The organism is Thalassospira sp., assembly GCF_002709775.1.
GTDB lineage: Bacteria > Pseudomonadota > Alphaproteobacteria > Rhodospirillales > Thalassospiraceae > Thalassospira.
Genome location: NZ_PAQR01000034.1, coordinates 1 through 56,832, shown reverse-complemented (window position 1 = coordinate 56,832; position 56,832 = coordinate 1). Strand labels below are relative to the sequence as shown.

General features: G+C 56.0%; 57 protein-coding genes (1 of these 57 only partly in view). 19 read left to right on the top strand and 38 right to left on the bottom strand.

The window, feature by feature from the left end; genetic code table 11:
* Nucleotides 1–251 carry the 3' portion of an autotransporter outer membrane beta-barrel domain-containing protein gene (locus CMO10_RS12790; protein WP_297022755.1) on the top strand. It extends 1,135 nt beyond the left edge of the window, so only the last 251 of its 1,386 coding nucleotides appear in the window; its start codon lies off the left edge, out of view; its stop codon occupies nt 249–251.
* A 104-nt stretch (nt 252–355) separates the two neighbouring features.
* On the opposite strand, the gene CMO10_RS12785 is transcribed toward CMO10_RS12790, so the two are convergent.
* Nucleotides 356–811 (bottom strand): nuclear transport factor 2 family protein, encoded by a 456-nt coding sequence (locus tag CMO10_RS12785; RefSeq protein WP_297022752.1) that lies wholly within the window; start codon nt 809–811, stop codon nt 356–358.
* Nucleotides 808–1,671 (bottom strand): SDR family oxidoreductase, encoded by an 864-nt coding sequence (locus tag CMO10_RS12780; protein WP_297022749.1) that lies wholly within the window; start codon nt 1,669–1,671, stop codon nt 808–810. Before CMO10_RS12780 ends, CMO10_RS12785 begins: the two co-directional genes overlap by 4 nt.
* A gap of 101 nt (nt 1,672–1,772) precedes the next feature.
* On the opposite strand from CMO10_RS12780, the gene CMO10_RS12775 reads away from it, so the two are divergent.
* Nucleotides 1,773–2,693 carry a LysR family transcriptional regulator gene (locus CMO10_RS12775; protein ID WP_297022746.1) on the top strand — a complete coding sequence of 307 codons (921 nt, stop codon included), beginning with the start codon at nt 1,773–1,775 and terminating at the stop codon, nt 2,691–2,693.
* 11 nt (nt 2,694–2,704) lie between these two features.
* Here CMO10_RS12775 and CMO10_RS12770 read toward each other — a convergent pair whose 3' ends face one another.
* The 4 genes from CMO10_RS12770 to CMO10_RS12755 form a co-directional block, all read right to left on the bottom strand.
* Nucleotides 2,705–3,676 carry a DUF1835 domain-containing protein gene (locus CMO10_RS12770; RefSeq protein ID WP_297022743.1) on the bottom strand — a complete coding sequence of 324 codons (972 nt, stop codon included), beginning with the start codon at nt 3,674–3,676 and terminating at the stop codon, nt 2,705–2,707.
* The gene (locus CMO10_RS12765; RefSeq protein ID WP_297022741.1) at nt 3,673–4,002 is read right to left on the bottom strand and encodes a hypothetical protein; all 330 of its coding nucleotides are present in this window, start codon (nt 4,000–4,002) and stop codon (nt 3,673–3,675) included. Before CMO10_RS12765 ends, CMO10_RS12770 begins: the two co-directional genes overlap by 4 nt.
* Before the next feature lie 117 nt (nt 4,003–4,119).
* The gene (gene ppx, locus CMO10_RS12760) at nt 4,120–5,601 is read right to left on the bottom strand and encodes an exopolyphosphatase (protein ID WP_297022738.1); all 1,482 of its coding nucleotides are present in this window, start codon (nt 5,599–5,601) and stop codon (nt 4,120–4,122) included.
* 26 nt (nt 5,602–5,627) lie between these two features.
* Nucleotides 5,628–7,775 (bottom strand): RNA degradosome polyphosphate kinase, encoded by a 2,148-nt coding sequence (locus CMO10_RS12755; protein ID WP_297022734.1) that lies wholly within the window; start codon nt 7,773–7,775, stop codon nt 5,628–5,630.
* A gap of 211 nt (nt 7,776–7,986) precedes the next feature.
* On the opposite strand from CMO10_RS12755, the gene CMO10_RS12750 reads away from it, so the two are divergent.
* From CMO10_RS12750 to CMO10_RS12735, 4 genes are all read left to right on the top strand, one after another.
* Nucleotides 7,987–8,535 (top strand): SixA phosphatase family protein, encoded by a 549-nt coding sequence (locus CMO10_RS12750; protein WP_297022731.1) that lies wholly within the window; start codon nt 7,987–7,989, stop codon nt 8,533–8,535.
* 242 nt (nt 8,536–8,777) lie between these two features.
* Nucleotides 8,778–10,565: an aspartate--tRNA ligase gene (gene aspS / locus CMO10_RS12745; RefSeq protein ID WP_044828496.1), complete on the top strand. Its 1,788-nt coding sequence runs from the start codon at nt 8,778–8,780 to the stop codon at nt 10,563–10,565.
* A gap of 164 nt (nt 10,566–10,729) precedes the next feature.
* Nucleotides 10,730–11,668, top strand: a complete 939-nt coding sequence (locus CMO10_RS12740; protein WP_297022726.1) for an SPOR domain-containing protein — start codon at nt 10,730–10,732, stop codon at nt 11,666–11,668.
* Nucleotides 11,669–11,691: 23 nt separating this feature from the next.
* On the top strand, nt 11,692–12,522 hold the full coding sequence (locus CMO10_RS12735) for an EipB family protein (RefSeq protein ID WP_297022723.1): 831 nt from the start codon (nt 11,692–11,694) through the stop codon (nt 12,520–12,522).
* 81 nt (nt 12,523–12,603) lie between these two features.
* Here the strand turns inward: CMO10_RS12735 and CMO10_RS12730 are convergent, their stop codons facing one another.
* Nucleotides 12,604–12,921, bottom strand: coding sequence for an ArsR/SmtB family transcription factor (locus CMO10_RS12730; RefSeq protein WP_044828499.1), 318 nt, complete (start codon nt 12,919–12,921; stop codon nt 12,604–12,606).
* A gap of 692 nt (nt 12,922–13,613) precedes the next feature.
* On the opposite strand from CMO10_RS12730, the gene CMO10_RS12725 reads away from it, so the two are divergent.
* From CMO10_RS12725 to dxs, 5 genes are all read left to right on the top strand, one after another.
* Nucleotides 13,614–14,546, top strand: coding sequence for a histone deacetylase family protein (locus CMO10_RS12725; protein WP_297022719.1), 933 nt, complete (start codon nt 13,614–13,616; stop codon nt 14,544–14,546).
* A gap of 127 nt (nt 14,547–14,673) precedes the next feature.
* Complete coding sequence (locus CMO10_RS12720; RefSeq protein WP_008891279.1) at nt 14,674–14,937, top strand: exodeoxyribonuclease VII small subunit; 264 nt, start codon at nt 14,674–14,676, stop codon at nt 14,935–14,937.
* A 31-nt stretch (nt 14,938–14,968) separates the two neighbouring features.
* Entirely contained in the window at nt 14,969–15,862 is an 894-nt protein-coding gene (locus tag CMO10_RS12715) for a polyprenyl synthetase family protein (RefSeq protein WP_297022716.1), read from the top strand.
* Nucleotides 15,863–15,886: 24 nt separating this feature from the next.
* Complete coding sequence (locus CMO10_RS12710; protein WP_297022713.1) at nt 15,887–16,855, top strand: alpha/beta hydrolase family protein; 969 nt, start codon at nt 15,887–15,889, stop codon at nt 16,853–16,855.
* Between the two features lie 101 nt (nt 16,856–16,956).
* The gene (dxs, locus tag CMO10_RS12705) at nt 16,957–18,876 is read left to right on the top strand and encodes a 1-deoxy-D-xylulose-5-phosphate synthase (protein WP_297022708.1); all 1,920 of its coding nucleotides are present in this window, start codon (nt 16,957–16,959) and stop codon (nt 18,874–18,876) included.
* A 61-nt stretch (nt 18,877–18,937) separates the two neighbouring features.
* Here the strand turns inward: dxs and CMO10_RS12700 are convergent, their stop codons facing one another.
* The 8 genes from CMO10_RS12700 to dctP all read right to left on the bottom strand — a co-directional run bounded on the left by CMO10_RS12700 (nt 18,938) and on the right by dctP (nt 27,701).
* Nucleotides 18,938–19,633, bottom strand: coding sequence for a type 2 periplasmic-binding domain-containing protein (locus tag CMO10_RS12700; RefSeq protein ID WP_297022705.1), 696 nt, complete (start codon nt 19,631–19,633; stop codon nt 18,938–18,940).
* 246 nt (nt 19,634–19,879) lie between these two features.
* Entirely contained in the window at nt 19,880–20,668 is a 789-nt protein-coding gene (locus tag CMO10_RS12695) for an SDR family oxidoreductase (protein ID WP_297022702.1), read from the bottom strand.
* Nucleotides 20,669–20,768: 100 nt separating this feature from the next.
* Nucleotides 20,769–21,476, bottom strand: coding sequence for a YkgJ family cysteine cluster protein (locus tag CMO10_RS12690; RefSeq protein WP_297022700.1), 708 nt, complete (start codon nt 21,474–21,476; stop codon nt 20,769–20,771).
* 236 nt (nt 21,477–21,712) lie between these two features.
* Nucleotides 21,713–23,239, bottom strand: a complete 1,527-nt coding sequence (locus CMO10_RS12685; protein ID WP_297022698.1) for a malonate--CoA ligase — start codon at nt 23,237–23,239, stop codon at nt 21,713–21,715.
* Nucleotides 23,240–23,251: 12 nt separating this feature from the next.
* Nucleotides 23,252–24,568, bottom strand: a complete 1,317-nt coding sequence (locus CMO10_RS12680; RefSeq protein ID WP_297022697.1) for a malonyl-CoA decarboxylase — start codon at nt 24,566–24,568, stop codon at nt 23,252–23,254.
* Nucleotides 24,568–25,884 (bottom strand): TRAP transporter large permease, encoded by a 1,317-nt coding sequence (locus CMO10_RS12675; protein WP_297022695.1) that lies wholly within the window; start codon nt 25,882–25,884, stop codon nt 24,568–24,570. The genes CMO10_RS12680 and CMO10_RS12675 overlap by 1 nt, the downstream gene beginning before the upstream one ends.
* 12 nt (nt 25,885–25,896) lie before the next feature.
* On the bottom strand, nt 25,897–26,586 hold the full coding sequence (locus tag CMO10_RS12670; protein WP_297022694.1) for a TRAP transporter small permease: 690 nt from the start codon (nt 26,584–26,586) through the stop codon (nt 25,897–25,899).
* A gap of 107 nt (nt 26,587–26,693) precedes the next feature.
* Nucleotides 26,694–27,701, bottom strand: coding sequence for a TRAP transporter substrate-binding protein DctP (gene dctP, locus CMO10_RS12665; RefSeq protein ID WP_297022692.1), 1,008 nt, complete (start codon nt 27,699–27,701; stop codon nt 26,694–26,696).
* Between the two features lie 316 nt (nt 27,702–28,017).
* Between dctP and CMO10_RS12660 the strand changes: the two genes are divergently transcribed.
* On the top strand, nt 28,018–28,695 hold the full coding sequence (locus CMO10_RS12660) for a GntR family transcriptional regulator (protein WP_297022690.1): 678 nt from the start codon (nt 28,018–28,020) through the stop codon (nt 28,693–28,695).
* Nucleotides 28,696–28,757: 62 nt separating this feature from the next.
* On the top strand, nt 28,758–29,498 hold the full coding sequence (locus tag CMO10_RS12655) for a TlyA family RNA methyltransferase (RefSeq protein ID WP_297022688.1): 741 nt from the start codon (nt 28,758–28,760) through the stop codon (nt 29,496–29,498).
* Nucleotides 29,499–29,532: 34 nt separating this feature from the next.
* On the opposite strand, the gene CMO10_RS12650 is transcribed toward CMO10_RS12655, so the two are convergent.
* The 8 genes from CMO10_RS12650 to fabI form a co-directional block, all read right to left on the bottom strand.
* Entirely contained in the window at nt 29,533–29,961 is a 429-nt protein-coding gene (locus CMO10_RS12650) for a GlcG/HbpS family heme-binding protein (protein WP_044828513.1), read from the bottom strand.
* Nucleotides 29,962–30,079: 118 nt separating this feature from the next.
* The gene (locus tag CMO10_RS12645; protein ID WP_297022685.1) at nt 30,080–30,556 is read right to left on the bottom strand and encodes a DUF2269 family protein; all 477 of its coding nucleotides are present in this window, start codon (nt 30,554–30,556) and stop codon (nt 30,080–30,082) included.
* A gap of 60 nt (nt 30,557–30,616) precedes the next feature.
* A complete protein-coding gene (locus CMO10_RS12640) occupies nt 30,617–31,222 on the bottom strand; it encodes a TetR/AcrR family transcriptional regulator (protein ID WP_297022682.1) in 606 nt (201 codons plus the stop codon).
* Nucleotides 31,223–31,383: 161 nt separating this feature from the next.
* Entirely contained in the window at nt 31,384–31,998 is a 615-nt protein-coding gene (locus tag CMO10_RS12635) for a dioxygenase family protein (RefSeq protein ID WP_297022680.1), read from the bottom strand.
* Between the two features lie 182 nt (nt 31,999–32,180).
* Complete coding sequence (locus tag CMO10_RS12630) at nt 32,181–33,413, bottom strand: hypothetical protein (RefSeq protein WP_297022677.1); 1,233 nt, start codon at nt 33,411–33,413, stop codon at nt 32,181–32,183.
* A gap of 24 nt (nt 33,414–33,437) precedes the next feature.
* On the bottom strand, nt 33,438–33,824 hold the full coding sequence (locus tag CMO10_RS12625; protein WP_297022674.1) for an HNH endonuclease family protein: 387 nt from the start codon (nt 33,822–33,824) through the stop codon (nt 33,438–33,440).
* Between the two features lie 21 nt (nt 33,825–33,845).
* Nucleotides 33,846–34,949 carry a chorismate synthase gene (aroC, locus tag CMO10_RS12620; protein ID WP_297022671.1) on the bottom strand — a complete coding sequence of 368 codons (1,104 nt, stop codon included), beginning with the start codon at nt 34,947–34,949 and terminating at the stop codon, nt 33,846–33,848.
* A 106-nt stretch (nt 34,950–35,055) separates the two neighbouring features.
* Entirely contained in the window at nt 35,056–35,886 is an 831-nt protein-coding gene (fabI, locus tag CMO10_RS12615) for an enoyl-ACP reductase FabI (RefSeq protein ID WP_044828517.1), read from the bottom strand.
* Between the two features lie 202 nt (nt 35,887–36,088).
* On the opposite strand from fabI, the gene CMO10_RS12610 reads away from it, so the two are divergent.
* Nucleotides 36,089–37,447 carry a YihY family inner membrane protein gene (locus CMO10_RS12610; protein WP_297022668.1) on the top strand — a complete coding sequence of 453 codons (1,359 nt, stop codon included), beginning with the start codon at nt 36,089–36,091 and terminating at the stop codon, nt 37,445–37,447.
* 74 nt (nt 37,448–37,521) lie between these two features.
* Here CMO10_RS12610 and CMO10_RS12605 read toward each other — a convergent pair whose 3' ends face one another.
* The 7 genes from CMO10_RS12605 to CMO10_RS12575 form a co-directional block, all read right to left on the bottom strand.
* The gene (locus CMO10_RS12605; RefSeq protein ID WP_297022665.1) at nt 37,522–38,190 is read right to left on the bottom strand and encodes a tetratricopeptide repeat protein; all 669 of its coding nucleotides are present in this window, start codon (nt 38,188–38,190) and stop codon (nt 37,522–37,524) included.
* Nucleotides 38,187–38,978 (bottom strand): SDR family NAD(P)-dependent oxidoreductase, encoded by a 792-nt coding sequence (locus tag CMO10_RS12600; protein WP_297022662.1) that lies wholly within the window; start codon nt 38,976–38,978, stop codon nt 38,187–38,189. The genes CMO10_RS12605 and CMO10_RS12600 overlap by 4 nt, the downstream gene beginning before the upstream one ends.
* Nucleotides 38,968–41,013: an AMP-binding protein gene (locus CMO10_RS12595; RefSeq protein WP_297022660.1), complete on the bottom strand. Its 2,046-nt coding sequence runs from the start codon at nt 41,011–41,013 to the stop codon at nt 38,968–38,970. Before CMO10_RS12595 ends, CMO10_RS12600 begins: the two co-directional genes overlap by 11 nt.
* A gap of 2 nt (nt 41,014–41,015) precedes the next feature.
* Entirely contained in the window at nt 41,016–41,714 is a 699-nt protein-coding gene (locus tag CMO10_RS12590; RefSeq protein WP_297022658.1) for a thermostable hemolysin, read from the bottom strand.
* 103 nt (nt 41,715–41,817) lie between these two features.
* A complete protein-coding gene (locus tag CMO10_RS12585) occupies nt 41,818–43,158 on the bottom strand; it encodes a mechanosensitive ion channel family protein (RefSeq protein ID WP_297022655.1) in 1,341 nt (446 codons plus the stop codon).
* 159 nt (nt 43,159–43,317) lie between these two features.
* Complete coding sequence (locus tag CMO10_RS12580; protein ID WP_297022652.1) at nt 43,318–44,250, bottom strand: J domain-containing protein; 933 nt, start codon at nt 44,248–44,250, stop codon at nt 43,318–43,320.
* 234 nt (nt 44,251–44,484) lie between these two features.
* The gene (locus CMO10_RS12575) at nt 44,485–44,961 is read right to left on the bottom strand and encodes an RT0821/Lpp0805 family surface protein (RefSeq protein WP_044828961.1); all 477 of its coding nucleotides are present in this window, start codon (nt 44,959–44,961) and stop codon (nt 44,485–44,487) included.
* 146 nt (nt 44,962–45,107) lie between these two features.
* On the opposite strand from CMO10_RS12575, the gene pdxH reads away from it, so the two are divergent.
* Nucleotides 45,108–45,728 carry a pyridoxamine 5'-phosphate oxidase gene (pdxH, locus tag CMO10_RS12570; protein WP_297022647.1) on the top strand — a complete coding sequence of 207 codons (621 nt, stop codon included), beginning with the start codon at nt 45,108–45,110 and terminating at the stop codon, nt 45,726–45,728.
* Between the two features lie 80 nt (nt 45,729–45,808).
* Here pdxH and CMO10_RS12565 read toward each other — a convergent pair whose 3' ends face one another.
* On the bottom strand, nt 45,809–46,117 hold the full coding sequence (locus CMO10_RS12565; RefSeq protein WP_044828521.1) for an ArsR/SmtB family transcription factor: 309 nt from the start codon (nt 46,115–46,117) through the stop codon (nt 45,809–45,811).
* A 589-nt stretch (nt 46,118–46,706) separates the two neighbouring features.
* Between CMO10_RS12565 and CMO10_RS12560 the strand changes: the two genes are divergently transcribed.
* Nucleotides 46,707–47,564 carry a universal stress protein gene (locus CMO10_RS12560; RefSeq protein ID WP_297022644.1) on the top strand — a complete coding sequence of 286 codons (858 nt, stop codon included), beginning with the start codon at nt 46,707–46,709 and terminating at the stop codon, nt 47,562–47,564.
* Between the two features lie 208 nt (nt 47,565–47,772).
* Nucleotides 47,773–47,958: a hypothetical protein gene (locus tag CMO10_RS12555; RefSeq protein ID WP_044828523.1), complete on the top strand. Its 186-nt coding sequence runs from the start codon at nt 47,773–47,775 to the stop codon at nt 47,956–47,958.
* A 45-nt stretch (nt 47,959–48,003) separates the two neighbouring features.
* Here the strand turns inward: CMO10_RS12555 and CMO10_RS12550 are convergent, their stop codons facing one another.
* Nucleotides 48,004–48,687 carry an SOS response-associated peptidase gene (locus CMO10_RS12550; RefSeq protein ID WP_297022640.1) on the bottom strand — a complete coding sequence of 228 codons (684 nt, stop codon included), beginning with the start codon at nt 48,685–48,687 and terminating at the stop codon, nt 48,004–48,006.
* Nucleotides 48,688–48,891: 204 nt separating this feature from the next.
* On the opposite strand from CMO10_RS12550, the gene CMO10_RS12545 reads away from it, so the two are divergent.
* Nucleotides 48,892–49,635, top strand: coding sequence for an SDR family NAD(P)-dependent oxidoreductase (locus tag CMO10_RS12545; RefSeq protein WP_044828525.1), 744 nt, complete (start codon nt 48,892–48,894; stop codon nt 49,633–49,635).
* 39 nt (nt 49,636–49,674) lie between these two features.
* Here the strand turns inward: CMO10_RS12545 and CMO10_RS12540 are convergent, their stop codons facing one another.
* From CMO10_RS12540 to CMO10_RS12515, 6 genes are all read right to left on the bottom strand, one after another.
* A complete protein-coding gene (locus tag CMO10_RS12540; protein ID WP_297022633.1) occupies nt 49,675–50,187 on the bottom strand; it encodes a GNAT family N-acetyltransferase in 513 nt (170 codons plus the stop codon).
* Nucleotides 50,188–50,521: 334 nt separating this feature from the next.
* Nucleotides 50,522–51,061: a hypothetical protein gene (locus CMO10_RS12535; protein ID WP_044828527.1), complete on the bottom strand. Its 540-nt coding sequence runs from the start codon at nt 51,059–51,061 to the stop codon at nt 50,522–50,524.
* 233 nt (nt 51,062–51,294) lie between these two features.
* The gene (gene hemA, locus CMO10_RS12530) at nt 51,295–52,512 is read right to left on the bottom strand and encodes a 5-aminolevulinate synthase (RefSeq protein WP_044828962.1); all 1,218 of its coding nucleotides are present in this window, start codon (nt 52,510–52,512) and stop codon (nt 51,295–51,297) included.
* 577 nt (nt 52,513–53,089) lie between these two features.
* Nucleotides 53,090–53,932, bottom strand: coding sequence for a universal stress protein (locus CMO10_RS12525; protein WP_052657571.1), 843 nt, complete (start codon nt 53,930–53,932; stop codon nt 53,090–53,092).
* A gap of 157 nt (nt 53,933–54,089) precedes the next feature.
* Entirely contained in the window at nt 54,090–54,722 is a 633-nt protein-coding gene (locus CMO10_RS12520) for a hypothetical protein (protein WP_297022623.1), read from the bottom strand.
* A gap of 244 nt (nt 54,723–54,966) precedes the next feature.
* The gene (locus CMO10_RS12515) at nt 54,967–55,656 is read right to left on the bottom strand and encodes an orotate phosphoribosyltransferase (RefSeq protein WP_044828964.1); all 690 of its coding nucleotides are present in this window, start codon (nt 55,654–55,656) and stop codon (nt 54,967–54,969) included.
* A gap of 188 nt (nt 55,657–55,844) precedes the next feature.
* On the opposite strand from CMO10_RS12515, the gene CMO10_RS12510 reads away from it, so the two are divergent.
* Nucleotides 55,845–56,567, top strand: coding sequence for a YoaK family protein (locus CMO10_RS12510; protein ID WP_297022621.1), 723 nt, complete (start codon nt 55,845–55,847; stop codon nt 56,565–56,567).
* Nucleotides 56,568–56,832 lie beyond the last annotated feature (265 nt).

Here is a 56,832-nt window from a genome sequence, read left to right as displayed (position 1 = left end):
ATTACACCGAATACACCATTGCCGGTACCATCAGTTATGGCTTTGAGCTGCGTGATCTTGACGGGCAGCCGATGGGAATTGTATCGCCGTTCCTTGGCAGTGACGTTGATGAATATGGCAACCAATCGATGACGGGTGGCTTTGGCTTTAGCGCCGGGGCGATGCAAAGCAGGTTGTCACTGGCGCATAACATCACCGATGCGGGTAATGCCGAAAGCTGTGCCGAGGTCAGCATGACACTTCGTTTCTGACGCGCGGAGCCGAACCCGGACCTGTTGCATGCGTTGGAAACGATAACAGCCGCCCGGGAAACGGGCGGCTGTTTTTCGTTGGGGTCTCGGGACGCGGGGAGAACTCAGAACATCGTGTTGTCGTGGGGCATTTCGGCCGGGACGGGCTGGGCGACGTCCCAATGTTCGACGACCTTGCCATTGTCATCAAAGCGGAAGATATCCATCACAGCACGCTCGCCCTGTGCCGAGGTGGATCGGACGTGAAGTACGACCAGATCGTCTTCGGCGACGGTGCGGATGATTTCAGCATGGATGGACGGATCAGCCGCCAGCCAGCCGGAAATGGCCGTCCGGAAACCTTCGATGCCGTCCGGGGCGACCGGGTTATGCTGAATATATTCATCGCCGATGAATTGCGTGATCGCGCCGTCGACGTCCTTGTCGTTAAAGACCATTTCATAGAAGGCGACGGCGTTGGCGGTGTTGCGGTCTTCGATCTCGCCGGCGTGAAGCGATGGCATGAAGGCGAAGAAAGCGACCGGCAGGGCAGCCAGAAGATGGCGTTTTGATCCGATCATTTCAGCGCCTTTGCAACGAAGTCTTCGACAGATTGCGGCTTGCGGCCAACCAGAGTTTCGAAATCGCTGCTGACGGTTTCGTAGTCGCCTTTCTTTGCGCCGACATAAAGCCCTGCAAGGGCCTCAATAAGGTGGCCGGGCAGGCCCAGGCTGCTCAGGATGCCGGTATGGACTTCGGCGGGCAGGTCAACGAATTTGACCGGTTTGCCGGTGGCATTGGCAATGTAACCTGCGATCTCGTCATGGGTGACACCCTTGGTGCCGGTCAGGTCATAGGTTTTGTTGATATGATCTGCCGGGTTGGCAAGGACGGTCGCGGCGGCCTCTGCCAGATCATTGCGCGGGATATAGGTGATTTTGGCATCCCCGGCCGGGGCGCCGAAATCACCGGTTTCAAGCGCATGCGGAACACCGGCAAGCAGCAAGTCAGCATAGAAGCTGTTGCGCAGCAGGGTGTAGGCAAGGCCGCTTTCGCGGATGTAATTTTCGGTATCGAGGTGAATGGCCGAATAGGTGAAGTCGGCGTCGGCCTTGGGATCGATGATGCTGGTATAGACGATGTGTTTGACGCCTGCGGCCTTGGCGGCATCGACGGCTGTGCGGTGCTGCGCGATGCGCTTGGCGTTGTCATCCTCGGCCGAGATGATCAGCGCGGTATCAATACCCTTGAACGCATTGGTCATCAGGGCAAGGTCATTGAAATCGCCCAGACGGACATCAATGCCCTTGGCGGCAAGATCGGCGGCCTTTTCAGGGCTTCGGACACTTACGGCGATATCATTTGCCGGGATGCGATCCAGCAGGTGTTTGACAACAAGGCTTCCGAGTTGGCCGGTGGCGCCAGTGATCAATACGGTCATGTCAGTTTCTCCGATAAGGGTTCAGGCACTGCCTGTTCATGGGAGGAATCTGGGCCGAGTAATGCATATGATCAATTCGATGAGTATGATAATACATATGCATGAATATCGATGATTTGGATCTTGATTATCGCCTGCTTCGGCTGTTTCTGACGATCTATGACGAGGGATCGGTGACGGCAGCTGCACACCGCCTTGACATCGGGCAACCCACGGTCAGCCACGGGCTGGATCGGTTGCGCCAGATTATTGGCGATCCGCTATTCGTGCGATCAGGCCGATCCATTGCACCAACGGCCCATGCCGATGAAATCGCGCCGCAGGTCCGCATGCTTTTGCAAGGGATGCGAAGCCTGACCCGTGTGGTTGCGTTTGATCCGGATAATGCCGATCACTCTGCACATTTTGTGATTGGGGCCAATGACTATGAGGTGGCGGTGGTCCTGCCTGGGCTGATGAAGCGGCTGCAGAATTGTGCGGCCGACGTGCGGCTCAAGGTTCTGTCGGTGCCGGGTGTGGACAGGACTGTCAGATGGCTGCGCGATGGTACGATTGATCACGCGATCAGTATCGATCACGCAGGCAAGCATGGTGATATTGCCCGCCAAGGCCTGTTTGGTGAACGGATGCGGTGCTTTTATGACCCGGCATTTCATGATCATCCGCCCGATACGCTTGACCGCTATTGTGCAGCCAGCCACGCACGCGTGATGATCGGGGCCAATGACAGCTCGCAAATTGACGACATCCTGCGCGGGCTTGGCCGATCAAGACGTACAGCGCTTCAGGTGCCGACCTTTGCAAGCGTTGCCAACCTGATCCGCGGCACGGACATCATCGCCACCCTGCCATCACGCCTGTCAGGCTCGATGATGCAGGGCTTTGGCGAGTTTGATCTGCCATTGGACTTTCCGGAATACGGCTTTGCCCAATACTGGCACGTCCGCAACGCCGCCAACGCCGCGCACAAGTGGCTGCGCGGCGAGATTTTCCGGGTGTCGCGCGGGTTGGGCGAGGTGTAGGGGCTCGACTTTTAATCCATATGTGACGGACTGATCCGAACACCGCCGACCCAACGGGTGCCGGTGAAGGTGTCGAGGAAATTGCGGGTGCCGGTCAGGGTTTCCTGGCCGGTGTCGGTGAGGGTTGTGGTGCGTGTCGACCAGTTGGTGTCGGGTTCTGGTGGGGACAGGGTGAAGAGCGGGTCCTTGCAATTCATCATCCATTGGACTTCGGACCAGAACATCAGATCCCCGAGATAGGGGAGCGGGTCGTAGCTGCGCATCAAATGGCCGAAGACTTTGCCAAGTGGCATTGGGCCCAAATCACTGATGATTTGCAGGGTCAGGCTTTGGGTCAGGCCAAGGCCGGTTTTGGCATCGGGCAGTTCGGCGAGGTGGCGTTTGAGGGCCGCTGGCATATGGGGCAGGGGCGCGTTTTCTGTTTCCGCAAGTGCCTTGAGGTCGGTGGGATCGTCTTGGCGAAGTGCCTTCCAGACCTTTGCCCCGAATGTCAGCATGTCGCTATTGAGCGGTGTGCGGTGGTTTTCCCAGCACCAGATCAGCCCATTGGGTGAGAGTTGGCCGAGGCCGATGAAGCGGTCGATGGGTTCAAACTCTGGTGACTGGTTGACCGATATAATGTCAATCTCGGTTTCGGGCTGGATGGTGGCGATGGCGTCCATCAGGAAGGCCAGAATAAGCTGATCGTAGCTGTCATGTTCAAACCACAGCACGACATGGTCATAACTGCCAAGGCGATCCAGGGCATCATATTCGCCGCGCAATCGCGCGAGCGCGTCTTGGTCGGGAAGGTCAAAAGAGCCCGAGATGAAGGCGGCGCGGGTTTCAATGAAGGCATCGCGTGGCCGGTCGGGCACCGGTCCCTGACAGAACGGATCGGAGAATTCAAGGAACTCGCCGATGAAACCGGCTGTCTTTAGCGTTTCACGAATATCGGATCCGCAGCGCAGATGCAGGGTGGTTTTGGTGTCGAGCGGTTTCATTGTACGCCTTTGACGGCCTTGAGTGCGGTTAGCAGTGAAAGCATGTTATCGGGCACATCGCTTGAGGTGATTTTTGCGTCAGTTGTATCATCGCCGGCATTGGCAAATAGCGGCGCGATTTCGCCCAGTCTGCTTCCCCGAAGCGCGATCAGAAGATCAATCAATGATTTCTCTTCATCGCTTGCGGCGGCGCGCAGTTTGTCGATGCCGTCATCGTCGTCGGGCAGAACAGTGATTTCCTGACAAAGTGTCTGAAAAGACATGTTTGCCAGTGTCGCGACGATGTCGTGCGGATGGTGATCGGATGGTTGCTTGGTATCGGTCACGACACGGCACTCCTGATCAGGAAAGGGGCCGTAATCGTGACGGTTTTGGTGTGTCGCGTCAATGAAATGCGCGCTTGGAGTGTGGGGTGCCGGTGGCATTAAGCCCCTTCGCGTGGCTTATTCGGCCAATCGGACGACACTTTCGCGGTTCATCAGTTTGGCCAGTTTCGAAAGACGCTGTTCAACGACTTCGCCGTAAAGGGCTGCGGCCTGCTTTTCGAATTGCAAGATCAGTTTGCCTTCTTCGAGCAGCAGTTGTGTTCGCGGCAGGATGCCCTCAACCCCGCCAGACAGGGTGTGCCCCAAGCGAATGACGTGGCCAAACAGGCGGCCTGTGAGGCGGTCATCGTCGCTCAGGATACGGTCGCTTGCCTCGTCGCCCTTGAAATTGCCGGTATAGCGCGAACCAATGGTGTAGGCGAGGAACACCCGGTCATGGTGATTAAGGTCGATATAGGGGTGGCGCAAAATGCGGTGGTAGCTTTGGATCGCACGGTAATCGGGATGCTCGTTCCAGCCGATATCGCCAATGATGCAGGCGGCCAAACGCAGGCGTTCGATATTGACCGGCAGTTCGGAGAAGATCGGCGCACACCATTGGGCGACTTCTTCGCCGTGCTGATGGAAACGTTCGCCGTCCTCGGCAAAGCTGAAGCAGGCTTCAAGCACCGGATCGCGTTGGCGCAGATCTTCGGGCAGAACTTCATACATCCAGCCTTCACGCAGGCCATGGCCGGAAAAGACGACCTCGCTTGGCTTCATGCGGGTCATCAGCATGTTCATGACAAGCGATGCATGCGGCAGGCTGTCGATGCGGCGTTTTGAACCCCCGCCGATCTTTTCAAGCGACACGCGGCTTTGCTGCGAGATGATATGGGTGAGTTCGGCCATTTCCGACTGGGGCATGGCAAGGTTATGCACCACCGAAATCGGATAGTTTTCCTGGGCGATAAACAGCTTGGCGATGGAGCGCCAGGAGCCGCCAACCGCATAAAGCTGCTGTCCTTTGCCCTCCGACAGCCAGTCAACGGTATCAAGGTGTTGATTGATCTCGGCCGTCAGGCGGGCCCGATCAGACCCAAATACCGTATGCAGGCGCATTGCCCCCAAAGGCAGGCTGACGCGTTTTTTGATCTCGCCCTTATCAAGCAGGACCAGTTCAAGCGATCCGCCACCGATATCGCCCATGATGCCCGATGCCATCGGATCGCCCGATATGATGCCAAGGGCGGACAGGCGGGCTTCTTCAAGGCCATCAATGACCTTGACCGTAAGCCCGGTTTCCGATGCCACACGATCACAGAATTCCTTGCCGTCGGTGGCAGCCCGCACAGCGGCAGTTGCCAGTACATCGACATGGGTGACCTTCATCGCACGCAGAAGGGTGGAGAAGCGGTGCATGGCGACAACGGCAAGCTCGACCCCCTCGGGGTTGAGCCGGCCGGTATTGTCGGGATCGCGGCCAAGGCCGCACATGACCTTTTCATTGAAGATCGGCATGGGTGCGCGGGTCATGCCATCAAAAATGACAAGCCGCACAGAGTTGGAGCCAACATCTATGATCGCGATGCGGTTGGAAGCCCGTTGGTCAGTCAGCATAGGGTGTTGGCACCTGTTGGTCGTCTTTAGTCATCAAGCTCTAGCACGGGAACATTCGGGTCGGCTTGATCCAGCGCACTTCCGCGACCGGAAAGTGACGGATTGGTCATGAAATATTTGTGCGACGAGAATGCGTTTTCATCTGCCTCGCAGCGTTCATAGGAACCGTCTGCCTGCAGATGCCATGCCTGTGCGGTATCCTTGAGGTTGGCAATCATGATCTGTTCAACAATCTGTTGCTGACAGGTCGGATTTTCAACCGGGACCAGCGTTTCAACGCGGCGGTTAAGGTTACGCGGCATCCAGTCGGCCGAGGAAATAAACGCCTTGGCCTTGCGCGACGGAAGCTTTGCACCGTTGGCAAAGACCACGATGCGCGAATGTTCAAGGAAGCGGCCGACAATCGATTTGACGCGGATATTTTCCGAAAGCCCCGGCACACCCGGACGCAGACAGCAAATGCCACGTACCACCAGTTCGACATGAACACCGGCCTGGCTTGCACGATAAAGCGCATCAATCACCACCGGGTCGACCAGACTGTTCATCTTGGCCCAGATACCGCACGGCTTGCCAGCCTTGCAGTTCTCGATTTCCTGATCGATGTGGGTCAAAAGCGTCGGGCGCAGGGTATGCGGCGCAATCGCGATTTTTTCCAAAGAACGCGGCGTGGCATAACCCGTCATGAAGTTAAAGATATTGGCTGCATCACGGCCCAATGCCGGATCGCAGGAGAAGAACGAGATGTCGGTATAGAACTTCGCCGTGATCGGGTGATAGTTGCCCGTCCCGAAGTGGGTATAGGTCCGAAGGCCGTGGGTTTCACGGCGGACCACCAGCGAGATCTTGGCATGCGTTTTCCAATCGAGGAAGCCATAGACCACCTGACACCCGGCACGTTCAAGATCGGCCGCCCAACGCAGGTTGGCTTCTTCGTCAAAGCGCGCCTTGAGCTCGACCATGGCGGTGACGGATTTTCCGGCCTCGGCAGCGGCAATCAGCGCCTTGACGATCGGGCTGTTTTCCGATGTGCGATAGAGCGTCTGTTTGATGGTGACGACATCGGGGTCACGTGCGGCCTGCAAAAGGAACTGGACCACCACATCGAAATCTTCGAACGGGTGATGGACGACCAGATCCTTTTTGCTGATCGCAGCAAAGCAATCGCCGCCAAAGTCGCGTACCCGTTCCGGATAGCGCGCCGCATAGGGCGAAAACAGCAGGTCATGATGCAGATCAGAGTCGATCAGCTGTTTGACATCGACAACGCCCAAAAGGCCATCGACCTTGACGACTTCTTCGAGTGCGACATCAAGTTCATCAATGACGAAATCAAGCATGTCTTCGGGCATCGCCGCATTGACCTTGAGGCGGATGATGCTGCCACGGCGACGACGTTTCAGGGCGGTTTTGAAGACGCGCACCAAGTCTTCGGCTTCTTCTTCGATTTCCACATCCGAGTCACGAATGACGCGGAAGAAACCGTGTTCGATCATGTCAAAGCCCGGGAACAGCTTGCCAAGATAAAGCAAGATCGCCTGTTCGACCGGAAGATAGCGCTCAGTTCGGCCCGGCAGGCGCAGGAAACGGCCGATCTTCTGCGGCACCGGGATCAGCCCGCGCATATTGTGCCCGTCAGCCGGATCAAACAGCTGCATCACGATGGCAAAGCCAAGGTTCGGAATGAACGGGAAGGGGTGCGACGGATCAATGGCAAGCGGGGTCAGCGTCGGGAAGATTTCGCGCATGAAATAGCCATCAAGCCATTTGCGGTCCGTCTGGGTCAGGTCGGTCTTATCAATGACCGAGATGCCCTGTTTTTCCATCTCGCTGCTGAGCTGACGCCAGACGCGTTGCTGATCCTGCATCAACTGGTTGGCATCGAAGGTAATGGCGCGCAGCTGTTCGGACGGGCTCATGCCATCCTGACTGACCTTGGTCATGCCGGCACGGACCTGACCAACGAGGCCGGCGACACGCACCATGTAAAATTCATCAAGGTTGCTGGCTGAAATCGACAGGAAACGCAGTCTTTCAAGCAGCGGGTGGCCCTTGTTCTGGGCTTCCTCAAGAACGCGATTGTTGAATGCCAGCCACGATAATTCGCGGTTAATAAAGCGGCTTTCCGAATCAATGGTGATCGCGCTTGACTGAACTGCAGCGGCGTGTGTCACGCTATGCCTCCTGCGGATTGAGGGACCGTCTTTGAATTTATGCGACAGTGCCCGGTTGCAAATGGAGTATAGGATAACTGCTTGGGTGGGTGCAATTTTCTTAAATTTATATGTCAGTTTTTCTGATGGCATCCAAGCCCGCGATATGGCATGCAGGAACACCGTTTGATCATCATTTGCGCCTACTAGGTCACCCTAGAGAAACGAAGACATGAAAACGCTGTTGTTGCTTCGGCATGCCAAATCAAGCTGGGCGGACCCGGGTCGCGCCGACCATGACCGGGAACTGAACCGTCGTGGTGAAAAGGCAGCCCCGTTTATGGGGCGCTATTTGCGTCAGCATGAACTCGTGCCTGATCTGATCTGGTGTTCGACGGCGGCACGCGCGGTGCAGACCCTTGGCCTTCTGGGGCGCGATTTCGCAACCGATGCGGATGTGATCTACAACGAAGATCTTTATATGGCGAGCGAGCGGGTGCTTCTTGAAAACCTGCATCACACCCATGAAGACGCCAAGCATGTGATGTTTGTCGGCCATAATCCCGGGATCGAGGTATTTGCCCAGTCGCTTTTTGGTGCAGGCAACGAAGACGCGCGGGAAAACATGGCGCGGAAATATCCGACCTGTGGTCTGGCGCATTATGAATTCGATGTCGATCACTGGGGCGAAATCGCACCGGGGGCCGGTCGGCTGATCGACTTTATCAAGGTCAAGGATCTTCAGGCGGTCAAGATCAGTGCAGAGCCAATCACCCAATGAATTGCTGATCTGCGTTGACTGATCTGCATTACTGGCACTTGACGAAGGCAGCATGTCCGCGTTTTATACCGCTGAAATTTTGAGATGCCGTGCCAATCGGGCAGGGAAACATCACACATAAGCGCTGTGGATCGTACCGTGGCGCACGTGTTGTGGTGCGTTTTTTGTTTGACAGCGCGGGTCTGGCATGCACCTTTGCGGCCAAATTTGCGGCCCGAAATATAAAGCAACCTGGAATGACAATGCATCCTTTTCGCTCACACAATTGTAATGCGCTGCGCGCGACTGACGCCGACGCGGAAGTTCGCCTGTCTGGCTGGATTCACCGTAAACGTGACCACGGCAACCTTCTGTTCGTTGACCTGCGCGACCATTACGGCATCACCCAGGTCGTGATCGACATTTCGAGCCCGCTGTTCGAAACGCTTGATAAAGCGCGCGCCGAAAGCGTGATCACGGTCGATGGCAAGGTTGTCAAACGTACGGCTGAGACCATCAACCCGAATCTTCCGACCGGTGAAATCGAAGTTTATGCTTCGAACATCGAAGTTCAGTCTTCGGCCGAAGTTCTGCCGATGCCGGTATTTGGCGATGTCGAATACGGCGAGGAAGTTCGCCTGCGTCACCGTTATCTCGACCTGCGTCGTGAAAGCGTGCATTCGAACATCGTTCTGCGTTCCAAGGTCATCTCGGCCATGCGTCAGAAAATGACGGCACAGGGCTTCCTTGAAATCCAGACGCCGATCCTGACCGCAAGCTCGCCGGAAGGTGCACGTGACTTCCTGGTGCCGTCGCGTATGCATCCGGGCAAGTTCTATGCCCTGCCGCAGGCACCGCAGCAGTTCAAACAGCTGCTGATGGTTTCGGGCTTTGACAAATACTTCCAGATCGCACCGTGCTTCCGCGATGAAGATGCCCGTGCCGACCGTTCGCCGGGTGAGTTCTATCAGCTCGACTTCGAGATGGCCTTTGCCACCCAGGAAGACGTGTTTGCCGCGATCGAGCCGGTTCTGCATGACATCTTTGTCGAGTTCGGCGGTGGTCGTGATGTGACCCCGTATCCGTTCCCGCGCATTCCGTTCGATGAGTCGATGGCGAAATACGGATCAGACAAACCGGACCTGCGTAACCCGCTGATCATTTCCGACGTCACCGAGCCGTTCCGTGGGTCGAGCTTTGGCATCTTTGCATCGAACATCGAAAAAGGTTCGGTCGTTCGTGCGATCCCGGCAACCGGTGCCGCATCGCGCCCGCGCAGCTTCTTTGACAAGCTGAACAACTGGGCACGCGATGAAGGTGCAGCTGGCCTTGGTTACATCGTTTACGGCGAAGACGGCGAGGCAAAAGGCCCGATTGCCAAGAACCTTGATGCCGATCGCATCGCACAGATCAAGGAAATCACCGGCGTTGCCAATGGCGATGCGGTCTTCTTTGCCTGTGACAAGGAACTGGCAGCAGCCAAGTTCGCCGGTAAAGTCCGTGACAAGGTTTGTGACGAACTGGAACTGCGCGAAGAAGGCATGTTCAAGTTCTGCTGGATCGTTGATTTCCCGATGTATGAGGAAGATGACGACGGCAAGATCGAATTCAGCCACAACCCGTTCTCGATGCCGCAGGGCGGTCTTGAGGCGCTGGAAAGCATGAACCCGCTTGATATCAAGGCGTGGCAGTATGACATCGTTTGTAACGGTATCGAGCTGTCGTCGGGTGCCATTCGTAACCATCGCCCGGACATCATGTATCGCGCGTTCGAAATTGCCGGCTATGGCAAGGACGTTGTCGAAGAACAGTTTGGCGGCATGCTTAACGCATTCAAATACGGCGCCCCGCCGCACGGTGGTTCGGCCCCGGGTGTTGACCGTATCGTCATGCTGCTGGCAGACGAGCCGAACATTCGTGAAGTCATTGCCTTCCCGCTGAACCAGCAGGCACAGGATCTGATGATGAATGCCCCGGCAGAAGTCGAAGACAAGCAGCTGAAAGAACTTCATCTGCGTGTGCAGCTGCCTCCGAAGGCGAAAAAAGACTGATGTGTTTTGGGTGAACCCAAATCATAGAATGATCAAACGGCCCGGAAATTTCCGGGCCGTTTTGTTTTTGACGCCATTTGATTGCTGATCGTTACCTGATATTAACGGGCTTTGGGCCACTGTAGCCGGGGAAAAGAACATTTGATCCTTCGGGGGATGGCCTGTTGAGAAAGATACTTGTGGTGGCAGCGCCTTTGGCGCTTAGCGCGTGCGGTGGTCCGATTGAGCTGACCGTGGCCAAGCTGGCCGGTGATTTGATCAGCTATGTGTCGACGGGCAAAAGCACGACCGACCATGCCGTATCGTTTGTTGCTGAACAGGATTGCGCATTGCATCGCCCGTTGTTCGAGCAAGACATCTGCAAGGACGAAGAGACTGTCCTGGCCGAAGAGGCCGCAGCCCTTGCCGTGATGGGCGAGCCTGAAATCAAAGAAGAAATCCGCGCAGCCCGCCCGGAAATCTATGCGGTGAATGCCCCGGCAGAAGATTGGTCAGAACCCAGCACAAGTGCCATGCGCTCCAACGCGATTGTTACGACCAACCTGCCGCCGCTGACCCCGAAAAAGAATATTGCTGATGCTGAGCCGGTTGAGGTGGCATCTGCCCGTGATCAGATCGAAGTGGAAGATCTGCCGGTCGCAACGGGTGATCTGGGGCCGATTGATCCGCAGGTCGAAGCCGATGCCGCCGTTGCAGGTTATGTCAGTGACGAGCCGTTGGCCGAGGTCGAAGCACCAAAGGAAACCATGACCGCCGCATTGGTCGACCCGACCACCATGGAAGACGGGGTTGATGCGATTGCGGCGCCTGTTGACGCCGCCCTTGATGGCGAAGCGCTTGCCGGTGATGATCTCGCCGCGCCGCTGCCGGGTGATTATGTGGTATTGGCAAGCTTTGCTGATGAAGCCCGTGCGCAAAAGGCACTTGGCATCTATGCGGAATACCAGCCGCGCCTTTTGAATGCTGAAGTTAAGGGGAAACCTTATCTTCGGGTTGCGGTCGGGCCGCTTTCGGCAGAGCATGCACATGATTTGCGCCTTCTTGCTGCCAAAAAGGGGATTGAAAATCCCTGGATTGTCGGAGTTACCGCCACCGGAGAGTGATGTTGTCTGGATTATTTTCAGAGATGAAGCAACGTCAGCGTTCCTTTAAAGGAGCGCTGATCTTTTGTTTGGGCCTTGGTGGCTGTGCCGCGCAGGCGGGGAATGTGAGTGGCATTGAAGATGCCATCGTGCCGCATGTCGCGGAGTATCATTTCAAGATGACCCATGCGGAGCAGGGCAGCTCGATCGTGGATGCATCCGGTGTGCTTGGCTATCGTTTTGAAAAGATGTGCGATGGCTGGGTCACGGAAATGCAGCAGATCATGATCTTGCAAGGCAGCGAAGGTACGGCGATCAATTCGGCCTATTCCATGACCCAGTGGGAAGACTTCGCCGGCACGGAATACCGTTTCCGCATGCGCGATTATCTTGATGGCACCAAGGTCGATGAAGTGGTTGGCAAGGCGATCCGCGATGACGGCATGGTCAAGGTGACCTATGAAATTCCGGTCGAGGTCGAAGAAGAACTTCCGGCCGATGCCCTGTTCCCGACCCAGCATTCATTGATGCTGCTGAAACGTGCGCAGGATGGTGAGCGGTTCGCCAATGATCTGGTGTTTGATGGCAGCGGCGATGCCCCGACCAACCGCGTCGCAGTTGTGATATCGGGCCGCAAGGATGCCGATAATGACGCCGAAGACCCCGATGATATTGCAAGCGGCGTATTTCATCGCATGAACCTTGCGTTCTATCCGCTAGGCGCTGCTGAAAACGGACCGTCTACCGAGATGGCGGTGGATTTTGCCGAGAACGGCATCGCGCACGGCATGCGCTTTGATTACGGCGAGTTCGAAGTGTTGGGAACACTTGATAAGGTCAGTCGCCTGCCGCTGCCGGAATGCGGACCGCAGTAAAAGCAAGCCATCGCAGATTTCAGACATAAAAAAGCCTGCCTAAAAAAGGCAGGCTTTTTTAGTGGGGATTGCCCGGATGTTTTACGCAGCAACGGACTTGCGCGAGGCATTGCAATAAAGTCCGTAGAGGGTCTCGATCACGCGCAGAGCATCATCACCATTCAGCGAATAGTAGATGGTCTGTGCTTCGCGGCGAGTCTGTACGAGCTTGTCGCGACGCAGGCGTGCAAGATGCTGCGAGAGGGCGGACTGGCTTAGCCCGACAATACGTTCGAGTTCGCCAACCGACTTTTCGCCTTCATTAAGTTGGCAAAGGATAAGCAGTCTGCTCTGATTGCTCATGGCCTTTAACAGGGTGCTCGCCTGTTCGGCCTTTTCTTCTAGGTTGTTAAGTTCCATTTGGCTTCCTTATAAGCCTGACCGCAAGCGGCCATTGTCCCAACGAAAATTCGACAATGCGCCAGTCGGAGCCATCAGGTGGCGTGTATCCAGCTGACGTGAAGTCACATCGGTATCGCTACCGAAAGGATTGTGACCTCTGCCACCAACAAACCACAAGGATTAGTCGGTAAACTTATTCTCAAGTATATTACAAATCTGTCAAGAGAGTGTTTACTCGTATGTCCCTGCTGTTGGTGCGGTTTTTACCGGAAAACCGGCTTGTCGAACGCTCTTCCATGCATCAGATTTTTCTCTGACGATCTCGATTATGAACCCTTCGGGGCGATATCGCACAACACATTTGCGTCATATGATCTGCCCGTAAGGATCGGCTCCTGTTCAAATGAGGGTCCGGTTGCTCGTCCGGACTCGCATTTGATGTGAGTATATACAAACCCGAGAAAACGGCAAAACTGTGAAAGTAATGGTAGTAAATTGCGGTACGCGGGATGATGCTTTTGTCGAAGGCCAAAGAGCTTGCGCAAATGCGCTTTGATATGCTGATTTAGAACAAAGAAAAGCACATCGATTTGCGCTAGAACGATCCAAGAAGGACATAAAAAAAGGGACGCGGTTAACGCGATCCCGGGTTCCGGACTTAGGCCCGGGGCTGACCCGTGTTTGACCTTTCAGGAAGGCGATCCAGAAAAATGGCGACTTTGTTCGTGTCCCACCACGATTGCATTGATCATGATACCGGCCCCGGACATCCGGAATGTGCCGACCGACTGCGCGTTGTTCAGCGTGTGTTCGAGGCCGAGGAATTCATGTTCCTGCACCGCGAAGAAGCGCCGCTGGCCGATCTTGATCTGATCAAGGCCGTTCATGACCCGGCTTATGTCGACAAGGTGATGGCAACCGTCCCGGCTGAAGGCATCGTGTCGCTTGATGGCGATACTTATGTTTCGCCCGGATCGGGCAAGGCGGCCCTGCGTGCTGCCGGTGGGGCATGTATCGCGGTTGATGCCGTGATGGAAGGGCATGAAAAGAACGCCTTTGTTGCCACCAGACCGCCGGGCCATCACGCGGAATATGACCGTGCGATGGGCTTTTGCCTGTTTAACAATGCGGCGATCGCGGCCCACCATGCGCGCAAGAAATTTGGCATCAAACGCGTGGCGGTGATGGATTTCGATGTCCATCACGGTAATGGCACGCAGGACCTGTTTTATAACGATGCGGACCTGTTTTATTGCTCCACGCATCAATGGCCGCTTTATCCCGGCACCGGGGCAGAGACCGAGCGCGGCTGTGCGAACAATATCCTCAATGTCGGCCTTCCGGCCGGATCGGGCACGGTCGAGCTTCAGGAAGCCTTCAATTCAACCGTGCTGCCCGGTATTGCTGCGTTCAAGCCGGAACTTCTGATCATTTCGGCGGGCTTTGATGCCCACAAGAATGATCCGTTGGCCGGGTTGTGCTTTGAGACGAATGACTTTGTCTGGATGACCAAGCAGTTGATGAACCTTGCCGAGGAACAATGCGGCGGGCGTGTCGTGTCGCTGCTTGAAGGGGGCTATGATCTGCCGTCGCTTGCCAGCAGTGCCGTGCAGCATGTCCGGACATTGATGGGCGCGCATTAAGCGCCGCACAGCGGGTGCGACCTGTGCCTGTCAAAAGCGTTTCAGTCAGACGAAATTGCGTTCTGTCCGGTTGCCCTGATCGAGACTTGCGCGTAAACTCCGCGCCGATCAAAGAAATGGAGCATACATGTCCGAGGCTACTGCATCTCCCGCACTTCCTGAAGATATCGCGAAACTGAGTTTCGAAGAGGCGCTTGGGCAGCTTGAGACCCTTGTGCGTCAGCTTGAACAGGGGCAGGTCGGCCTTGATGATGCCATTGCGTCCTATGAACGCGGTGCGGCACTTAAGCGCCATTGCGCGGACAAGCTGCGCGCTGCCGAAGAGCGCATTGAAAAAATCACCCTGAATGCGGATGGCCGCCCGTCGGCAACCCCGACTGAAATTGAATAGGGCGATTGCCCCCTAACTTTCGGAGACCGTCGTGAGTTACGACTTGCTTGCCGGACTGAGTGCGGCGTCTGCTGATCTGGGCGAGACGCTTGACGGGATTCTGCCCCGTGCCAATGGCCAGATTGAACAGCGCCTGTATCAGGCGATGCGTTATTCCACGCTGGGTGACGGCAAACGTTTGCGCCCGTTTCTGGTGCTGAGCTCGGCCGGTTTGTTCAAGGTTTCACGTCGCTCGGCACTGCGCGTTGCGGCAGCAGTCGAGATGGTGCACAGCTATTCGCTGATCCATGATGACCTGCCGGCGATGGATGATGATGATCTGCGTCGCGGCAAGCCCAGCTGTCACAAGCAGTTTGACGAGGCGACCGCGATCCTGGCCGGTGATGCGCTTCTGACTCAGGCGTTTGAAGTGCTGGCTGATGAGGATACCCATCCCGATCCGCGCGTTTGCACCGATCTTGTCCGTGCGCTTGCCCGTGCGGCAGGCCCGTATGGCATGGTCGGGGGCCAGATGATTGATCTGGCCGGTGAAGGGCAGAGTTTTGATCAGGCACAGGTCACGCATCTTCATTTGCTTAAAACCGGGCGGATGTTTGCCTTCGCCTGCGAAGCCGGTGCGATCCTTGGCAAGGCCCCCAAAAGCATTCGTCTGGCCCTGCGGTCCTATGCCCATGACATGGGGCTGGCCTTCCAGATCAAGGATGACATCCTTGATGTCGAAGCAAGCAGCGAAGAGCTCGGAAAGACGGCTGGCAAGGATGCCGATCAGGAAAAATCGACCTTCGTGAAGCTGCTGGGCCTTGAGCAGGCCCGCGAACAGGCCCGCATGCTGTGCGATCAGGCCATCAACCATTTGAACTGCTTTGACGGCGAGGCAGAGCCGCTTCGTGCTGTGGCGCGTTTTGTCGTTGAACGCGGTCGTTAATCGGCTGCGTTTTACGAGTTCTGCATGAGTGATCATCCCCCATATACAGCCGGTTTTCGCGATCGGCTGTTTGACAAGGATCCGTTTCCGCTTGCGATCTGGTATCCGGCTACAGACCCGGAAAGCTCGGTGCGGCATATGGGCGTGGCATCCAGTGCGGCGCGCGGGGCGGATTTTGCGGATGATGGTCCGTTTCCGCTGGTGCTGTTTTCACATGGCTCGGAAGGGCATCGGTTCAATCAGTTCTGGTTGGCGGAATATCTGGCGCGCCGGGGCTATATCGTCGCGGCCCCGCAGCATCATGGCGACAATTACCTTGATGCGTCAGAGGCCCGGCAATTGGCGATTATCGAGCGCCGCCCGCAGGAAATGCGTCTGGCCCTTGATCTGCTGTTGGCGCATGACGAGATCGGACCACAGATTGACCCCGATAAAATCTATGCCTTGGGTCATTCGGCCGGTGGGGCGACCGTCCTGAAACTGGCCGGATGGGATTTTGATGCCCTGGCCTGGCAGAATTACTGCGAAATCAATGCCGAGAGTGATCGTGTGATTTGCCAGCACGCACCAAGCGACGATCACATTGATCGCCTGCATAATGTCTATGGTGGGCCGGTTGTGTCTGAGCGCGATGACCGTATTGCTGCCATCATCGCGATTACGCCAGCCTTCGGGGTTGCCGCAACCGACGAAGGGCTTGGCGATATTGATGTCCCGATGCTGTTTGTCGAGGCCGATACTGATGAAATCCTGCATGACCATGTTAACGCTGCACACTTTCGCAATCTTTTGCGCGGGCGGGCGAAGTTCGTGAAGGTCAAGGGGGCGGGGCACTATTCCTTCTTGCCGAAATGCACCCCATATATTGCCGAGAACTTCGGCTATTTGTGCCGGGATTTCGGTCAGGATCGCGACACCATTCACCGCACGGTGGAGCAAGTGATCCACAGGTTCCTTGAGCGTGTAAAATCAGGTGAAATTCAGGGTCGCTAATTCGGTCGAACCCCGCTATTTTACGCAGCTTGCAACATGGCGCCATAACAGTCACCCTGTTGTAACCAACGCCATATAAAAAATTGAAAATCGAGATCGGAATGAGCACGACCTCCAAGACCCCGCTGCTGGATACCATCAACACCCCTGACGAGCTGCGCAAATTGCAGCCTGCCCAGATGAAGCAGGTGGCAGACGAATTGCGCGCCGAGGTGATTGATGCCGTATCGGTCACCGGCGGCCATCTTGGCGCCGGGCTTGGTGTGGTCGAACTGACCGTTGCGATCCATTACCTGTTTGATACGCCCCATGATCGCGTGATCTGGGATGTCGGTCATCAGTGCTATCCGCATAAAATCCTGACCGGGCGTCGTGATCGTATCCGCACGATCCGTCAGGGCGGCGGATTATCCGGTTTCACCAAGAGGTCCGAGTCTGAATATGATCCGTTCGGGGCCGGGCATAGCTCCACCTCGATCTCGGCCGGGCTTGGGATGGCGGTTGCCAACCAGCTGTCGGACGACAAACGCAAGAACGTGATTGCGGTCATTGGTGACGGATCGATGAGTGCGGGCATGGCCTATGAGGCGATGAACAATGCCGCTGCCACCGATCAGCGCCTGATCGTGATCCTGAACGATAACGACATGTCGATTGCCCCGCCGGTGGGATCGATGTCGGGTTATCTGTCGCGCCTGATTTCGGGCAAGGGTTATCAGGGGCTTCGCAATGCGGCCAAGGGCCTGACCAAGCATCTGCCGCGCCAGATCGAAGAAGCCGCGCGCAAGCTTGAAGAATATACCCGTGGCATGGTGACCGGCGGGACCCTGTTTGAAGAAATGGGCTTCTTCTATGTCGGGCCGATTGATGGTCACAACATGGATCATCTGTTGCCGGTTTTGAAAAACGTTCGCGATGCCGATGTTGATGGTCCGATTCTGATCCATGCCGTTACCCAAAAAGGCAAGGGCTACGGCCCGGCGGAAAACGCCGCCGACAAATACCATGGCGTTGCCAAGTTTGACGTCGTCACCGGCAAGCAGGCCAAGCCGACCCCGAACGCGCCAAGCTATACCAAGGTGTATGGCGAAACGCTGGTCAAGCTGGCCGAGAAGGACGAGAAAGTTACCGCCATCACCGCCGCCATGCCGTCGGGCACGGGCGTGAATATCTTTGCTGATCATTTCCCCGATCGTGCCTTTGACGTCGGGATTGCCGAACAGCATGCGGTGACCTTTGCCGCCGGGATGGCGTGCGAAGGGTACAAACCGTTCTGCACGCTTTATTCGACCTTCCTGCAGCGTGGCTATGACCAGGTCGTACATGATGTCGCGATCCAGAACCTGCCTGTGCGTTTCGCCATGGACCGTGCCGGTCTGGTCGGTGCCGACGGGGCGACCCATGCCGGGGCGTATGACATTGCGTATCTCGGCTGCCTTCCGAACTTTGTTCTGATGGCCGCAGCCGATGAGGCGGAACTGGTGCATATGACCACGACCGCCTGGGCAATTGATGATCGACCATCTGCGTTCCGCTATCCGCGCGGCGAGGGTGTTGGCGTTGAAATGCCAGCTGAGGGCAAAGTCCTTGAGATTGGTAAGGGTCGCATTCTGCGTGAAGGCGGCAAGATTGCCATCCTGTCCTATGGCACGCGTCTGGCCGAGGCGATGCTTGCTGCCGAAGACCTGGCTGCACGGGGCTTGCCTGCAACGGTTGCCGATGCGCGCTTTGCCAAGCCGCTGGATCACGAATTGATTGCCGATCTGGCACGCAATCATGAAGTCCTGATCACCATCGAAGAAGGTTCGATCAACGGCTTTGGCGCAATGGTTCTGCAGCATATGGCAGGGCAGGGATTGCTTGATAACGGCCTTAAGATCCGCACCATGGCGTTGCCTGATGCGTTGATTGATCATGACAAGCCGGAAATCCAGTACGAGAAGGCCGGGCTTGATGCCAAGGCCATCGTCAAGACCGCGCTTGGCGCGCTTGGCATGAGCGAGAGCAAGGCACGCGCCTGATCCTTTCGCCGGATAAATCCAAGACATTGAAAAGCAGTATGACCGGACGGTTGTGCTGCTTTTATCTTGTCAGGATATCGGATTGGAAGCTGTCTTCGGGCGGGATGTGACCGGCCTTGAACAGGCGGTCCTGACAGACCCGGTTGAAGTAAAACCCGACGCGGGTCTCAAACAGGGATGATGTGGACAGTTCAAGCTTTTCTCGGATGTCGGCAGGAAACGAGAGATAGCTGATATTATCTGCCTGTGCGTAATCAACACGATGTTTCAGCAAAAGATCGATGCCCTGTTGCATGCTTTCGACCTCCACAACATCAATCCCGGCATCCTTGAGTCGTCTGTGAAAATCGGTTTTGATGTTTGAGCGCAGGATGGTGATGCTTTTGCCGCGCAATTCATTAAGGCTGTCCCAGGTGAAGGGGCCTGAAATTTCGGGTTTGCGTTCGCGCAACAGACCAAGCCGGATGTTGCCTTCCATCAGCGGGACAAAGACGGCCTCGACCTCTTTGGAAATGGGCGGATAGGTCGTCAGGCACCAGTCGCCATCATGAACGATTTTCTGTGCGCGCGCCGGCGGGATGAAACGCGGATGGATCATGGTGTCAAAATGCAGCTTGGCGTAGGTATCCATCAGCTCGTAGATCGGGCCAAAGTTCGCAAGCTTTTCGCCAATCAGCGGTGGATAATCAATCGCCAGAACGACAATGGTGTTTGCCTCGTCCGTGGTTTCGGTTTCTGCATCTGCCGGTGACGCCATGCCGATTGCAGCCGCAATCAGGAGGGCCGCAAGACTTATCCCGGAAAGTGAGTGGCGAACAGAACGACATCCCCGAAGCCAGTGTTTCAGGTGGTCATGTTTTTGCGTGTTGGAGCCTTGCCCGTGCTGCACGTCTGCTCCTGACCGAATGGATAGTGAAATTCACATCGCATATACGGATGGTAGTGCAGAAGAACAAGGGGCGTCAAATCGCAAGTGATTCAGGCGAAGACGCCCCAAGACGACCTAGTCGACATAAATCATCTTGTGGGTCATGCCGCCATCAATGCGCATGGTTTCGCCGGTCATGAAGCCGGACATATCAGGATCCAGCAGGAAACTGACGGCTTGGGCGATGTCTTTGGGTGTGCCCACCCGGCCCACAGGATGCTGGGATTTGTCCGCATCACTGTGATCGGGGTCGGTTTTGTTGGCCTTTTTCTGCCAGTCACCGACTTCAATCCAGCCCGGGGCAATGGCATTGACCCGGACATCACCGGCAAGGCTGACGGCAAGGGCATGGGTCAGGGCGACGATGCCGCCTTTGGATGCGGCGTAGGATTCCGTATTGGCCTCTGACTGAAAAGCGCGGGTGGAGGCGATATTGACAATCGCGCCCTTGGTCGCACCCAGATGCTGTGTCGCGTGTTTGGTGGCAAGGAACACACCACCCAGATTGACATTGATCACGCGTTGCCACTGATCCCATTCAAGGTCTTCGACACCCGGTGCATGCGGATCGGCAATGCCGGCATTGTTGATCAGGCCATCAATCCGGCCAAACCGGTCAAAGCATTGCTGCACGGCAAGTTTGATGTCGGCCTCGGTCGCGACGTCGCCCTTAAGGAACAGGGTGCGGTCGCGTTCATCGTCTGTCAGGCTTGCAAGTGCCTCTTCGCCCGCATCGACATCAAGATCAAACATCGCGACCTTCCAGCCAAGACCGAGAAGATGCTTTGAAATGCCAAGACCCAAACCCTGGGCCCCACCGGTGACAAAGGCCACGCGCGGTGCTTGTGCGGACGGATGTAGCATGTCTGCCCCATGTGTTGTGATGCAAGGTCAGGTGGATACCCGACCCATAAGGAACGTTCGGGAAATGGTCTTGTTCGCGCGAAATTGCAAGGCGAAGCGATCAGGCGGCTGTTATGCCGTTTTCAAGCCGATCCAGCAAGGCATGGACAAAACCTTCCTGCCGATCGTCAAGACCGCGCCGGGAGGCGAGCTTTTGCAGGGCCTCGGTCGCCTCGATATGCAGGCGGTAATGGCCGGGATCCTGATCAATGCGCGTGGTTTGTTGTGCGCTGTCACCAAAGACCATGGCGTGACACAGTCCTGCATCGGCCGAGGTGAAGGCGCGGCAGGTCAGCGGGCGAAGTTCATAGATGCTGCAACGATCATCGGTATCGAGAAGCGGGCAGCGTGCGCGGACTTCGCTGGTTTTCGTAAATTGCTCGATCTCGGTCGCAGCAGTCCTGAGCTGATCGAGCAGGGCCAGCTTTTGCGGTTCGGAAAAGTTTGCCTGAATGTGGGCGGCGATCAGGTCGGTAACGCCGGGCGGGACACTGACAAACAGGTGGCAACAGGCACTGCATTGATCGCGACACGCTCGTGGGGCCGGGTTGGGGAAGCTTTGGCGCAGAAGGGTGGATGCCTGTTCCAGCATGGCCATTGTGGCCCGGGCGGCGTCGGCAAGCGTGTCTGCCGCATCAAGGGTGCGGTCAAGCTCCGTTCGGAAATCACCAAACATCTGCTCGTAACGACGGGATGCCTCGGCGGTCAGGGCACCGGTCTGGGCGATGTTGTGCGAAATCCGGTCTATGGCGTCATCAAGCTTCGTCATCAATGCCAGTTACTCTCGTTCTGGTATGTCGGACTAGCCTGCAGCGTGCTCGTTATTGTTTTTCTAATTTAGCATCTTTGACGTTAGTTCCCTAACAATTACATAACCTTATACGTCAGTTCAATTTGGTGCAGTTGACGCAAAAAAAACCGGCCAGATAAATCCGGCCGGGAAGTCGGGTCGAAAAGACCCGTGGGTGCTGCGGGTTAGGCAGCGGGAGTTTTGGCTGCAACGCGTTATGCAGCAGGGGAGGTAAAGGTATCCTCGTATTCCTTCCGCAACTGGGCCTTCTGGATTTTGCCCATGGTGTTGCGCGGCAGTTCCTTGATCACCCAGATACGCTTGGGCACCTTGAATTTCGCAAGCTTGTCCTGGGTGCGTTTGATGATGGCTTCAGGGTCGGCCTGATCGCCATTGGCAGCCACAATCACACCGGCAACGGCTTCGCCGAAGTCGGGATGGGGCAGGCCAAAGATCGCGACTTCGTCAACCTCGTCATACTCGGCGATGACTTCTTCGACTTCCTTGGGATAGACGTTAAAGCCACCGGAAATGATCAGGTCCTTGTCGCGGCCAACGATGGTGACATAACCGTCTTCGCCAATGGTTGCGAGATCACCGGTGATAAAGAACCCATCAGAGCGGAACTCGGACGCGGTTTTTTCCGGCATCTGCCAGTAGCCTTTGAAAACGTTCGGGCCACGGACTTCCAGTACGCCGATTTCACCAGCACCCAGAACATTGCCATCCTTGTCACACACGCGTGCCTCGATCCCCGGCAGGGTCGGACCAACAGCACCCGGACGGCGTTCACCATCAAGCGGGTTGGAGGTGTTCATGCAGGTTTCGGTCATGCCATAGCGTTCAAGGATCTTGTGACCGGTACGTTCAAAGAACGCATCATGGGTTTCCGCCAGAAGCGGGGCGGAGCCCGAAACGAACAACCGCATGTTAGCGGTAACATCCTTGTTAAACTGCGGATGAGAAAGCAGGCGGGTATAGAAGGTCGGAACACCCATCAGCACGGTTGATTGCGGCAGGCGTTCAATCACGTCGTCTGCATCGAACTTCGGAAGCAGGATCACCTTGCCCCCATTCATCAACATGATGTTGATGGCCACAAACAGACCATGGGTGTGGAACAGCGGCAGGGCATGCAGCAACGTATCACCCGGCTTGAAGCCCCATGCCTGATGCAGGGTCTTGGCGTTTGAGCCCAGATTGTTATGGGTCAGCATCGCGCCCTTGGAGCGGCCCGTCGTGCCCGATGTATAAAGGATCGCAGCAACGTCGTCCTTGTCGGCCGCGACAATGTCGGTCATGGCGGAGGCATTGGCGGCCTCGTCATTCAGGCTGCCATCGCCGTTTGAGCCGAGCGACAGGACGGCCGCAACATCATTCTTGTGACCGAGTTCCTTGGCCGCATCGATATGCGCCGGACGGCAGACAAAGACGCGCGGCGCGGCATCACCAAGGAAATAGGCGATTTCATCACCGGTATAGGCGGTGTTAAGCGGCAGGTGAATGGCACCAAGCTGCAGGCAGGCAAGATAAAGCGCGATCACATCTGATGATTTGTCGACCTGGGCGGCGACACGGTCGCCCTTGACCACACCGTGGGCGGCAAGGACGGATGCATAGCGCCCCGTGTGATCAAGAAGCCAGGCGAAGCTGCGCTCCGTACCATCGCGTTCGATCAGGAAAGTGCGGGATTTGTCGGCCGGAAAACGGTCCAGAAATGTTTGAAGAAGATTATCTGACATGGTCATACCTGTTTAAATTCCGGCAAGCTGTGCGACGGATTTCGATGTGGCGATCTTTCCGTCATTCATCAGTGCTTCGTGGTTTTTCTCGATATCATCAAGGTGATAGGCGTAATTCACCATCATGCCGCCAGCCTGACGAAGGCCCTTGTCCGACGTATCGCCAAGCCAGTTGAGGCGTTCAAGCTGTGCACCATTGCCCAGATGGAACCGCGCGGTGGGGTCGAGCGGTGATTTGCCGCGTTTGCAGGTCGCAAGATAGGTCGCACACAGTGCTAAGGTCGGCTTTTTGAGGTTCGCGACCTTGACCGGATCATTGACCCAGTCATCTTCGCTCAGCCCTTCAAGGACCTGACCGGCAAGATCGGCATCGTCGGCCTTGCTTTTCTGACGGGTGCGCAACCAGCCCATGAAGCCCGGAATGGGCGACAGGGTGGCAAACTGTTTGAGTTGCGGGAATTCGCGTTTGAGTTCCTCGACCACCTGTTTGATCAGGAAGTTGCCAAAGGAAATCCCCTTGAGCCCGGCCTGACAGTTGCTGATCGAATAGAAGATCGCAGTGTTGGCGGTTTCCGGTGCCTTTTCGTCAATTTCCGGGGCCAAAAGCGCCTGAACGCTATCGGCCAGGCCATGGACCAGCGCGACCTCAACAAAGATCAGCGGATCATCCGGGATCGCCGGATGGAAGAAGGCAAAGCATTTCCGGTCGGTCGCCAGACGGCGGCGCAGATCTTCCCAGCCCTGAATTTCATGCACCGCTTCATAGCGGATCAGTTTTTCAAGGATGGCTGCCGAGGTGTCCCAGTCGATATGACGCAGTTCAAGGAAACCACGGTTGAACCAACTGGTCAGCAGATGCTGCATATCGGCATTAAGCGGTTCAAGATCGCGATTGTTCTTGAGAAGCCCGATCAGGGTTTCCCGCATATCGACAATCGCACGCGTACCACCCGGTGCCATGTTGATCTTGCGCAGGAGTTCCTGACGGACCGGCTCCGACGTTTGGGTCAGAACCGCAAGGTTGGCTTCCGACGGATCCTTGGCAAAGGCCTCGGCCGCCTTGGAAACCTTGGTGCGGTCTGCACTGAAGTCGTTCTGCATCATCTGGAAGAAGGCCAGATGGTCATCTTCCGGCAGGTTTTCCCAAAGACGAACCACTTCGCGGGCAACCGCGGTACCACGTGCCTCACCCTTCTGCGAGACAAGGTCCTTGCACATGGCACCGAGCTGCTTGAGCGGCTCCTGCGGGGTCGAGATCGGCAGATCAAGCAGTTCACGACCACGGTCGGCAATGCTTGAAAGCCAGCTTTTGACAGACATGCCTGACATTAGCGTCCTCCGATGATGGTTTCCGGAAGCCAGGTGGCGATCTGCGGGAAGAAGCACAGAATGACGATTGCCGCGATCATGCACATCACATAGGGGAACGCGCCCTTAAGGATGCTTTGCAGACGGATGTCCGGGGCAATGCCATTGATCACATAAAGGTTCAAACCAACCGGCGGGGTGATCAGGCCGATTTCCATATTGATCGTCAGGATCACGGCAAACCAGTAGGGATCGAAACCGGCATTGATGATCACCGGCAGCAGGATCGGTGCGCTCATCAGGATCACGGCAACCGGCGGCAGGAAGAAGCCACTGATCAGCAGGAACACATTGATGAAGCCCATCAGGACCCAGCGGTTGACCTCAAGGGCTGAAATCCACTGTGCAATCGACTGGGTAATGAACAGCGATGACAGCATGTAGCTGAACAGGCCCGCAGCCCCGATGATGAGAAGGATCATCACCGATTCCTTGGTGGTGTCACGCATGACGTTCCAGATCTGGCCCGGTTTCCACATGCGATAAACGATCATCGCCGTGATCAGGCAGAACAGCGCACCCACACCAGCCGTCTCGGACGGGGTGGCAACACCGCCATAAAGGGCGAATAGAACCGCACCAATGATGACAAGGAAGGGCAGGACGCGCGGAAGGATTTCAAACTTTTCCTTCCAGCTGTATTTGATCACGCCAAGGGCAGCCTGGGCATTGCCCTGACGCCAGGTCGAATAAAGCGACCATGCCATGAACAGTGCCGTTACCAGCAGGCCCGGCAGCAGACCGGCCAGGAACAGACGCCCGATCGAGGTTTCCGTCGAGATGCCATAGACAATCATGGTGACACTTGGCGGGATCAGAATGCCAAGCGTACCGCCAGCTGCGATCGAACCGGCTGCAACCGTATCGGGGAAGCCGCGTTCGCGCATGGCCGGAATGCCCATCTTGCCAATCGCGGCACAGGTCGCAGGCGACGAGCCTGACAGGGCAGAGAAGATGGCGCAAGCACCAAGGTTTGAAATCACAAGCCCGCCCGGAACACGCGTCAGCCAGCGATCGAGAACCGAGTAAAGGTCACCACCTGCACGCGAGGATGCAACGACCGCCCCCATCAGGATGAACATCGGGATGGCAAGGACTTCGAAGCTTTCGAGTTTACCAAACAGGATTTCAGGCAGAAGCGGCAGCGATCCGGTGCCATCAAAGATGATGATGAAGCCGACGCTGACCAGAAGAAGGCCCATACCGACCGGAATGCCGGAGAAAAGAACGAGTGTGGTTGCGATGCCAACGATGGCCGCAAGAAGCAAGGGATCCATGGTGCGGCCTCCTTAATAGATTTCGTCGTGAATATCGAACGGGGTCGATCTGCGGGTAACAAGGGCCAGGAAGTCGGCAAAGAACTGCAGGAACAGCAGGCCGAACCCGATTGGCAACGCGGTATAGGGTTTCCAGAGCGCAACCGCCCAGATGGTCTCGGACAGCCAGCCGCCTTCATAGGCTTCGATCACCAGTTCCAGACCATAGAAGCCAAACAGGGCGCTGATCGCCATGCCGCAGGCAAGGGTCAGGATGGCAAGCGTCATGCGTGCGCCACGCTTGAGATACATCGGGAAGAGGTCGACATTGACGTGACCGCGCAGCAGCTGGACATAAGGCAAACCAACCAGCGTTGCGCCGATCATCAGGAAGATCACGGCTTCGGTCTGCCAGACAGTTGATTCGTTCAGCACATAGCGCATGAAGACCAACTGACAGATGATCAGCATGGCAATGCCAAACATGCTTGCCGATGCAATGCCGCAAATGCGCGACAGGAAATGAATGGTAGCAATCACCCCATCAAGCGGGCCCTTCGGCGCTTGCGACCGGTTTGCGGCCATGGCGTGTTGATGGTCGATCGGCTCGACATCAGGCGGGGGAGGCATATCTGATTTAACGGAATGCGACGCACTTGGTGTCTGCGTGAACTCGTCAGGCAGATCAATCGGAAGTGGGTGCGGGGACATGGCGTTCGACACGCGCGTTCTCCTCTGACGGAACCGTATTGGTCTGTTTATTTATATTTTTGGGAAATGGGGTGGTGCCGGAAGCGCCGGCACCACCATCACTTCGCGTCAAGAGTCGATCACTTGACCGCAAGTGCCATATCAAGAAGTTCCTGACCGTTCGGGGTCTCTTCAACGAACTTCTTGTAAGAGGTTTCCTTGGCAAGGTTCTGCCATGCAGCGAAATCGTCATCGCTCAGATCAGCGATTTCAACACCGTTTTCCTTGAAAACGTCGATGCTGTCAGAGTCCTGCTTGCGGCCTTCGGTGGTGTAGTACTCTTCGGCCTTTTTCGCAGCAGCAGCCAGGGCTTCTTTCTGTGCGTCATTGAGCTTGTCGTAGCTCTTCTTCGACATCAGAACCGGCTGATACATGAACCAAAGGGCATTGCCAGCCGCCGGGGTGTAGCATTTTACCTGTTCGTAGATACGATAGGACACGAAGCTCGATGAGCTGGTGTTGGTCGCATCAAGAACGCCGGTCTGCATGGCCGGATAGATTTCCGAGCTCGGCATTGCGGCGATGGATGCACCGGCACCTTCAAGCATCTGCTCGAACGACTTGCCAGCTGCACGGATCTGCAGGCCTTTTACGTCTTCCGGCTTGTGGATGCAGCCCTTGGTCGAGGCAAAGCCACCAGCCAGCCAGCCCTTGGCAACCGTTACAACACCTTCTTCGTTCAGGAGTTCTTCGATTTTACCCATGAACGGGGATTCGTTGATGCGGTTGGCGTGGTCATGGTTTTTAACCAGTGCCGGCATCAGGGTCAGGTTCGCAGCCGGAACGCGACCACCGGCATAAGCCAGCGGATACACGATCATGTCGAGCTGGCCACGTGTCATCGGGGTCCACTGTTCTTTTGCCTTGAACAGGGAACCGGACGGGAAGATCTGGATTTCCAGATCAACATTTGCGGCTTTGACTTCATCGGCAACGATCTGTGCAACCTTGTGACGGATGTCGCTGGTCGACCACTGGTGAGACAGCTTGAGAGTCTCGGCACCAGCAGATGCGGACATGCCAAAGGCAGCAACAGACATGGAGATAGCGGCGACGGACGCCGTAAGAGTCTTTTTGAAAATCTTCATCTTTTCCTCCCGGATGAAGCATGCGTTTTAAGTGCATTGTGACGGCTTTTGCGCGTCTTTTTATTGATGCGGTCTTCGCATTGGTTAAAAGCGTTACAGATTTCTGGCATGCTGTCTATGCAATTTTGTATACCAGAAAGGCATTTTGCAGTGCCACAAATCCGCGCCCTAGTATTTGCGGCAATGTCCGGGAAAACTGCGGGTGAACTTTTGCGATGCAGCAGGAAATCCCCGCAAAGCAGCATCGAAAAGGCTTTGATTGGTACCAGAATATGTGTTCTGGTATACCAGTAGGGGATGATGAATGAGGGCGCACATGTCGCAAAACGGAAAGCTTGCCACCGATCTGGTCCAGAAACTTGAACGCGATATCGTGACCGGTGTGCTCAAGCCCGGCGACAAACTCGATGAGCGTTCCTTAAGCGAGCGTTTTGGCGTATCGCGTACGCCGGTTCGTGAAGCACTTCAAACCCTTGCCGGGTCGGGGCTGGTTGCGACCATGCCGCGCCGGGGCACCATTGTGGCCTCTATCACCGTTGCCGAATTGATCGAGATGTTTGAAGTCATGGCCGAGTTGGAGGCCATGTGTGCACGTCTGGCGGCGCGCCGTATGCCACGCGTGGATATCGACAACCTGATTGCGCTATCGGATGAATGCAACGCGCTTAAGGATCATGCGGATGCCGATGCCTATTACGAGGCCAATGTCCGCTTCCACGAGGCGATCTATGCCGGATGCCGAAACAGCTTCCTTGAACGCCAGACCAAGAATGTCCGCAACCGGCTGGCACCGTATCGTCGCTTACAGCTGCATCGCCCCGGGCGTTTGAAGACATCCAATAATGAACATGCCGATATCCTCAGCGCCATTTCCAATGGCGAGGCGGATACCGCTGGCAAGTTGATGCAGCAGCATGTGGCAGTTCAGGGCGAATCGCTTAATGATTTGCTTGCGATTGTGCCGCGTGGGTACCTTGAGCCGTTGGCCAGCTAATTCCCGTTTTAAACTGCGACCAAATGCGTGACCTTTTGCAGTGGGTGGGTTAAAACGCGCTCATGGCAAAGAAACGTTTGGATCAGTTGCTTGTGGAACGCGGATTGGTGGAAACCCGGTCCAAGGCGCAGGCTTTCATCATGGCAGGCAATGTCTTTAGCGGCGAGCAACGGCTCGATAAGCCGGGCATGCCGTGCAAGGAAGACATTTCCATTACGCTGCGCGGGCAGCCCCATCCGTGGGTATCACGCGGCGGCCTCAAGCTTGAAAAGGGTCTGGCTGAATTCGAGATCGATGTCACCGGTTTCATCGGTGTCGATGTCGGGGCCTCGACAGGTGGTTTTACCGATGTGTTGCTTCAGAACGGGGCGGCCAAGGTCTATGCCGTTGATGTCGGGCAGGGGCAGCTTGACTGGAAGCTGCGCAACGATGACCGCGTTGTCGTCATGGAAAAGACCAATGCGCGCCATCTGACCGAAGAACAGATCCCCGATGCCATTGATATCGTTGTGTGCGATGCAAGCTTCATCGGGCTTCGCACCGTGCTTCCGGCCAGTATGGAGCGGGTCAAGGATGGCGGCTATCTGATCGCGCTGATCAAGCCGCAATTTGAAGTCGGCAAGGAACGGGTCGGGAAAAAGGGTGTCGTCCGCGAACCGGAACTGCATCAGGAAGTCTGCGATACCATTTCCGACTGGCTGGCAAACCTTCCGGGCTGGGAGGTGCTTGGCATTACCAAAAGCCCGATCACGGGCCCAGAAGGCAATGTCGAATTTCTGATCTGCGGGCGGAAAACGGCCTGATCAGAAGGCCGATCTTCCGCCAACGATCATCAGATTACTTGCCGATTTTCTTCAGGAAGAAATCAAGGCCTGCCTGGGCGCAGTCCTGATCCTGCGGCGGGGTGCCGGAACTAACCCCGATGCCGCCAACGCATTCGCCATCGACAAAGACCGGCAGACCACCGGCAACAATCGACAGGCGGCCGCCAATTTCCGAATCAATACCATAGGCCGGTTTGCCCGGCTGTGCGGCGGCAGCGTATTCATGCGTGCCCTTGCGCGCGCCCGATGCGGTAAAGGATTTGTCCTGGGCGATGGTAGTGCTGGTGACCTTGCCGCCATCCATGCGTTCGAACGCGATCAGCACGCCTGATTCATCGGTGATCGCGATGCACATCGGAACCCCGATTTCGTTGGCACGGTTGCGCGCCCCTTCGATCAGGATATAGGCATCCTCAATGGACAGGCGTTTGATGGTCAGCATCGTACTTCTCCCGGGTGTTTATTTTAACTCGCGGCATATTACGGGCAGCGCCAAAAGCCGATCAATCAGATAAAACGGCTTTCCGTATGGTGGAAGGCACGGCGTGCCTGTCTGTCGCTCAGAAGTCCGGACGCATGATCATGAGATAAAGGGCACCTAACGGAAACAGGATGGCGATCCGACCGACCATGTTCCATAGCCTGCGGCATTTCTCGTAAGCATCCGGCATTTCGGTTTCGCCATTTGCGACGGTCTTGGCTGCGATCTTTGACATATAGATCTGAAGCGGCAAAAGCCCCGCCAGCCATAGCATTGCCGCCATGCCAAACAGACTGATGCCGTAAATCAGATAGGGCGCATCGGAAAGTGCGATGCCCGTGGCATGAAACAGCCCGATGCCACCAATGATGATCAGGACCGAGCCCAGGGTGGTGAAAGCCAGATCGGTGATGTTGATCAGGCGGCAGGCAAAGGCGATCACGACCGGGTCATTGGTGCGGTCTGCCTGAATTTTCCAGACGGCGGAGACGATGATATTGCCCAAAAACAGGATGGCGCCAAGAACGTGAATGAGTTTGACGGTTGAATATTCCATCTGAAATTCCGGTTGGTTGCAGGCAGATGCCAATAATGGATGCGGGAGTATGATCAGGTTCTACGCGCTGGCAGGGATGGTCAGATCTTCTGCCAGAAGGCCCAGAACAAAGTTTGACAGTTCCTGATCGGCGGGCGGGACGATCATGCCATCAATCACCAGCATGGCGATGCCGTGTGCACGGCTCCAGGCGGCAAGGGCGCGGTTATAGGCGGTGGCCGCTTCGGTCAGGGTCATCTCGGCCTTGCGATCAACCGAGGTGACCGCGCGCTGCAAAACGTCAAAGGCGTTATCGGCCGCATCGCGCAGTTCCGGGTATTGATCGAGTGGCGGGCGTTCTCGTCCAAAGATCAGGCGGAAATGCTGCGGGTTTTCAACGGCAAACTGCACATAGGCTGCGCCCAAAGCCATGACGCGTTCTTCATGGTTTTCCGTACTGGCGGCAGCAACTTCCAACTGTTCGGCAAACCGTTCAAAGGCGCTAATGGCGACTGCCGCCAAAATGCCATCCTTGCCGTCAAAATGGCGATAGGGGGCGGCTTCCGACACACCGGTCAGCCGTGCCAGACGCCGAAGCGACAGCCCGGCCGGGCCTTCGTCGATCAGGATGTTTTCAGCTTGTTGTAGAAGGACGTTTCGGACATCACCGTGGTGATACTTGGACATATGCGCGTATCTCGATTTTCTTATGTTAACTTCGTTAACATTAAAGCGTGACACAAACCGGCGCAAGACCAAAAATCACGTTTTTTCAAATGGATCAGGCCGCGGAACGGGGCGGGTGTTCAGGATGCACGGGTATAGCTAGATCAGGCTGATAAGCTCGGTCAGGCCAGAACGAAGTCAAACCGACCGATTTCGCCGTCACTGGCAGGATGCATGTTCATCAGAAGCGCGCTGTCAAACAGATGATCCAGCTCGTTGCGCGGTTCTTCCGGGAAATAGAGTTGTGTCGTCAGCGTCCGGCCATCGGGCGGGGTGATCTTGACGTGATAGTGCGGCGTGCGTCCGGCATATTCGGCCGGGCGGATGGTATCGAAATAATAGCGGCCTTGGGCATCAGTGCGCTGATAGCCGCGCATATTGAAACCCTGATTGTCATAACGCCCGTCAGAATCTGCATGCCAAAGATCAACAATCGCGTTGGCAATCGGCGTGCAGGCAGCATTTAGCACATACCCCAACAAGGTCACGGGCGTGCCGCCGGCCTCGGTGCGGAAGTTGCGCTTTTCTGGCGGGTTTTCGCTATAGAACGGGCCTTCGGTCATGGAGCGTGTCGGACCGATATCCTCCCCACAGGCCGGGGTGGCGAGCAGGGTTCTGTCACTGGCGAAAGCGACAGGTGAAAGAATGGTATTGCCGATCATTGCCGAGCCTGCGGCAAACCAGCCCTTGAGCGCAGACCTGCGCGACAGGCTGGATAGATCCAGAGATGTTGTCATTGGTCTTGCCTTGTTACCAACCGCATTTTGGTTTGTATTTTTTGTTATGGGGTACAGATGTGGTCGCGCGGCGAAACTACAAGGTGAGAAGACGAGAAAAATGACCGCTATCCACTAAAAAAATGCGCCACCCGGGGAAGGGGTGACGCAAGGGGTCAGGCGCTTGAAAACTGTATGCGGGATCAGGCCGGATTCTGTTCGGGCTCGGCCGGTTTTGGCTCAGGGGCCTCGGTTGGTTTCGGGGTTGTGTCCGCCGCTGGTTCTGCCGGCGGCGTTGTAGGCGCAGGGGTGTCTTCCGGTTCGCTCGACGTATCGGTTGTTGGTGTCGCGTCGGTGGTTGTCGTGTCGCTGGTGCTGTCTGCAGTGTCGCTCTCTTTGGAGGCGTCAGGGGCTGTATTTTCGTCTGTCGCGTTGGTTGATGTGGGCGCTGGCGTATCGTTCGATGCAGGTTCTTCTGCTTCCGGCTTTGGCGTGTTGTCTGCTGGCTGCTCGGCAGATTGCGCGGGCGTTGCGTTATCCGTTGCGGTGGACGTGTCGGACGTCTCATCATCGGTGCTGGTAGCGGGTGTCGTGTCGGAAGTTGCCGGAGCGTCGGTCTGGGTTGGTGCCGCTGTATCTGCGGCCGCACCCGGTTTGGCTGCCGCGCTGTCGGTTGCCGGTGTGGTAGCAGGGGAAGCTGCGGGGGCAGAAGTATCGTTTGATGCTGGTGTTTGGGCCGGCGCTTCTTTCGGCTTTGGTGCTTCTGGCTGGGCCGGGTTCAGATCGACCGAGGGCGGGGCGGGTGCTTTCTGATCATCGGGGCGGTCCGGGCGGATCAGGAATTTGTCTGCCAGCGTGTCCTTGCCGATCAGAAGCGGCTGATCAAGGCCTGTCATTTCCAGAAGGCCGATTTCGACATCGCGCTCAACACCGCCCAGTTTGATGCGCGATTTGATGACCGGCGCGTGTACGGCGGCACTCGACGCGCCGGTTTGCACATCACGATAGCCGGCAATCGGCAGAGTCAGCTTCCAGACGATGGTGCGGGCCTGAAGGGAACTGCCTTCTGCGGGCGGTGATTTGATGGTGAGCGAAAAGGAAACCGTGCCGCTGGCTTTGGTCGTATCGTCATCAGTTGTACCGGATGCGGCAGTATCTTTGCTGTTGTCGGTATCGCTTGCATCATCCGCGTCACCATCGACCGAAAGATCGCTGACAAACAGGCAGGTTTGCGGCGCTGCCCCGAGGATCATGGACGGCAGTCCCGAAATCCCCCAGTCGGGCAGGGTGACCGGTTCGTCCGAAAACAGGACGATGCGGTTTTTAAGCTGCGCGTCACTGCCGACCGTCCCGGTGGGGGCGGGCTTTTTGTTTGACGCAGCAAGTTGGATCAGGGTTTTGAGCAATATCGGGTTCATGCCCCATTGACGCGGCATAAACCCGTTTGTGACGTGAGAGGTCTACGTCTTTTTGGCCGCGCGGCTAGCGGCCGCTTTTCTCGCGCCTGCTTTACGGCGTTTTGTGATTGCGGCACGGTTTGCAGCACCTTTTAGACGGGCGCTATGATCAGGCTTTCCCTTCGTTTTTTGCCAATGATCTTGCAGCAGTCTAATGGCTTCAAGGGGATATAGACCTGCATCGTACATCCAATGATGCGTCTGGCAGAGGCGAGCAAGATTTTCGGGCCGGTTATTCGTGGGGTCCTGATCCAGATGTGCGATAGTCAAACAAGTTTTGAGCTGGAGGCCGCAAACAGCGCAGCACTTAAAGGGAAAATTTTCGTCCAGCACTGATTTCGCCTCTGCCTGATTGCGCTTGGCTTTCGGCAATTTCGTGGCGTTACTCAATGTCTGGTTCCCCTTTGTTCGTCAGCTCGGAAAATGCTTGTCCGTGTTCCAGCCTTCGCATTGTGCGCGATGGCGCAGAAGGTGGTCTGCGAGCGTGATGGCGGCCATGGCTTCGCCGACCGGAACGCCACGGATACCAACGCACGGATCGTGACGGCCCTTGGTGACGACATCGACTTCCTTGCCATAGATATCGATGCTTTTGCGCGGGGTCAGGATCGAGCTGGTCGGTTTGACGGCAAAGCGGATGACAATGTCCTGACCAGATGAAATCCCGCCAAGAATGCCACCGGCATGGTTGGAGCCAAAGACCGGCTTGCCATCGTCGCCCAGGCGCATCTCATCGGCATTTTCAATGCCGGTCAGTTCGGCGGCCTCAAAACCATTGCCAATTTCAACACCCTTGACGGCATTGATCGTCATCATTGCCTTGGCAAGATCGGCATCAAGCTTGTCATAAACCGGATCGCCCAGACCGACGGGAACGCCGGAACAGACAACCTCGATCACCGCACCAACCGACGAGCCATCCTTGCGCAGGCCATCAAGGTATTCTTCGAACACCGGCACAGCTTCGGGATCAGGGCAGAAGAACGGGTTGTTATCAACCTCATTCCAGTCCCAGTTCGCACGGTTGATTTCCTTGGTGCCCATTTTGACCAGGGCAGCACGGATTTTGATGCCATCGCCAAGTACCTTGCGGGCAATGGCGCCTGCGGCAACGCGCATCGCGGTTTCGCGCGCCGAAGAACGGCCGCCGCCGCGATAATCGCGGGTGCCGTATTTTTCCCAATAGGTGTAATCGGCATGGCCCGGGCGGAACTGGTTTTTGATCTCGCCATAATCCTTGGAACGCTGATCAACGTTTTCGATCAGAAGCCCGATCGGCGTGCCGGTGGTTTTGCCTTCGAACACGCCCGAAAGAATTTTGACCTGATCAGGTTCGCGGCGCTGGGTGGTAAAGCGCGACTGGCCGGGTTTGCGTTTTTCAAGGAATTCCTGAATGTCGGACTCGGTCAGGTCGAGCAGGGGCGGCACACCATCAACGACACAGCCAATGGCCGGGCCGTGGCTTTCGCCAAAGGTGGTGAAGCGGAAAAGTGTTCCAAAACTGTTGCCAGCCATTACCGAATTCCAGAATTCCAGGGGTAAGAAGAATAGTTCAGAGACAAATAGGGCCGCCCGATCTTTAAAGGATTTTGGGCGGCCCGGAAATAAGCGATTTTGCCGATCAGCCTTTGACGACCGAGATATCGGGCGCATCCACCTGTTTCATGCCAACGGTGTGATAACCGCAATCGACATGATGGGTTTCACCCGTGACACCGGTCGAAAGGTCGGACAGGAAATACAGGCCCGACCCACCAACGTCATCAAGGGTGACGTTACGGCGCATCGGCGAGTTGTATTCGTTCCATTTCAGGATATAGCGGAAGTCACCAATACCAGACGCGGCAAGCGTCTTCATCGGTCCAGCCGAAATCGCGTTGACGCGAATGCCATCCGGGCCAAGGTCATTGGCGAGGTATTTGACACTGGCTTCAAGGGCGGCTTTGGCGACACCCATGACGTTGTAGTGCGGCATGACCTTTTCTGCGCCGTAATAGGACAGGGTCAGCATCGAACCGCCCGCAGACATCAGCTTTTCAGCGCGCTGGGCAATTGCGGTAAAGGAATAAACCGAGATATTCATCGACATCGCGAAGTTTTCCGGCGAGGTGTCGACATAACGGCCGCGCAGTTCGTTTTTGTCGGAATAGCCGATGGCGTGCACGACAAAGTCCAGCTTGCCCCACTTTTCCTTGAGCGTCTCGAACACGGCATCCATGCTTTCCGCGTCGGTCACATCGCATGGCAGAACGATGTCGCTGCCGACAGATTCTGCAAGCGGGCGGACACGCTTTTCAAGGGCTTCGCCCTGGAAGGTAAAGGCGATCTCTGCACCGGCAGCCGCAGCTGCGCGGGCGATACCCCAAGCAATGGATTTGTCGTTGGCGACGCCCATGATCAGGCCGCGTTTACCGGCCATCAGGCCCGAAATATTGTCGGTGGACAGGCTCATATTTCCTCTCGTTCCCACGATCTCTCTCTGGCAGGTAGAGGCATTCAAAAAAAGCCGCGACCGGCCCAGAAGGCATTAGACATTTTGCGCATCCTACACAAAGCACGGCCAAGGTCAATCTGGCCTGTCATAACGCGTGCAGGCGCGCTATCTTGTTGATCAGGTGCAGTATAACCGGAAAATGCGTGGGGATAAGCGTTTAATGGCCGAAATTCAGAAATTGCTCGCTGATCGAACGGCGTTCTGGCGGTATGCCATCATGCGTTTTGTGTATGATAAATCTGTGCAACGCGCTGCTGGCCTGTCCTATACGACGCTTCTGGCGATGGTGCCGTTTCTTGCCATTGCGCTGACCGTGCTGTCGGCTTTTCCGGTGTTTGATCAGTTCAAAGACCAGATCATGGATGTGGTCCTGAACAATTTCCTGCCCGAAACCGGCGCGCAAGTGACCGATTATCTTGGCGGGTTCCTGCAAAATACCGGGCAGATGACAGCGATCGGGACGATTGTGCTGGGTCTCACGGCGGTGATGCTGCTTTCCGCCATTGAAGGCGCGATGAATGACGTGTTTCGCGTTACCAGCCCGCGCAAACTGCTTTCACGTTTGGTGGTGTTCTGGACGCTTCTGACGGTGGGGCCGATGTTGCTTGGCTTGAGCTTGTCACTGGCGTCCTACATCTTTGCCATGCGCCATCTGGTGGGCGGTGATGCGCTTGGTGCGCAGATCGGCCAGCTTACATTTCTGGCACCATTTATTTTGTCGGCGATTGCGTTTTCGTTGCTGTTTATCGGCATGCCGAACCGCTCGGTCGAGATTATTGATGGTGTGGCAGGCGGCGTTGTGGCGGCTGTTTTGTTCGAAACCCTTAAAAAGGGCTTCGCGTTTTATGTCACGACCTTTCCGACCTATCAGACGATCTATGGCGCGGTGGCGATCGTGCCGATCTTCCTGTTGTGGATGTATCTGACCTGGATCGTGATTTTGCTCGGCGCACAGGTTGCAGCGGCCCGGTCTGAATGGCGCGCGGCACGGGCGGCTGGCCTGATCCCCGATCCGCGCGGGGCGGTGCCAGGCCACATGGAACGCATCATCGCGGTACTGCGCGTTCTGGAATATCTGCAGGGGCGTTTCCATACTGCGGCCAAACCGCCGACCTATCGCAAGATGATGCGCGAAATCAAACTGGGCGGGCGCGATTTGAACTGGGCGCTGGCAGCATTACGGCGGGAAAAGCTGATTGATCGGTCGGAAAACCATCGCTGGTTGCTGTCGGGTGATCTGTCGCGGATTTCGCTGATGGATCTGATGACCCGTTTGGGATTGTTCCTCGATTACGACCGGTTGCTGGTGGTGCAGACTGATGGTGGCTGGCCGGTCGCCATGCGCGAACGTTTGATTGAGCTCGAAAAGAAACGCCAGACGGTTCTTGATGTGAAGGTCGGCGAGTTGCTTGATACCCCGCGCCCGGAAGACAAGATCCCCGAGCAGATCAAGAAAGACCCGGATGAGGACAAGACAGCGGGTATCGATCAAAAAGAGATGACCGATACCATCAGCTGATTGGCAATCACGCAAAAGAAAAAAGGCCGGAAAGCATGTGCTTCCGGCCTTTTTTATGTGTCAGGGGCAGCTTCTTATTTGCTGGCCAATTCATTGAGTGCGCGGGCGATTTCAGCCCGGCGTCCAGAGTCAGCACGTGGCCGGTCCGGCCGATCCGGGGCATAAAGGGCCTTCTCGAAATAGGCGCGTGCTTCGTCATAGCGTTCCTGTTGGCGCAGGAAATCGCCGTAGAAGAAATTCGGGTCAATGCCGTTCGGGTTCAGCGCCAAGGCTTTCTTCAGGTTTTCCTCCGCCTTGGTGTCACTGCCAAAGGCCAGTGGCCATGGCGGGACCTGATAATAGAGCGAGCCGAGCGAGGTGTAAGCCGATCCATCCATCGCGGTTGGGGCGGTGGCAATCACGTTTTCAAACAGATCGCGCGCATCGCGGACCTTGCCAAGGGCGGAAATGCCCCGAACAATTCCGGCATCGGTTGATAGAATGATACCCTGCCAGATTTGCAGTTCCGGGCTGTCGGGGAATTGGGCACGGAGCTGTTCGCCTTCTGCTTCGAGCTTGTGGATCGCGTCAAGCTGGGCGTCTTCGTCGGCAATATCGTATTTGATGCGGGCCCATTCATGTTGAAGATGCGAAACGCCTTCCATCGCGGCTTCGCTGGATGTTTCGGCATGCAGTGCGGTGGGCAGGGTCAGGAAAAGAGCCGCTGCAACGGCAGGTGCGGCAATCATGTGTTTGAGTTTCATGCGATGTTCCTCCGTGCTTCGGCGCCGGATTGGGTGGTGTTGGTGATCAGGGCCGGTTTGGTGGCGACTTTGTCGCCCGCCAGAATTTCTTCACCGATCCGGGTGTTCTTGCGCAGGCCCTTGTCGATCATGGACGGCACAAGGGCATTGAGTGTTGCAAACAGGCGTTCGGGCCAGCCAAGGCGGAAGTCGGCGGCATCCAGTTCAATCGCATTGGCAATGCGCAGTGCGACATCGCGCGGGCGATCTTCGGTCGCCTTTGTCTTGCGGTTCAGTAGGCCAAGCTTGCCGCTGTTCATGCCGGTACTGACCGCACGTGGCGCGACATGGGTGACCGTGATTTCTGTGCCGCAAAGCTCACGGCGCAGTGCATCGCTATAGCCCTTAAGGCCAGATTTTGCCGCGGCATAGCCCGTCATGTGCGGAAGCGGGATCAATCCGACCATCGAGCCGATATTGACGATCTGCCCGTGGTTGCGTTGGCGCATAGCCGGAAGGACCGCCTGACACAGGCGCATCGGTACCAGAAGGTTGAGCGTTAAAAGCGCGTCGTAATCCTGATCTTCGGCATGGCCGAAATCATTGATCCCGGCGAGGTTGATCAGGATGTCGGGCGTTTCGTCGCGCAGCGCCTTGCAGGTGGTGTCGATCCGCTCCATCAGGTCGCCTTGCGATGCCCGGTCATAAGACCGGACATTTGCACCGCGTTCTTTCAGGATCCCGACAAGCGGTTTGCCGATCCCGCCGGTTGCCCCGGTGAGAAAGATGTCTTTTCCCTCAAGCAACATTTTTCCGTTGTCCTTCATGCGGGATCGCAGTGAACAGATTGGCAAACAGGCGGAAGGTGTTGTTGGCAACCTCGATGATTGCGGCCTGATCGTCGGGATCGGTGATCTGGTTGACGGTTTTTTCGAAGAATTTCATGTGCTCGATATCAAGCGAGCCGTGCGAGAACAGATAGCTGAACGCCGATTTCGGAAGATCAAGACCGGACATGACGGCATCTGCGCCCTGACTTGCGATCTGGGTCGAGGTGCTTTCGAGCATGAAGACCATGCCAAGGAAACCAACCGGGTTCTTGCGCGCGATATAGTCGTAATTATAGGCAACCATCACCTCGGTTTCGAGATTGGGCGTGGCATTGCGGGCGGCTTCGCGGTCACCACCGGCGGCCTCGATATCATTGAGGATCCATTCCTCGTGGCCTTCTTCTTCTTCGAGATATTCAATCACTGCCTTGTGCAGCCAGCGTTTGTCATCTGGCAGGCGTGATCCCATCGCCATCAGGAAGGGAACGGTGTGTTTGACGTGGTGATAGGCCTCGGTCAGGTAGGCGACATAGGTGCTGCGCGAAATCTGACCCGACAACCCGTCAACAAGCTGCGGGACGTGGTAAAGCGCGTGGCGGGCAACAGAAGTCTGGGCAACCAAACGATCATAGAAATTCATGGCGGGCTCCGATGTGTTTTGCGAGGAGACAAATTGTTTGAGGATCACGTCACGCTTGGGTCGACCATTTCCGGTCAGGCAGCCATTTTGCGCGGTGAAAGGGGCAGCAAGGGTGAAGTCTTTGATTTGGGCGTAGTCGGGAAGGCCGGCATTGGCGACTGCAATGGCGGCCTTGATGTCGGCATCCGGCCGGGTCGGGACGATCAGTGCTTCGAGATGCGGTTTGCCGTCGCCGAAAACGATGGCCTGATAGATCTCGGGGCGTGCCAGCAGGGCGGCCTCTGGCCACTCGGGGGAGATGTTGCGACCATTTGATGTGATCAGAACGTTCTTGCGCCGGCCCGTCACAGAAACAAAGCCGTCTTCGGAAATGCGACCCAGATCACCAGTGGCAAAACGGTCCGCGAGGGCAGGTGCTTTGTCGTCGGCAGTTGCGGTATCGCCAACATAGCCAAGGAAGCCGGCATTGCGGATCATGATTTCGTCATCACAGATTTCCGCCGTGACGTGCGGAAGCAGCGTTCCGGTCGTGCCCGGCTTGTCCTTGCCCGGCACATTCATCGACAGAACCGATGCACATTCCGACAGGCCGTAACCCTCATAAACCGGCAAGCCCATCTGGCGGGCCTGTGCGATCAGGGTCGGATCAATCCGCGAGCCGCCAACGGCAATGAAATCAAGCTTGGTCAGCGGGCCATATTGCATGACCTGTTTCATCAGGGAACGCAGCAGTTCCGGTACCAGAATGACCGAGGTCGCGTTTGCCCCCTTAAGCAAGCCATGCAAGTTTTCATATTGGGGTTCAAAGTTGTGAAGCGATGTCAGTTGAACCGTGCAACCAGCCAGAAGCCCGGCATACACCCCGGCAACGTTTTCAAGCAGAACAGCCAGCGGCAGGGCAGAGAAATGCGTGCTGGCAAAACCGTCACCCAGCATCTGATAGATCGAGCTTGCGACATTCATCATTGCTGACGCAGGCAGGCACACACCCTTGGGTGTGCCGGTGGTGCCCGAGGTGAAGGTGATCTTTGCGGTTTTTGGCGGAATGGTCGCAGATCGGGCAAGGCCGGTTGACACCATGCCGTTTGGCGTGATCATGTGCGTGATGCCAGCCGAAACGGTGGCGTGGTCGATCTGTGATTTTGTAAAAAATGGCGGGATCGGTACACAGACGGTTTCCGATTTAAGCGCCGCCAGATCCCAAAGCACCCAGTCGATTTCATTATCAAGGGCGATGCCAAGAACATCCACATCGGCAAGTTCACGGGCGAGGGCATCAATGCGATGGAGCAGGTCGCCATAGCTGATCTGATCGACTTCGCTGCGAAGGGCGGTTTTATCGGCCGGGTGTTGGCCAATGCGTGAAAACAGCATGATCAGACCTCGCCGTTATGTTGGAACTGGGGATACAGGCGCGGGCGCATATGGTGGTATTCCGCGCCGAAGCGGGATTGCAGGCGCAGATAGCCCAGCGTGACAGAACCCGACAAAACATGCGGGCGGGTGTCGTAATACCGGCCCCAATGGGTGTTGCCGCATTCAAGCAATGCCGGATCGGCCAGTGCATGGCGGATTGGCTCCAGCCCCATCTTGCGCAGGCGCTTTTCAAGTGTGTCGGTGCCGGTCACGACCGCCTGCTTGAAGCCGCCATGGTGCAGATAGGCCGAAAGGGCGGTGAACAGGAAGGACGACGCGCCGGATCCGTTGGATGCCAGATTACCGATTTCTGCGATCTGATGACGCGGGATGCCCAGAAGGGAATTGATCGGACGACGCAGATATTGCTCAAGAAACAGCGGGCCATGCCCGGCAGAGCGAAAGCCAAGGGCGGCGACAATGTCACCGTGATCATCACGCACACTCATCAGCGTGTCATAATAAACCGAAATGTCGGCGTCATAGGTGTGGGCATAGATGCTGGCGATGAAGTCTTCGACTTCTGCCCGTTCTCGCGCCGCGCCGGTCAGGATCGAAATCGCACAGGCATGCATGGGGACGCGGGATAGAAATCCGTTCTTCTGCAAACGAAGTCTGGCCGAGGGATTGCCGTTTTCGTTGTAATTGAGCTGAAGCATTCAAAGGACGCCTTTTCATACGTGAATAACGCATTCTGGCGTCGCAACCTGACAGCAAGCTGAAGAATTCTAAATCGCTGGAAATCCCCGGTTATGGCGGGGATCAGGAGGATTTGGACGGGGAGCCTTGGGTCATCTCCACCCGGATCGGCGCATCGCTGCTGCGCAGGTGCAGATCGCGTTGCGGGAAGGGGATTTCGATATTGTTTTCAATGAAGGCATCCCAAACGTTGAGCAATACTTCGCTGATGATATTGCCGCGGCCGTTTTGTGGATCGTTGATCCAGAAGCGGATTTCGAGATCAACCGAGTTGTCGCCAAACCCACGCATCAAAGTGTTGGGGCCAGGATTATCCTGCACCCGCGCGCATTTCGCCGCAGCCTCATTGCAGAGTTTGATCGCAAGATGCGGGTCGCAATTATATGAAATTCCGACTGGTACTTTCAGGCGCAGCTTGACGTCCGAGTGGCTCCAGTTTTCGACCTGATTGGTGATCAGGTCTTCATTGGGGATCAGAAATTCGGTGCCGTCGCGGGTGCGGACGGCCGTATAGCGCGCGCCAAGGGATTGTATCCAGCCGAACGTCTCGCCAATGGCAATCACATCGCCCGGCTTGATAGAACGATCCAGTAGCAGGATCACACCACTGATCAGATTGGCAAAAATACGTTGCAGACCGAAGCCGATCCCGACACCAACCGCACCACCAAAGACGGCCAGGGCGGTCAGATCAACGCCCATCGTCGAAAGGGCAAATAGAACCGCAACCGACAGCAATACAAGTTTCAGAAGTTTTGCCATCAGCACCTGAACTGATGGGGTCAGGTGGTGAACTTTGCGGATACGCTGTTCAAACAGGCGCGAGGCAAAGGACGCTACCCAAAGCAATACCGCAAGCGACAGAACAGCTTTGATGACGCCATAGACTGAAATGCGGAATTCACCGACTTCAATGGCCAAGCCTTCAAGAATTTCAATGCTTGGATCCAGCCAGCCAACGATATTAAGGGCGGCCAACGTCCAGGCCACCGTGGCAATCGTGCGCGACCAGACCGGATCATTGACGATGGCTGCCGCCAGACGAATAACAATCCAGGCATTTAGAAGACTTGCCACCAACCGGATGACGTTATGGCGATAGCCCGCCTGAATGGCGATGGCATCAAGCAGCCAGATGGTGACGACAAAGATCAGCGGAAAGGCGAGGTCAGGCAGAACCTGCGCAAAGCGGCGGAAACCGGCATAGGGCAGAAGCGGCTTCCAGTCCTGTAGTTTCGAGAGCAGGGATGCCAGCCGACCACGCAGCAAGAAAGCAGGGATGATGGCAAGGATACAGGCGGCAATCTGGATCAGGATCGGCACCAGCAGGACATTTGCAGACAGCCAGGCGATCGCCTGTTCAAGCCATTGCAGATAGATGTCCGGATTGCTGAGCTGTTCCATATGGTCCCTGATAAGCGGTTTCGATCTTTGCGACAAAGCCCGTTAAAACAATATGGTAACACGAAATGCGATTAACAGGCACAGTCTGAACGCAAGTTCAGGACACGCAATGCGGAGCGCAAGAAAAAAGCCGGCATATGCCGGCTTTTGCGGGGGCGGTTAGCGTGCCTTGTAGGGGTGCTTTTCAGACCAGTCCTTGATGAACTCGATCAATTCTTCATCGCGTTCTTCGGGCAGCTTGACTGTCAGGTGCACATACTGATCACCGCGTTTATTGCCCCGGTCATAGGGTGCACCCTTGCCACGCAGGCGCAGTTTGGTGCCACTATTGGCGTTGGCCGGCAGCTTCATATTGACCTTGCCATCGACAATCGGCACTTCGATCGAACCGCCGAGGATGGCTTCCGACAGGCTGATCGCCAGATCACAATGGATGTCGTTGCCCTGACGGCGGAACGTTTTGTCGGGATGAACATGTAGCTTGATCAGCGCGTCACCCGCTTCACCGCCATTCATGCCCGCCATGCCCTGGCCTTTCAGGCGCAGCGTCTGTTCGTTCTCGCTTCCGGGTGGAATGCGGACCTCAAGGCTTTTGCCACTGGCAAGGTTGATGCGTTTGGTCGTGCCCAGAATGGCCTCGGCAAAATCGAGGCTGAGCTCATAGGAGATGTTCGGGCCCTTGACCTTTTTGGGTTTGCGTTCCCCGCCAAAGCCACCGAAACCGCCGCCACCACCACGACCGCGTCCCTTGCCGAAAATCTCGTCAAAGATGTCTTCTGCATTGGCACCGGAAAAGCCGCCAAACGGATCACCGCCGCCAAAGCCGCCACCGGCATGACCGCCGCCGCCACGGGCAAACGGGCTGGTTTCGCGGCCATCGGCGTCGATTTCACCATTGTCGAACTTCTTGCGGCGTTCGGCATCGCCCAACAGATGATAGGCGCTTGATACCTTTTTGAAGCGTTCTTCGATTTTGGCATCGCCCGGATTCACATCGGGATGGAGTTCGCGCGCCAGTTTGCGATAGGCCTTTTTGATTTCGTCCTGACTGGCGGTTTTGGCGACGCCAAGAGTCTTGTAGGGATCCTGCATTTACTGACCGGTTCCAGAAACAATAAGCACGTAAGCTAGATTACACGTTGGGTTCATTATTAGATCATGCGGGGCAAAAGATGAACCATTTTGCCTCAGATGATCCGAAACAATGGGAAATGTCGGGTGAGAGGGTGTTTGGGCGCTGATCACCCGAACCAATGTGCAGATATGAAAAGGCGGCGCAGATCGCAAGGACCGCACCGCCTGTCATTTCAGGTTTTTAAAAGACGCTTAGTTCACGACTTTCCAGCTGCCATCCGGCTGACGGCATGCGGTGCCATAGGCGGTTTCTTCCTGGCCGCCAATCATGACCGTCTGCTGGTATTCGCGGCAATATTCCTGGGTCTTGGGTTCCTGATAGGTGCGGGTCGGGGTGACCGTACCCTGAACACCGGTATCCGGGTTCTGCCAAGTGGTGGTCTGACCTGTCGGGGTGGCTTCGAGCGTGCGCTGGGTATTTTGTGCCATGATGGCGCGGTCAGCATTATCAAGCGATTTGCCGACTTCGCTGCCGATGAAGGCACCTGCAAGCGTCCCAAGGGCAACACCGACCAGCTGGCCGCTGCCTTTACCGAACTGCGCACCTGCGACGGCGCCACCGACGGCACCCAAAAGCGTTCCGGCCGTTTGTTTCTGACCCTGATCCTGGGCACAGCCGGCGATGAAGGCGGTCATGATGACCGGAATAACGATATGACGGAATTTCATGTTTAATTTGCCCATATTGTCTTTACAGTCCCAACCGATATGCTTTGCATATATATACTGATCCAACGTTGTTGCTGCCACCGTAGTTCCGAAATAAATGATTTTCCCGGCAACAAAACCAATCAGCTAAAGGAATTCCTTTCGCAATGAACGAAAAAAATGCGCCAAAAATGGGGCATGAACCCCACGATGCCCCGTTCGAGATGTTCGAAACATGGTTTGCGGATGCCAAAAAGGCGGAAGCCGCCTATCCGGATGCGATGACGCTGGCAACGGCGGATGCGCAAGGCCGTCCGTCCGCCCGGATCGTGTTGCTCAAGGATTTCGATCCGAACGGTTTTGTGTTCTACACCAACTATGAAAGCCGCAAGGGCGACCAGTTGGCCGAGAACAGCTTTGCAGCGCTTTGCTTCCACTGGAAGACGCTTGAAAAATGCGTGCGCATCGAAGGCAAGGTTGCCAAGGTCGACGCCGCCGAGTCTGATGAATATTTCGCATCTCGCGCGCGGGGCAGCCAGTTGGGTGCCTGGGCGTCGATCCAGTCACGCCCGATGAGTGGCCGGTTTGATCTGGAAAAACGGGTTGCGGAATTCACTGCCAAGTTCGGTCTGGGCAAGGTGCCGCGCCCGGATCATTGGGGCGGGTTCCGCCTTGTCCCGGATCGTATTGAGTTCTGGGCAGAGGGCAAATTCCGCCTGCATGACCGCAAGCTGTTTACCCGCGATGACGCTGATAGCGGCTGGGACACCCAAAAGCTGTTTCCGTAAGGATAAGCTCGCAGCCGAAAAACAAAAACGCACAGGGCGGGAACCTTGTGCGTTTTTTTATCGGCCCTTGGTCGACTTTATCAGGCGACGGTCTCCGGCGGACAGAAGGTGTCCTGCAGGACCGCAATGATCTTCATGATGTCCGGATTGGCCAGTGAATAATAAATCGTTTGCGCATCGCGGCGTGTTTTTACAAGGCCTTCACGACGCAGGCGGGCAAGGTGCTGGGACAGGGCAGACTGTTTAATGCCCAGTTCGTTTTCCAGCGTGCCAACGGATTTTTCATTCTCGCCGAGCGAGCACAGAATCAGCAGGCGCCATTCATTGCCCAGCGTTTTGAGAAATTCTGCTGCTTCACGTGCATTGTCGTGCAGTGCGTTATAGTCCATCCGCGAGTAACCCCGTTCTTATCTCCGCACGTCAAGTGTAGGGTCAGGACCCATTAATTAGGTTTGAATGGTCGCTCAGATTTGTGCGGATACGCGAAGCAACACAGTAGAAAGATATCTATCTTTCAAGGTGTTGCGACAAAGTAGTCCGTGCAAATCTGAGCGATCCGAAGGACAGAGCTTAAATTTGCAAACTCCTGCGTCAAACACCTTAAGCGGGATACCAACCCGCTTTGCGGTATTTTCCTTGGATTTCACAAATTTAAGCTCTGCCATTCCAATCAAATTAATGGGCCCTGACCCTAGTGTGTCTTGTACGCCGGTTCCTACCCAAGAGAATAATAATCCCGATATCCAAAGCGCCATCGTAATCGCTGGCATTCATGTTACAATCATTTTATGCGCGGTTGATGGAGAAAAACCGAACCGCCACCGACAAAATATAAGAATAATAATAACTTTCGCAAATTTTTGATCTTGAACAAAGAATGTCGAGGCAAAAGATCTCAAGCTGCATGGGTATGTGGTCATTAGCAGACCAAATTTCGAGCAGGTTCAATAACCTGTTGGACAGTCGGGAGTAATTAAAATGGCAATTCGCACAATTCTGGCCCCGGTAGCAGGCACAGCGATCGATGAACGGGTGATGGCAACAGCTTTCAAGCTGGCCAAAACGTTTGATGCTCATCTCGAAGCGCTGTTTGTCGCCGCCGAACCGCAAGACGCCATCCCGATTGTCGGCGAAGGCATGTCGGGCCTGATCATCGAGGAAATGATCCAGGCCGCGGCAAAGGAAACCGAAAAGCGCGAAGCAAGTGGCAAGGTCACCTATCAGGCGGCGGTCAAGGATTCCGGTGTTGAAGAAACCAACACGCCAACATCGGTTGCCAAGCCGACCTGCACCTGGCGCAAGGATAGTGGCCGCGAAGACGAAACGGTGGCGCGCCGCGGGCGCCTGTTTGATCTTGTCGTGATCGGCCGTGACCCCAAAGAAGCATCTGCGTCGTTGACCTTTGACGCCGCACTGATGGAAACCGGGCGTCCGATCCTTGTGGCCCCGGAACGTGCACCGGCAACAATCGGCGAGAAAGTCATGATTGCCTGGAATGGCGGGATCGAAGCTGCGCGTGCGGTAACCTCGGCCATGCCGATGCTGCGCAATGCCAAGGAAGTCACGATCGTTAGTGTCGGTGAAGTTCCCTATGGCCGCGCTTGTGCCAAGGCCCTGGCGGAACAATTCAGTTGGCATGGAGTCGAAGCGGCTGTTGTTGAATGCCCGGAAGCCGGACAGGTTTCTAATACCTTGATTTCCGAGGCGGAAAAATGCGGTGCCGATACCATCGTTCTGGGTGCGTATAGCCATTCACGCTTCAAGGAAATGATCCTTGGCGGTGTGACGCAGGATATGCTGTCAAAATGCGCCTTGCCGTTATGGATAATGCACTAAGCCCTGTGGCTCAGCTAAGCTGCTGATTTCGCGAAATTATATTACCTATCTGATGGTATATTATTGAAAAGGCGCATTTTCATGCGCCTTTTTCTTGTTGCACTCGCGAACAAATCGCGAGAGGGTTACAGAAATAAGAAAGTGACGAAACCCCGATTAACGAGGCGTTTCGCATAGTGGAAAAGAAACGTCTGGCAGGGGAAGTCCCATGTTGTCTTTACGCGATATCATTGATTTCGCTTCCATGTCCGAAGATCTCGCTCAGGAACTCAACAATCCGAATGTTGGCCTGCCCGATCTTGGCGCGGTGGTTGCCGGTCAAACCGGTCTTGGTGGTGCATTGCGTGCTTGCGCTGCAACACCGTGTGCCGCAAACGACGTCGAAAGCGAATAAGACCAAACAGGCCAAAGCACGTTTGGCTGGCCTGCTTGGCGCATCTCATTTTGAAAACATATCAATCTGGTTTGTCGCCGGATCAGGTTTGGTCTTTGCGTTTTCTGCCGGTTCTTCCTGCCAGGACAGAACGTGATCGGGCAGCGGGCCCAGCATGTATCCCAGATCGTTGAAATCCGTCGTTGGATCAAGCCAATCCGTCAGGTGATTGGGGCCGATGACGGCCGGCATCCTGTTGTGAATATGGGCAATCGCGCCCGATGGAGCACAGGTAATGATGGTTGCCTCACGCCCGTTTTCGAGGCCGGCAAACAGAAACGGTTGATGATCGGGCAGGGTGATACGGTTCTTGTGCTTTGCGGTGCCATCCTTGCGCCATTCATACCAGCCATTGGCCGGGATCAGGCAGCGGCGGTTCAAAAGCGGACGAAAGGTCGGCTTTTCGGTTAGTGTCTCTGCACGCGCATTGATCATCGGGCTGTTAAGCCCCGGCACGCTAAGCCCCCAATAACGAATTCCGGCCTTGCGGTGGGGCAGGATGACGGCAATCGGATCGGTCGGGCGGCGTGTGCCGGTCAGGCTGTCGAAGGCGGCTTCTTCATCCTCGTCGCCGTTTTGGGCCTCGTTGATCCCGTCTGGCAGCGGCATGCGAATGATGTCTTCCATTTCCAGCCCAAGCTGGACCTGAAAGGCCCGGATATCACTGTTCAGATCAAAGCGGCTGCACATGTTTTTGCCTATTATAAACGCGGTAAAAACATAGCCTGTTTCGAACACCTTGCCAAATGTCGGTAACGCCGACTATATCGCGGTGATGATTGCAGAAAAATCATCCAGGGCCGGGCTTTTCCTTCGATGGCGAAGGCCTTGGATGCTATAAGAAAGTCCGCAAAATTCTGTTTGCGCGCGCATTTCGTGAAGTGAGTAGACCCAATGACCAGCAACGCCCCGAAAACAGTCGTCCTGACAGGTGCCAGCCGTGGCATCGGTCATGTCACGGTCGGATATTTCGCCAGACGTGGCTGGCGGGTGATTTGCTGTTCACGTGAAGCGCCGCCGCCAAGCTGTCCGCGCGATCCGGCACAGGGCATCCATATCCGTGCCGACCTTTCCAAACCGGCAGAAGTCGAAGCCTTCATTGCCGAGGCAAATGAAGTTCTGGGCGATGATCCGTTGCATGCGTTGGTCAATAATGCCGGTGTATCGCCAAAAACGCCCTACAAGGAACGGCTTGGCAGCTTGAATGGGGACATTGCCGCTTGGCGCGATGTGTTTGAGCTGAACTTCTTTACCCCGCTCACGCTGTCGCGTGGGTTCGCATCCGCCCTGCATCGGGGCAAAGGGGCGATTTGCAACATTACCTCGATCGCCGGCCACTATGTCCATCCGTTTGCCGGATCGGCCTATTCGACATCAAAGGCCGCCCTTTCGGGGCTGACCCGTGAAATGGCTGTCGAGTTTGCCGAACTGGGTGTGCGGGTTAATGCCGTCGCACCCGGCGAGATCAAAACCGACATGATCTCCCCGGAATATGAGGCGCTTGTACCACGCATTCCAATGAACCGCATGGGTACGCCCGAAGACGTGGCGGCCGCAGTACATTATCTGGTCGGCGATGACAGTACTTATGTTACTGGCACGGAGATCTTTGTTACAGGCGGGCAGCATCTTTATTGATCGGAAAGATCGGGCTGACGTGCGAGAAGCCGTGCGGCTTCAATCGTTGTTTTCCGGCGCGATATAAAAGGCCGGGTCGTATTCGACCTGACCGTGCGGGATTTCATCAACCAATGGGCGTGCCATGAAATATTCATCGGGCACGCCTTCAAGTTTCAGATCGGGCAGGGGCGCAAAGCCGAACCGGCCGTAATAATCAGGCTCGCCCAGAACGACGCAGCCATGGGCGTCGTCGGCGCGCAAATGGCGGATGCCGCTTTGGATCAGTTCTGAACCAATGCCCATGCCTTGGCGGTCGGGCGTGACCGCAACCGGGCCCAGGCCAAACCAGCCACAGGCTTTGCCGTTGATTTTGACCGGTGAAAACGCGACGCAGCCGACAATCTCGCCGTCCTGTTCCGCGATCAGGGAAAGGGTAAGTTGACCACTTTTTCTGAGCGCATCAACGATCAGATGTTCGGTCTGCTGGCTGTGCGGGGCGGTTGCAAAGGCCCCATTCAGCAACGCGTGAATTGCCGCAATGTCGTTTTCGGTTTCTTCGCGTATCAACATTTTCCGTCCCTGCCTGTGACGTTGGACCTGCTTCCTGCTGGTCATCTGCCACGACTATAACGGGAAATGCGTAAGGGTCCAAACTCATTCACATGACCGACCCGGCAATTGATATGAGAGAAAAAGCTAGGAAAAGGCCGCAGACCGGGGTGATCCCCGGTCAAGGGATTTGACGCAGAGGCTTTCTCTCATAGCAGTTGTCCTTCGGATCTCCCGGATTTGCACGGGCTATATTGTCGCAAAATCTTGAAAGATGTAGATCTTCCTGCGATTTAGCTCCGCATATCCGCACAAATCCGGGAGACCGGGCCGATTATGTGAATGAGTTTTGACCCTAGGCCAAAAGGCTTTTGAGCCAGTCGCGCTTTTGCTCGAGCCGTTTGACTTCCATTTCAAGCCAGCCGGTGAAGTTTTCGGCCTCGTTTGAGTGTTCTTCACGGAGTGCCAGAACACGTTCAAGATCAAGTTCGCAGACGTCTTGCAGAATTTCGATCTGTTCGGTGCGGATGTCGTCATCAAGCAGATGCAGGAACCGCATCTTGAGCGCCATGATCAGACGCGAAAGCTCGCCCGATGTATCGCGCAGATTGCCTTGCATCAGTTCAATGAACTTCTCATGCCCGGCATCGGTCAGGCTAAGTTGTGCATCAGAGAACGCGCCGCTTGCGGTGTCTTCCTTGACCAGTCCTTCGAGCTTGAGGAGCTGAAGCGAGCTTCCCATCATATCAAGTGATGGCCCCATGATGTGGGACATGAAATGACGTACCGAATTGGCCAGATCGCCATAGCTGATCGGCTTGTCGGAAAGGGCAAGGGTGCCAAGCGCACAAAGGCGGAGACATTCTTTGGGAAGCAAGGTTCTATCCGAATACATAGGCGGTCCCTGTTTGATCACAGGCCCGACGTTAACGCGAACGGTTCTTAATTGCAAATGTTTATCGATACCGGCCAAAACCGGAAAGACAGCCTCAATATAGAACGCAGCCCGCCGAAAGCAAATGTCGGAACATCATTGCCTTCGGATACGGGCGATTACGCTATGCAGATCAGCAAAAAGGCCGGGGCATTTGCCACCGGCCTTTAAAATTTTTGTCTGGCACGAATACCTTAGGCGACCTTGGAAATGCCAAGCTGGCTCCAGACCGTGAGCAGCGAGTCGATCAGGTGATCAACCAGTTCATCATTGTGGAGTGGACCCGGGGTAAAGCGCAGGCGCTCCGTCCCGCGCGGAACAGTCGGGTAGTTGATCGGCTGGACGTAGATGTCATGTTCGAACAGCAGGCGGTCGCTGGCTTCCTTGCACATCGCCGGATCGCCGACCATCAGCGGCACGATATGGCTTGGCGCATCCATGACCGGAAGGTCGGCCGCGCGCATGCGGGCTCGCAGGGTGTCGGCGCGTTCCTTTTGCGCAATGCGTTCGACATTGCTTTCCTTCAGATGGCGGACAGAGGCCAGTGCACCGGCCGCAATGCTTGGCGGGTGAGAGCTGGTAAAGATGAAGCCGTTACCGAAGCTGCGCACGAAATCGACGATTTCCGGTTTGGCGGCAATGTAGCCACCAATCACACCGAATGCCTTGGCAAGGGTGCCCTGGATGATGTCAACCCGGTCCATGACGCCGTCGCGTTCGGCAACACCGCCGCCGCGCGGACCATACATGCCAACGGCGTGGACTTCGTCGAGATAGGAAATGGCGTTGTATTTTTCGCACAGATCAAGGATCTGACCGATCGGAGCGATGTCGCCATCCATCGAATAGACAGACTCGAACGCGACGATCTTTGCGCGCTGTGGGCCGAGATCCTTGAGGATTTCTTCAAGATGGGCGATGTCGTTATGTTTCCAGATGCGGCGCTCTGCCTTGGAATGGCGCATGCCTTCGATCATGGAATTGTGATTTTCGGAGTCGGAAATGATCACGCAATCGGGGAGTTTTGATCCCAGGGTCGACAGCGTCGTCCAGTTTGCGACATAGCCCGACGTCATCAGAAGGGCGGCTTCCTTGCCGTGCAGGTCGGCGAGTTCACGCTCAAGCGCGACATGCAGATGGTTGGAGCCCGAAATATTGCGTGTGCCACCAGCACCGCCACCCTGACCTGTGATGGCGCTTTGCATGGCATCAAGCACCTTGGGGTGTTGGCCCATGCCGAGATAATCGTTGGAGCACCACACAGTGATTTCACGCGGGGCTTCGCCATTATCGGGGTGATAGAGCGCTTTGGGGAATTTTCCGACAATACGTTCGAGATTGGCGAATACACGATACCGGCCTTCAGCTTTGAGGCCAGCCAACGCATCTTTGAAGAAGGTGTTGTAATTCATACTTGTTTCTTTCGCCTGTCTCTTTGCAGTGTCACGCGCTTTGCAGTCGGTCGTGGCATCACAAAGCTCTGGTCTCGTCCAGATCAGCGATCTGCTGCTGGACATATCCTCCGGCCTGACCGGGTCTTTATCGTTCCCTTATCAGCCATGCTGGCGGATATGGCATTGACCCTTGTCAAAAGTTAAAGCGATTCCAGTCTTCTTTGGAACCATCAGATCAGAGAAGGCGATCCATCTCTCTTTTGTCGATCTCTTTTCGGAGCATGCTCCGTTTTGCGGTAAGAACCAATTTGGCCTTATTGGTTTCATTTGGCAAGGATTCGAACGACTTTTGCGCCACAATTAAATCGTTCTCATCCATCGGAAAAAACAATCATGACAGAAATTACATATGATTTTCAATATGTATTGATGCTGTTGATCACATAAATTCAATGCCAGGTTTTGGAATTGATGGCCGCACGGCAAGCGCTTCGTCGGGGTTGTTATGTGTGCCGTTGTAACTAAATTGCTGATTAACAACAAAAAAACCGGCTGGGAGTTCCAGCCGGTTTTGCAGATTTGAAGTCTTTGTTTTTTAGTGCGACATCAGGACCGGGACGGTCATGTGGCGCAGCAGGTGCTGGGTAACACCGCCAAGCATCAGTTCGCGCAGGCGCGGGCGGCCATAGGCGCCGCAGACCATCAGATCGATACTTTCGTCAGCTGCACGCGACAGCAGAAGATCGCCGACACCGATGCCAGAGGCATTCATGGTTTCTTTCTTGGCATTCACGCCGTGGCATTTCAGGCGTTCGCCGATATCAACACCCGGGACCGGCATGGTATCACGCGCACCCTTATTCGGGTCGGCACACAGAACCATCACGGATTTCGCGGCCTCGAGGAACGGCATGCTGTCATTCATCGCACGCACGGCTTCACGATAAGGCTTCCAGGCAACCATGACGCGTTCGCCAATGCTATCGAACTTGCCGACATACGGCACAAGCAGAACCGGCGCGCCAGCCGTCAGGATGACTTTGTCAGGCATTTCCGAGACAGAGCACGGATCGGAGCTTTCCGGATCGTGCTGACCCAGAACCGTCAGGTCATGATGGCGGGCATACATTGCAGTGGTATCGGCAATTTCCGATGCCGGGCAGGAGGTTTCCTGCCAGCTGAACGCCACACCGGCAGCATTGCAGGTTTCTTCAAACTGGGTGCGGGCCGCCTTTGCGGTTTCGGCCATCGCAGCGCGCTGCTGGTTGATGATTTCCTCGGTGATCTGGACTTCCATGAAGCGCGGAATTTCAGGATAAGGCAGCAGGAAAAGACCGGTAAGGTGCGCGTCCTGCGCCTTGGCAACTTTCAACGCCACATTAAGGCGTTCCTTGCAGGCAGCTGAGGTGTCGATATGGACAAGAATATCCCGATACATAATCCGATCTCCATTCGGTAGGGGGCATGGCGCAGACCCGAAATGTTTCAAATCGCTCCGGACCTTAGCGTCATGGGCAAACATATCGTCGTCGCGGGATGGTTTCTTTGCTCTATCTCAAATTAAATTATTCCAAGTTGTATTTTCGCGCTAACGCTCAGCCATCGGCACCCGGTTCGGTCATCGGAATGGTTTTTTCCATGGTCGGGACATCGCCGCTGGCTGGATCCTGCATGGTCGGGGCGAGGGATGGCTGGTTTGCCATCGGGGCCGCTGGCGTTGTGGTCGGTGCTGGTGCTGCGGCTGGCGCCATCTGGGTGTTGCTATCCATTGCGGGCATCGCCGGATCGTCTGTCGGGATGTTGGTTGGCATTTGCATCGCATCACCCGACAGCATCGACAGCGTTTTATGGAGTTGCTGTGACAATGTGCTCCAATTGGTTTGAAGCGTTGTGCAAGCAGCTGCATCACCGGTCTGGCAACGTTGCGCCATGCGATCAAGAATACCAAGTGCGATGCGTGCTTCATGGACCTGCTTTTGGCGGATGTCATCAAGCGCCTTGCGATTGGGATCATCCATCATGACCAGATTGTCATTTTCCGGTGCGGATGCCGGCATCGCGGTCGCGGGGGCCGGGCGGGAGTTCTGGGACGGCGCCCCCCACGGGGTGACGATGGTATCGGAACTGTTTGAAATCGTGACCGGCTCTTCGACCGGCGCCATACAGCCCGACAAGGCAATCCCCATCGCAATTGCGGGCAGGCATTTGGCAATCGTGCGCATCGACATGCGTTGCTCCTCCGACCGGTGGCGGGCCGCCGTGGTCACGTCAGTTTGTTGTCCCGAACTCTGTCACAGTTGCTGCTATGACTTTGCTTTTGCTTCTATTTAGGTTCTATGCCTCACATATTGAACCGAGTTGCCTGATCTGTCCAGAAAAGGCCCGATGACAATCGCCCATACGCAAAACGCCCACCGAGGACCGGCAGGCGTTTTGGAAAACTATCGCAGTCACAGGCCGCGTCGATGGGCCTTAGTCGTGCTTGCCGCCATTTGCTTTCGACCAGCCGATCGGATCGTTCAGGAAGGAACGCACACCTTCGATGGCATCCTTGCTGAAATATTCGCCTTCCTCGGCAACAGCGAGGACATCGGCCCAGGTCGCAAGGTAATGCATTTCGATGTCGTCCTTGCGCAGCTCGTCAAGCGCGCCTTCGAAGATGTCATAGAAGAAGACGACAAAGGCGTGTTTGCATTCGGCACCGGCCTCGCGGATGGCATTGACGAAATTGACCTTCGATGCGCCGTCGGTTGCAAGGTCTTCGACCAGAAGAACGCGCTGGCCTTCATGGATGTCGCCTTCGATGCGGGCCTTGCGGCCAAAGCCCTTGGGCTTCTTGCGGACATACTGCATCGGCAGATCAAGTGCATCGGCAAGCCACGCGGAATAGGGAATGCCTGCGGTTTCGCCACCGGCGACTGCGTCAAACGCCTCGTAGCCAGCCGCATCAGATACCTGACGGGCGGCGAGTTCGATGACCTTGCGGCGCGCACGCGGGAAGGAAATCAGTTTGCGGCAATCGATATAAACCGGGCTGGCCCAGCCGGATGTCAGGATATAGGCCTCTTCCGGGCGGAAATTCACAGCCCCGATATCGAGCAAAATCTTGGCGACGGTCTTGGCAGCATAGGTGCAATGCGCGGTCGGTTTTTCAGTGGTCATGGCGGCTGTACCTTTTCCGGATCGAATATTTGCCGACGTCTTAGCGCTTTTGGCCGAAAAGCGCAAAGAAAAGCCGCTGACCATTTGGTCAGGAAGCGCAAGAAACATCGGCTTTGCGAACAGCTATGGAAATCGGGACCCGAAATGCGGTTTAATCAGGCAAAAGTTTTCTGTCAGGACAGTCTGTTATGAGCCAACAAAGACGCCGCCGTCTGGTCATGGCCCGCCGCAAGGGGATTGGCCTTGTGCTGGTGATGGCGATTTCGATGATTGCCGGTATGACCGATGCCATCGGCCTTTTGATGGCCGGTGATTTCGTTTCCTTCATGTCGGGCAATACCACGCGCGCCGCCCTTGCCATCGGATATGGCGACTGGTCGACGGCAGCCATTCTGATTGGTGCTGTTGGCTTCTTTATTATTGGCAATGCGCTTGGCGTTGTGGTGGCCGGATGGTTTCGCAAACGTCTGGCCGGATTGCTGGGCGTGGTGGCGGTGTTGTTGTGCCTGGCGGCCATTTTGCCGATCGAGTTGCGCGGATCCCCGGCCTTCTTCCTGGTGGTTCTGTGCATGGGCATGATCAATGCCACGGTCGAACATATCGAAGGGCTTCCGATCGGGTTGACCTATGTGACCGGCGCATTGTCGCGCTTTGGCCGAGGGATCGGGCGTTGGTTGACGGGTGATCGTCGCAATGACTGGATCATCCAGATCGTGCCGTGGATCGGCATGATGGTGGGGGCGGTGTTTGGCGGGCTTCTGACCTTTGAAATTGGTCAGCAGGCGTTGTGGCTTGTGGCAGGGTGCACTTTTGTTGTCGCAGTCTTTGCCTTCCGGGTGCCCAATCGATTGCAGACCCGCTTTCGCGCGCCATCGGGCAGCCCTGCGCCACGTGCAGCCAAGGGTAAATAACAGAAGCCATTGGCAAAACCGTCTTTTGGGTTTATTCGGTATAGTTATACCGATTTAAGCTGTGCCCAAACAGCACGCCCTACAAGCGCCAAAAGCCCCAGAGGAAATGCCATGTCTGAGCAGACCGGACTGAATGTCACCCTTGATGATCGCGTTGCCACCATCTCCATCTGTCAGCCGGAACGTAAAAACGCCCTGACCAAACCGATGTGGGGGGAGTTGGCCAAGATCGTTCAAAGCCTGTCAGATGATCTTGAGCTGCGCT

Coding starts and splice junctions, on each gene's coding strand:
- CMO10_RS12540 (WP_297022633.1), bottom strand. CDS start 50,187: ATGTTGATACGCGAAGAAACCGAAAACGACATTGCGGCAATTCACGCG.
- CMO10_RS12690 (WP_297022700.1), bottom strand. CDS start 21,476: ATGACGAAGCTTGATGACGCCATAGACCGGATTTCGCACAACATCGCC.
- CMO10_RS12510 (WP_297022621.1), top strand. CDS start 55,845: ATGAGCCAACAAAGACGCCGCCGTCTGGTCATGGCCCGCCGCAAGGGG.
- CMO10_RS12720 (WP_008891279.1), top strand. CDS start 14,674: ATGTCCGAGGCTACTGCATCTCCCGCACTTCCTGAAGATATCGCGAAA.
- pdxH (WP_297022647.1), top strand. CDS start 45,108: ATGAACGAAAAAAATGCGCCAAAAATGGGGCATGAACCCCACGATGCC.
- CMO10_RS12580 (WP_297022652.1), bottom strand. CDS start 44,250: ATGCAGGATCCCTACAAGACTCTTGGCGTCGCCAAAACCGCCAGTCAG.
- CMO10_RS12520 (WP_297022623.1), bottom strand. CDS start 54,722: ATGTCGATGCGCACGATTGCCAAATGCCTGCCCGCAATTGCGATGGGG.
- CMO10_RS12550 (WP_297022640.1), bottom strand. CDS start 48,687: ATGTGCAGCCGCTTTGATCTGAACAGTGATATCCGGGCCTTTCAGGTC.
- ppx (WP_297022738.1), bottom strand. CDS start 5,601: ATGCTGACTGACCAACGGGCTTCCAACCGCATCGCGATCATAGATGTT.
- CMO10_RS12730 (WP_044828499.1), bottom strand. CDS start 12,921: ATGGAACTTAACAACCTAGAAGAAAAGGCCGAACAGGCGAGCACCCTG.
- CMO10_RS12585 (WP_297022655.1), bottom strand. CDS start 43,158: ATGGAACAGCTCAGCAATCCGGACATCTATCTGCAATGGCTTGAACAG.
- CMO10_RS12595 (WP_297022660.1), bottom strand. CDS start 41,013: ATGCTGTTTTCACGCATTGGCCAACACCCGGCCGATAAAACCGCCCTT.
- CMO10_RS12735 (WP_297022723.1), top strand. CDS start 11,692: ATGAAGCAACGTCAGCGTTCCTTTAAAGGAGCGCTGATCTTTTGTTTG.
- CMO10_RS12635 (WP_297022680.1), bottom strand. CDS start 31,998: ATGACAACATCTCTGGATCTATCCAGCCTGTCGCGCAGGTCTGCGCTC.
- hemA (WP_044828962.1), bottom strand. CDS start 52,512: ATGAATTACAACACCTTCTTCAAAGATGCGTTGGCTGGCCTCAAAGCT.
- CMO10_RS12640 (WP_297022682.1), bottom strand. CDS start 31,222: ATGTCCAAGTATCACCACGGTGATGTCCGAAACGTCCTTCTACAACAA.
- CMO10_RS12695 (WP_297022702.1), bottom strand. CDS start 20,668: ATGCTACATCCGTCCGCACAAGCACCGCGCGTGGCCTTTGTCACCGGT.
- CMO10_RS12545 (WP_044828525.1), top strand. CDS start 48,892: ATGACCAGCAACGCCCCGAAAACAGTCGTCCTGACAGGTGCCAGCCGT.
- CMO10_RS12660 (WP_297022690.1), top strand. CDS start 28,018: ATGTCGCAAAACGGAAAGCTTGCCACCGATCTGGTCCAGAAACTTGAA.
- CMO10_RS12575 (WP_044828961.1), bottom strand. CDS start 44,961: ATGAAATTCCGTCATATCGTTATTCCGGTCATCATGACCGCCTTCATC.
- CMO10_RS12630 (WP_297022677.1), bottom strand. CDS start 33,413: ATGCCGCGTCAATGGGGCATGAACCCGATATTGCTCAAAACCCTGATC.
- CMO10_RS12605 (WP_297022665.1), bottom strand. CDS start 38,190: ATGAAACTCAAACACATGATTGCCGCACCTGCCGTTGCAGCGGCTCTT.
- CMO10_RS12655 (WP_297022688.1), top strand. CDS start 28,758: ATGGCAAAGAAACGTTTGGATCAGTTGCTTGTGGAACGCGGATTGGTG.
- CMO10_RS12710 (WP_297022713.1), top strand. CDS start 15,887: ATGAGTGATCATCCCCCATATACAGCCGGTTTTCGCGATCGGCTGTTT.
- CMO10_RS12700 (WP_297022705.1), bottom strand. CDS start 19,633: ATGGCGTCACCGGCAGATGCAGAAACCGAAACCACGGACGAGGCAAAC.
- CMO10_RS12650 (WP_044828513.1), bottom strand. CDS start 29,961: ATGCTGACCATCAAACGCCTGTCCATTGAGGATGCCTATATCCTGATC.
- CMO10_RS12610 (WP_297022668.1), top strand. CDS start 36,089: ATGGCCGAAATTCAGAAATTGCTCGCTGATCGAACGGCGTTCTGGCGG.
- CMO10_RS12535 (WP_044828527.1), bottom strand. CDS start 51,061: ATGTATTCGGATAGAACCTTGCTTCCCAAAGAATGTCTCCGCCTTTGT.
- aspS (WP_044828496.1), top strand. CDS start 8,778: ATGCATCCTTTTCGCTCACACAATTGTAATGCGCTGCGCGCGACTGAC.
- CMO10_RS12555 (WP_044828523.1), top strand. CDS start 47,773: ATGTTGTCTTTACGCGATATCATTGATTTCGCTTCCATGTCCGAAGAT.
- CMO10_RS12565 (WP_044828521.1), bottom strand. CDS start 46,117: ATGGACTATAACGCACTGCACGACAATGCACGTGAAGCAGCAGAATTT.
- CMO10_RS12725 (WP_297022719.1), top strand. CDS start 13,614: ATGGCGACTTTGTTCGTGTCCCACCACGATTGCATTGATCATGATACC.
- CMO10_RS12560 (WP_297022644.1), top strand. CDS start 46,707: ATGGCAATTCGCACAATTCTGGCCCCGGTAGCAGGCACAGCGATCGAT.
- CMO10_RS12780 (WP_297022749.1), bottom strand. CDS start 1,671: ATGACCGTATTGATCACTGGCGCCACCGGCCAACTCGGAAGCCTTGTT.
- aroC (WP_297022671.1), bottom strand. CDS start 34,949: ATGGCTGGCAACAGTTTTGGAACACTTTTCCGCTTCACCACCTTTGGC.
- CMO10_RS12785 (WP_297022752.1), bottom strand. CDS start 811: ATGATCGGATCAAAACGCCATCTTCTGGCTGCCCTGCCGGTCGCTTTC.
- CMO10_RS12675 (WP_297022695.1), bottom strand. CDS start 25,884: ATGGATCCCTTGCTTCTTGCGGCCATCGTTGGCATCGCAACCACACTC.
- CMO10_RS12685 (WP_297022698.1), bottom strand. CDS start 23,239: ATGTCAGATAATCTTCTTCAAACATTTCTGGACCGTTTTCCGGCCGAC.
- CMO10_RS12600 (WP_297022662.1), bottom strand. CDS start 38,978: ATGTTGCTTGAGGGAAAAGACATCTTTCTCACCGGGGCAACCGGCGGG.
- CMO10_RS12680 (WP_297022697.1), bottom strand. CDS start 24,568: ATGTCAGGCATGTCTGTCAAAAGCTGGCTTTCAAGCATTGCCGACCGT.
- CMO10_RS12590 (WP_297022658.1), bottom strand. CDS start 41,714: ATGCTTCAGCTCAATTACAACGAAAACGGCAATCCCTCGGCCAGACTT.
- fabI (WP_044828517.1), bottom strand. CDS start 35,886: ATGAGCCTGTCCACCGACAATATTTCGGGCCTGATGGCCGGTAAACGC.
- CMO10_RS12525 (WP_052657571.1), bottom strand. CDS start 53,932: ATGTATCGGGATATTCTTGTCCATATCGACACCTCAGCTGCCTGCAAG.
- CMO10_RS12645 (WP_297022685.1), bottom strand. CDS start 30,556: ATGGAATATTCAACCGTCAAACTCATTCACGTTCTTGGCGCCATCCTG.
- dxs (WP_297022708.1), top strand. CDS start 16,957: ATGAGCACGACCTCCAAGACCCCGCTGCTGGATACCATCAACACCCCT.
- CMO10_RS12770 (WP_297022743.1), bottom strand. CDS start 3,676: ATGAAACCGCTCGACACCAAAACCACCCTGCATCTGCGCTGCGGATCC.
- CMO10_RS12775 (WP_297022746.1), top strand. CDS start 1,773: ATGAATATCGATGATTTGGATCTTGATTATCGCCTGCTTCGGCTGTTT.
- CMO10_RS12750 (WP_297022731.1), top strand. CDS start 7,987: ATGAAAACGCTGTTGTTGCTTCGGCATGCCAAATCAAGCTGGGCGGAC.
- CMO10_RS12515 (WP_044828964.1), bottom strand. CDS start 55,656: ATGACCACTGAAAAACCGACCGCGCATTGCACCTATGCTGCCAAGACC.
- dctP (WP_297022692.1), bottom strand. CDS start 27,701: ATGAAGATTTTCAAAAAGACTCTTACGGCGTCCGTCGCCGCTATCTCC.